The sequence below is a fragment of the Shimia sp. R9_1 genome (assembly GCF_017743775.1).
Taxonomy (GTDB): domain Bacteria; phylum Pseudomonadota; class Alphaproteobacteria; order Rhodobacterales; family Rhodobacteraceae; genus Shimia.
In genome coordinates, this window is the sequence record NZ_JAGHRN010000003.1 from 169,954 (window position 1) to 225,811 (window position 55,858).

A 55,858-nucleotide genomic window follows, 5' to 3' on the forward strand; every position below is an offset into this window, starting at 1 on the left:
GATGCGAGATGGGATCAATTTCTTCCGCTCACCTTCTCAGGTGCTTGAAGAGCCGCCTGCGGCCAACGAAGTGTTCCGCATTGGCGGGCTGGTTGAGGATGGTACACTGGTGCGGGCTGACGGCGAAACCGTACGGTTTTCCGTAACAGATGGCGGTGCGTCGGTGCCTGTGACCTTCACCGGCATCCTGCCGGATCTGTTCAAAGAGAACGAGGGCATGGTGGGCACAGGCTCTTATGTGGACGGTGTGTTTGTGGCGACGGAAATCCTCGCCAAACACGATGAGACCTATATGCCCAAAGAGGTGGTGGACGCGCTGAAAGAGCAGGGCGTATATCAGGAGCCGGAAAGCGAAGGCTGACCGCAGCCCCTTTCAACAGAGATTTGAACCCGCAGGTCTGACGGCTTGCGGGTTTTTCTATGCGCGCAACAGCAGCGTGCGGCGGGCTTAGAGGGGCTTAACGCAGGCGTGCCAGCTTGGCCGTGTCAGGCACAGGAGGGCGACAGAATGTTGAATGTGCAGCAAATCGCGCGGGAGATCGTGGCCCGCGAAGGGGGTTTTGTGGATGATCCGGATGATCCGGGCGGGGCGACCAAATTTGGCGTGACCATCCATACGGCGCGGCGGCTTGGGTTGGACAAAGACGGGGATGGCGATGTGGATGTAGCAGACATTCGTGCGCTCACCCGGGAAGATGTGGAACGGGTTTTTCTGAAACACTACTATGAGGCCCCGGGGATCAGCAGTTTGCCGGAGGTTTTGCAAGCCTCAGTCTTTGACATGTATGTCAATGCAGGCGGCAATGCGGTGAAAATTCTGCAGCGGTTGCTTGTGCAGATGGGACAGCAGGTCACGGTGGACGGGCAGATTGGCCCGCAGACCATTGCCGCCTGTGAGGCCGCTGCCGCGCTGGCGCCGCATCATCTTGCCGATGCTTACGGGGTGGCACGGCGGAACTATTATTTCCGGCTGGCGGATCTGCGCCCCAAATCGCGCAAATATGCGCGCACGCGGGCAGGCCATAAGGGGGGGTGGATCAAGCGGGCGGAGGAGTTCATCTCGCCCCGATATCACCTGAGTGCGGAGGAGTTTCAGAAACGGGTGGCGTCATGGGGCTGATTGAACGGGCGCTGTCCTTTGTGTTTGGCGGCGGGCGCAATGTGATTGCGGAGACCGCAGAGGTGTTTCGGGAGAACGCGGAAGCAGGGGCGCAGCGGGCGCAGGACGTGCAGATCGCGGCGATGCAGAGCCATGCGGAAGAGTTCCGGACGGTTGACCGCGGGGTGTTTGACCGGCTGATGGACGGGATCAACCGCGTGCCGCGCCCGGCCATGGCAATCGGCTGTCTGGCGCTGTTTGTGGCGGCCATGGTGGATCCGGTGTGGTTTGCGGCGCGCATGACCGGTATTGCGCTGGTGCCTGATCCGATGTGGTGGCTGTTGGGCGTGATTGTGAGTTTCTACTTTGGCGCGAGGCATCAGGCGAAAGGGCAGGAATTTCAACGCAGTATGTCGCAGAACTTGAAGCAGGTGCCGCAGGTTGTGGAGGCCATTGAGACGTTGGAAAACATCCAGAAACGAGAGGACGATGCAGGCGCGGACGAGCGGGCAGACGCCCGTGCGCCAAAGCAGAGTGCAGAGGGGCCGGAAGGCCTGAAGAACCCTGTCCTAGATGATTGGCGCAAAACGGCAGGCTGAGGGCGCGACAATCTGGACCGAGATTTACGCCGAATTGCATTGGACCCTTGGGGAGGCAGGTCTATATAGACGCCATGATAGTAGAGCTCGGCCATTTCGCACTGATCCTAGCCGCCGTCACCGCCGTGGTGCAGGCAATCGTTCCTCTTGTTGGCGCGCATAAGCGATGGCCCGGTTGGATGGCTGTGGCCGAACCGGCTGCGGGCTTGCAGTTTCTGTTCACAGGCTTCTCATTTGCGGCGCTGACCTATGCCTTTGTGGTGTCTGATTTCTCCGTGCAGCTGGTGGTGAGCAACTCCCACACGCTGAAGCCCATGCTCTATAAAGTGAGCGGTGTCTGGGGGAACCATGAGGGCTCCATGCTGCTCTGGGTGTTTATTCTGACCATCTTTGGCGCCTGTCTGGCGTGGTTTGGCGGCAATCTGCCGGCAACCCTGCGCGCCCGCGCTTTGGCGGTGCAAGCCTCTGTTGCGGTTGCGTTTTTTGCCTTTATCCTTCTGACCTCCAACCCGTTTTTGCGGATGGATGTGGTGCCGTTTGACGGTGGTGATCTGAACCCGCTTCTGCAGGACGTGGGCCTCGCGCTGCACCCGCCGTTCCTCTATCTGGGCTACGTGGGACTGAGCATGGCGTTCTCCTTTGCGATTGCCGCGCTACTTGAAGGCCGTGTGGATGCGGCCTGGGGGCGCTGGGTGCGGCCCTGGACGTTGGCGGCCTGGGTGTTTCTGACCATTGGCATCGCGCTTGGCTCCTGGTGGGCCTATTACGAGCTGGGCTGGGGCGGCTTCTGGTTCTGGGATCCGGTGGAAAACGCCTCCTTCATGCCATGGCTTCTGGCGGCGGCGCTGCTGCACTCCGCCATTGTGGTGGAAAAACGTGAATCGCTGAAAAGCTGGACGATCCTGCTCGCGATCATGGCGTTCAGCTTCTCCCTGATCGGGACCTTCATTGTGCGCTCCGGTGTGATTACCTCCGTGCATGCCTTTGCCAATGACCCGGAGCGCGGTGTGTTCATTCTGGCCATTTTGGCGGTGTTCACCGGCGGCGGGCTGACCCTGTTTGCGGCACGGGCCGGGGCGATGGAAGCCAAGGGCGTGTTTGGTGTGGTGAGCCGGGAAACCGCGCTGGTGCTCAACAATATCCTGCTGGCGGTGTCCTGTTTTGTGGTCTTTATCGGCACCATCTGGCCGCTGGTGAGCGAGCTTGCCTTTGCCCGCAAGTTGAGCGTGGGCCCGCCCTTCTTCAATATGGCATTCACACCTTTCATGGTGCTGCTGGGTGCGATCCTTCCAATTGGGGCGATGCTGCCGTGGAAGCGGGCCAAGCTTGGTAAGGCGATGAAGCCGTTGATGCCTGCATTGATGCTGGCGTTTGCGCTGGCCGGGCTGGTCTGGGCGATGCAGAGCGGACGGTCGCTTCTGGGGCCGGTTGGGCTGTTCCTTGGCGCATGGCTGGTCTTTGGTTCGGCGACGGATCTGCTCTCCCGCACCGGACGCGGCGATCTGAAGGCTCGATTGGGCCGGATGACGCGGCTTCCGCGTGCGGATTGGGGCAAGGCGGTGGCCCATGCGGGGCTTGGCGTGACCATGTTTGGCGTTGCCGGTCTGATGGCCTGGGAGCAGGAAGACATCCGTGTGGCGCAGCTCAATGAGCCATACACCGTCGGCGCGTTTGAGATCACGCTCGAGAATGTGCGTGATGTGGAAGGGCCGAACTATCTGAGCACCATGGCGGATATTCGGGTGCGCAGCGGTGGCCGAGAAATCGCCATGCTGCATCCGGAAAAGCGGGTCTATCCGATAGCGGGGATGCCAACCACCGAGGCGTCGATTGATTATCGCGTGCTGCGGGATGTGTATCTGGCGCTTGGCGATGAACAGCTGGGCGGGGCCTATACGGTGCGCACCTATATCAAGCCCCTGACCAACTGGATCTGGATGGGATCGTTCCTGATGGCGCTTGGCGGCTGTCTGAGCCTGAGTGACCGGCGTTATCGCGTGGCTGCGGGCGCGCGCAAAGCGCCAAGCGGCGGTGTGCCGGCGGAATGAGGTTTGAGATGTTGAACGCCCTACGCAAATTCGGAGCCGCATTGACCCTGGCGATGCTGGTGGCAGGACCAAGCGCGGCTGTGCAGCCTGATGAGGTCTTGGCCGATCCCGTTCTGGAAGAGCGCGCGCGGGAAATTTCCAAGGATTTGCGGTGCCTTGTGTGCCGCAATGAGAGCATTGACGAAAGCAACGCGCAGCTGGCGCGTGATCTGCGCCTGTTGGTGCGCGAGCGCCTTGTGGCTGGGGACAGCAACGAAGGCGTGGTGGATTTTGTGGTGGAGCGTTACGGCGAATATGTGTTGCTGCGGCCGCGCACCACCGGCTCCAACCTCGTGCTTTATCTGGCGGGTCCGGCGATGCTGATCATCGCGCTTGGCATGGGGCTGGCCTATGCGCGGCGGCGCTCTCAGGCGCGTGCGCCGACCGAACGCAAGCTCAGCGCCGAAGAGGCGGCCCGATTAAAGGAAATCCTTGAAGACTGACGCAAATTCCCCCTTGAGGAACCGCACAATTTAGCGATGAATTGTCGGGGAGAGGGAGAAACTTCATGGATTATCAGACGATCACTTATGCCGTAGAGGACGGCGTGGCCGTGATCACGTTCAATCGGCCTGAGACGTTGAACGCGATGACGCAGCAAATGCGTGCGGAAATCACAGATGCCATCATTGCCGCCGGTGAAACTGCGCGCGTGCTGGTGCTGACCGGCGCGGGGGGCGCGTTTTGTTCCGGACAGGATCTGGGGGACGGTGCAAATGCCGCGCATGTGGATCTGGAGCGCACGCTGCGGGACGAATACATGCCGATGCTGCGCGCGCTGCGCGATCTGTCGATCCCGACCATCAGCGCGGTGAACGGGGCAGCTGCCGGGGCGGGGGCCAATCTGGCGCTGGCGGCGGATGTGGTGATCGCGGCGGAGAGCGCCTACTTCCTGCAGGCCTTCAGCCGGATTGGATTGATGCCGGACGCAGGCGGCACCTATGAGCTGCCGCGTCGCATGGGCACCGCCAAAGCCATGGGTGCCGCGCTTTTTGGTGAGCGCATTTCTGCCACGCAGGCAGATCAATGGGGGATGATCTGGGAAGCGGTGCCGGATGAGGGTTTTGAGGCCCATTGGCAGGCGCGCGCGAAGCATTTGGCGAGTGGCCCGACGCTGGCCTACAAAGAAATCAAACGCGCCATTCAGGAAAGCTCGGCCAACGACTGGACCAAGCAGATGGAGCAGGAAGCCAAGCGGCAGGGCAAGCTTGGCAAGACCCGCGATTTTCAGGAAGGCGTGGTGGCCTTTCTGCAAAAGCGCCCCGCGCAATATGAGGGGCGCTAAAGTCTGTTACCCCACGCCCGCCATAGACGGTGGCATGGGGAGCAGAGCGGCATTCAGCGTTCTTTGAGACGTCGCATGAGGGCCAGCGCTTCGGGTGTTGGCCTTTGTTCTATGCGGCGGTAGATGCGGCCATCAATGGTGCGCTCGGCCAGCTTGTGATCGATCAGGGACCGGCGGAGAAGAACGTAATCGTCAAAGGCCAGCCCGTCTTTCAGGACGGTATTGACCTCTTTTTCGCTGAGATCCTGATGGGCGGGCAGGCGCGCCCAGAAGGGCCAGAGGCAGAGGCCCTGCACCTTGGTCCATTTGGGCCAGCGAAACATCCTGCCCTCTTCGTCAAACACCCGTAGGGCGCGTTTGAGGGCCAGTTCGTCCAGCGCAGGCGGTGCTTTGGCGGCGGCCTTGCGCAGGTGCTGATGGTTCTGAAATCCGGCGGCCTTGGCCACAAGACCCATCATGGCCGCATGGCCGGGCAGGGCGTCTTGCCCTGCAAGAGAACGGCGCAGCTGTTTGGTGAAGGCCGAAACATCGGCCACATATAGCGGGGTCACGTCTTTGGACATGAGCGCATCCTTTTGGCTGGCGTGTGTCCCGAGAGGCAAAAAGCTCAAGCCGGGGTCGATGGCCGCCCTTATCGACGACACGCGCAAAAGCATGCTGTCGGCTCATAAAATCGCAGGTTTAGCAAAGTCAGACTGACCGGCGGCGCCTGGGTGAACTGCGGACCCTGACGCCACCCTAGTCATCGCGCCAAACGCATGCAACGGGTTTTGCGCGTGGCAGACCGCAAGAGGTTCCCTGCGGCCTGATGTTTTGATTGGGGCTGTTAGGCTACGGTCAGAACCACATCGGATACGTCCAAGCCTGCCGCATCGCCTGCGATACGTGCCATCACCACACCATTGGCCAGAACCTGGGTTTCGCCTCCAGTACGCTCAAGGGTGATGGTCGGTGACGGTTGATCATCTTCATACAGAACGGAAAGAACATCTTCGTTTGCATCAAAATCGGTGATCAGCGGGGCATCCTCGTCAATCCATTGCCCGATTTGAAACAGGTCCTTTCCTTCGCCGCCAGTTGCGGTATCCCCTTCGCCGAGCAGAATCTCGTCGTTGCCGCCGCCGCCGTTTAGCACATTGGCTTCTTTTTCCGTTGGCTCCTCGAACTCGATCGGACCTGAAGCGGCACGATCTCTGTAGACATCGCCAATCTCGATTTCGCGGTTCGAGATGTCGGCGCCTATGAGTAAGTCGTTGCCCGCGCCACCGTTGAGTGTATCGTTTCCAGAATACCCGCGTAGAGTGTCATTGCCCCCGCCACCGCTCAGGAGGTCGTTGCCTTCGCCTCCGGCTAGAACGTCGTCGTCCAAGTCGCCGCGCAGGGTGTCATCTCCGGTGAAGCCGAACAGGTAATCTCGTCCTTGACCGCCATCGAGCGTGTCATTACCGCCCTCACCAGAAAGGATGTCGTGGCCAGATGTGCCCGAAATTGCGTTATCGCTGTCGTTGCCCTCACGCAGCAGGCCGGTTTCACCCTTATCTTCGCCTTCGGTCACCCCAATTAGGGTGTCGGAAACCGCTTCATCACCCTCACCTTCGCTTTCGATCATACCAATTTCGCCATCATCATCGTCGCTGATTAATCCGCCAGCAGCCAGTCCGACCAGCAGAAGGCTCAACATCCACATTCTAAAATCTCCAAACAAACAGGCGCAAATGGCGCCGGGGTATGCCTATGATGTCTCCGAACGGGCGCGCCTCTCTTGGCCCGGAGGCCGCTGCAAACCACCGTCAGTGCCGTTGGCACCGTGATGGTTTGGCTGGGATCTCTCACAGGGCACAGGGCACAGGGCACAGGGACAGGAGGTTGGCCCGCTCAGGTAATATCTAGGGATGACTTGCACGTTAAACGTGTCAAAAATTGGACTTAAATTTTACATTTCTCACACCCATAAGGCGATCTCAGCAAACCGTTGATGCAAAAGAAAACGCGCCGAAAAGGATCGGCGCGTTTGAAAATGTCTGGCTGTGCTGTCGCTTAGCGGTTTTCGATGTCCACGTAGCCACGCACGTCTTCGCCGAGGTACAGCTGGCGCGGACGGCCGATTTTGTGGGCTGGATCGGACAGCTGTTCTTTCCACTGGGAGATCCAGCCAACTGTCCGGGACAGGGCGAAGATCGGGGTGAACATGGAGGTCGGGAAGCCCATCGCCTCCAGAATGATGCCGGAGTAGAAGTCCACGTTTGGGAAGAGCTTCTTGTCCTTGAAGTACGGGTCGTTCAGAGCGATGTGCTCGAGCTCTTTGGCGACCTGCAGCAGCGGGTTGTCTTCGACGCCCAGCAGCTCCAGCACTTCGTCGGCGCTTTCTTTCATCACAGTCGCGCGTGGGTCCATGTTTTTGTAAACACGGTGACCAAAGCCCATCAGACGGAACGGGTCGTTCTTGTCTTTGGCGCGGGCGATGAATTCCGGGATGCGATCCACGGAGCCGATTTCTTTCAGCATTTCCAGGCAGGCCTGGTTTGCGCCGCCATGTGCCGGACCCCAGAGGCAGGCGATGCCCGCTGCGATACAGGCAAATGGGTTTGCACCGGAAGAAGAAGCCAGACGCACGGTGGAGGTCGATGCGTTCTGCTCGTGGTCGGCGTGCAGGGTGAAGATACGGTCCATCGCGCGGGACAGGATCGGGTTCACCTCATAGTCTTCGGCAGGCACGGCAAAGCACATGCGCAGGAAGTTGGAGGCGTAGTCCAGATCGTTGCGTGGGGACACAAACGGCTGACCGATGGTGTATTTATAGGCCATCGCCGCGATGGTTGGCATCTTTGCGATCAGACGGTGGGACGCGATCTCGCGCTGGCGCGGGTCGTTGATGTCGGTGCTGTCGTGATAGAAGGCAGACATTGCGCCAACCACACCCACCATGATCGCCATCGGGTGCGCGTCGCGGCGGAAGCCGCGGAAGAAGTTCACCATCTGCTCGTGCAGCATGGTGTGATGCGTGATGGTGTTCTCGAATTCTTCCAGCTCGGTTGCGGTTGGCAGGGTACCGTAAAGCAGCAGGTAGCAGACTTCGAGGTAGTGGGATTTGCCCGCCAGATCACCGATTGCATAGCCGCGGTGGGTCAGAATGCCTTCTTCGCCGTCGATATAGGTGATGGTGGATTCACAGGAGGCTGTGGAGGTGAAACCCGGGTCATAGGTGAACACACCGGCTTGGCCGTAAAGTTTGCGGATATCCAGCACATCCGGGCCGGAGGTGGGAGAATAGACCGGCAAGTCGTAGGACGCACCATCAATGGTGAGCGTCGCGGTTTTCTGTGTCTCGGACATGGCTGTTTCCCTTCTTATCGAGCCGGGGACACGGAGTGCCCCGGCAGCTTTGTCTTCGCAGCGGATTAAAGTGGCGTAAACGCCACTAAAACCGTCACATTTATTTGGCGACGTCTGAAAGACGCGCGAGTGTTTCCTCGCGTCCCAACACCAGCATCATGTCAAACACGCTGGGGGTCGCAGCGCGGCCAGCCAGCGCAGCCCGAAGCGGGCCGGCCATCTTGCCGAACTTGATTTCCTTGGCTTCTGAAAAGCTGCTCGTTACAGCCTCAAGCCCTTCACGCGTCCAGCTAGCATTTTGCAGCTGCGGCGTCAATTCTTTCAGTATACCACGGGATACTGTATCAAGATTTTTTGATGCCTTTTCCTCGACGTCAAGTGGGCGTGAGGCGAGCGCAAAGTGAGCTTTTTCAAGCAGATCGGGGAAAGTTTTGGCCCGATCCTTCAGACAGTAGAGCGCGTCCCGTAGTAATACGGTCTGGGCCTCAGACAGCGCGGGAAGGTCAGCGGCGGCGCGATAGGCCACGATTTCTTGCAGCAATGCAGCATCATCAGTCACCGCGATGTGCTGGCCGCAGATGTTTTCCAGCTTCTTGGTGTCAAAGCGCGCGGGGCTTTTGCCGATGCCATTGAGATCAAACCACTCTTTGGCCTGTGCGTCGGTAAAGAACTCGTCATCGCCGTGGCTCCAGCCCAGACGGGCCAGATAGTTGCGCATACCGGCAGCCGGATAGCCCATGGCCTGATATTCCTGCGCGCCCAGTGCGCCGTGGCGTTTGGAGAGCTTTTTGCCGTCCTGACCGTGGATCAGCGGGATATGCGCCCAGACCGGCACATCCCAGCCCATGGCCTCATAGATCATCATCTGGCGTGCGGCGTTGTTGAGGTGGTCATCCCCCCGGATCACATGGGTCACGCCCATGTCGTGGTCATCAACAACAACAGCCAGCATGTAAACCGGCGTGCCATCCGAACGTAACAGCACCATGTCATCGAGCTGGTCGTTACGTATGGTCACATCGCCCTGCACGTGATCGCGGATCACGGTGTTGCCCTCGCGCGGGGCTTTGATGCGCACCACATATGGCGCGTCCGGATGAGTTTCCTCTGCAGCGTCCCGCCAAGGGCTTTGATAGAGCGTGGATTTCCCGGCGGCGCGGGCCTCTTCGCGGAAAGCGGCGATTTCGTCCTGCGTGGCAAAACACTTGTAGGCTTTGCCCTCAGACAGCAGCTGCAGCGCAACTTCGGCGTGACGGCTTGCGCCCTCAAACTGGCTCACGACCTCGCCGTCGTGATCCAGACCGAGCCAGGACATGCCTTCGAGAATGGCAGCTGTGGCCTCAGGGGTGGAGCGCTCGCGATCGGTGTCTTCGATACGCAAAAGGAACTTGCCGCCGCGGCCACGGGCATAAAGCCAGTTGAACAGCGCCGTGCGCGCGCCACCAATGTGCAAGAAGCCGGTGGGCGAAGGGGCAAAACGGGTGACGACCTGGCCTGTCATAGCGGGCTTAACCTTTCAGTAACCATGTGTGATTTAGCGTTTTGCGCACTGTCTAGCGACACGGCTGGGAGAGGACAAGGCTTGCGCATGGTGACGCCGCTGCGCCAATCCGTTCTGGCACAGCGCGGGCATCTGTTTTGTTGGGTTCCTGTTGGGCTGGCGTTTGGGATTGGCCTGTATTTTGCACGGCCTGTTGAACCGGCGGGCTGGGGACTTCTTTTGGCGGGCTGCCTTGCCGCCTGCCTGATGGTTCTCACACGACACAAAGAAGCCGATGTGGCGGCGGGGCTTTGGGCGGTGGCCCTGATCCTGGCTGGGTTTGCGCTGACCGGAGGGCGGGCGCATCTGGTGGCAGGCCCGGTGCTGGAGTTTCGCTATTATGGGCCGATAGAGGGGCGAGTGGTGGCGATAGACCGCTCCGCCTCAGAGGCGCTACGGCTCACGTTGGAGGGGGTGCGGCTGTCGCGCGTATCTCCTGAGGAGACACCCCGAAGAGTGCGAATTTCCCTGCATGATGAGGGATTTGGCGTGACGCCTTTACCTGGAATGTTTGTCGGGACTACAGGGCATCTGTCGCCGCCTTCCGGTCCGGTGGAGCCGGGTGGGTTTGATTTTCAGCGACATGCCTGGTTTCAGAGGATCGGGGCCATTGGCTATACCCGCGTGCCGGTGGTCCGGTTGATCCCGGGTCCGGTCGACGGTGGGATCTATGGTGTGCGGTTGCGCCTGTCGGCGGCGGTGCAGGCGCGGATGCCTGAGGCGGTTGCGGGGGTCGCAGCGGCGATCACAACCGGGGACCGCTCTGCCATTCCCAAGGAGGTGACAGAGGCCTTGCGCGGTGCCAATCTGGCGCATCTGCTCGCTATTTCCGGGTTGCATATGGGTTTGCTCGCCGGATTTGTCTTTGGCGCGATCCGCTTTGGCTTTGCGCTGGTGCCTTATGTGGCGCTGCGGGTGAACGCAAAGAAGCTCGCTGCGGTGGGGGCTGGCATGGCCGCAGCGGGATATTTGATCCTGTCGGGCGGCAGCGTGTCCACCGAGCGGGCCTTTGTGATGACCACGGTGGTGCTGGCGGCGGTGTTGCTGGACCGGCGGGCGCTGACGTTGCGGGCGGTCGCCGTGGCGGCGATTGTTGTCTTGGTCCTGCGGCCAGAGGCCTTGCTGGGGCCGGGATTTCAGATGTCTTTTGCCGCCACGGCTGCGCTGATCGGGGTCTTTGGTTGGCTGCGCGAGGCGCGGCTGTCTTATGGCCCGCGCTGGATGTCGCCGGTCTCGGCGGTGTTTATCTCCTCTTTTGTGGCGGGGCTCGCCACTGCGCCGTTTGCCGCGCTGCATTTCAATCATGTCGCCCACTATGGCCTGCTGGCCAATGTGCTGTCCGTGCCGGTGATGGGGTTGGCGGTGATGCCTGCTGCGGTGGTGGCAGCGGTGCTCGCGCCTTTGGGGCTGGAGCACCTTCCGCTCTGGGTGATGGGCCAAGGGCTTCAGTGGATTTTGACGGTGGCGGAGTTTGTCAGCGGGTTGGAGGGCGCGCGCGGGGCGGTGAAAAGCGGCCCGCCGGTGGTTTTGCCGTTGGTTTCGCTGGGCGGTGTTATTGTGCTGCTGTGGCAGGGACATGCGCGCTGGAGCGGCACTTTGTTGATTGCGCTGGCTTTTGCGCTCTGGAACATGACGCCTCGCCCGGATGTGCTGATCTCAGACACTGGCGGTTTGGTTGGGGTGCTGACACCTGAGGGGCGCGCTCTGTCCAAAGCCAAAGGGCAGAGCTTTGTGGCGCGCAACTGGCTTGAAAATGATGGCGACATGCGCACGCAAGAGGCGGCCGCTTCGCTTTGGACTCCAGAGGCTAAACAGACGCCAACGGGGCAGATTCTCAACGTGCAGGGCAAAAGGAGCTTGGCGGCGTTTGAAGGGTGTCAGAGCGGAGACTTTGTTGTCTTTTCAAAAGACTATGGGGCGCAGTTACCGTGTGATTATGTCGATGCAGGCGCGCTTGAAGATACGGGCGCTATGGCGCTGTATTTTGAGCCGGAGGGCCTCAAACGCATAACGGCCCGCGAGATCGCAGGCCGTCGACTGTGGAATGACGCGGCAGTGCGCGCCGGAAGGTTTGGCGCTCAGTAGGTGCGGATCAGGCCGACCAGCTTGCCCTGCACCTTCACCTTGTCTTCGGGATAAACGCGGGTTTCGTAAGCCGGGTTAGCGGCCTCAAGCGCGATGGAGCTGCCGTTGTGGTGGAACTTTTTCAGGGTTGCTTCCTGATCTTCGACCAGCGCCACCACGATGTCGCCATTGTCCGCGGTTTTGGTCTCCGCGATGATCACCACATCGCCATCGTTGATGCCCGCGTCGATCATGGAGTCGCCTTTGACCTGAAGGGCATAATGGTTTGAGCCAGTCGCCAGCATCTGACCGGGCACCGCCACGTGATGGTCCACATGGCTGATCGCCTCGATCGGCACACCGGCGGCGATTTTGCCCATCACAGGCAGCTCACGCACAGACATCAACGCCGCATCGGGGCTGATGTTGGCGGGCACTGTGGGCGAGGGGTGCGGGCCGTCGATCACCTTGGGGTTAAACCCGGCTGTCGGCGCAGAAGGCGCGCCACCCATGCTTTCGGGCAGCTTCACAATCTCGATGGCGCGGGCGCGGTGGGCGAGACGGCGGATAAAGCCGCGTTCTTCCAATGCGGTGATCAGCCGGTGAATGCCGGATTTGGAGCGCAGATCGAGCGCATCCTTCATTTCGTCAAAGCTGGGCGGCACCCCGTCGCGTTGCAGACGGGTGTGAATGAACTCCAGCAGGTCCAGTTGCTTCTTGGTTAACATGCTCGACGACCCCCTTTTACAAAGTGTCTTAAGCTTGTTCTACGCATGTTCTTGTTTTGTGTCAAAACCTTTTGAGAACATATCGGAAACACATGCTAAAAAGACACGAGTGATCAGGTGGTTATGTCAGAGCGGGAGGTAGGACACCTCTGTTCCTGCGGGCAGTTCCGGGCTGTTTGGCTGGCAAATCAACAGGGCGTTGGCGTCAGAAAGAATGGAAAGCAGCGAGCTGTCTTGGTTATCAAATGTCACAAGGCCGCGCGGGCTGACATGGGCGCGCATGTAATGTTCGCGGGGGCCATTGGCCGGAGCGGGGGCGGCGAGCGTTGTGGTCTGATGCGGCGAAGGGGCTTGGCCAAGACCGAGCATGGCGCGGATCGCCGGAAGCACAAAGACATGGCCGCAGACCATTGCAGAGACCGGATTGCCCGGCAGGCCGATCATCATGGCGCCATTGGCCATGGTGCCCGCCATCAGCGGTTTGCCCGGACGCATGGCAATCTTGTAGAAGCTGCGCTGCATGCCCAGATCCTGTGCCACTTTGCCCACGAGATCATGATCGCCCACAGACGCGCCGCCAATGGTGATCAGAAGATCTGCGTCGTCCACCAAGGCGAAGGCGGCTTTGAGAGAGGCTTCGGTGTCCCGCGCGATGGGCAGAAGGCGCGCTTCGGCACCCGCGTCGCGCAGCATCGCCTGAAGGCCAAAGCTGTTGGAGGCGATGATCTGATCGGGGCCGGGTGTTTCGCCGGGCATCATCAGCTCGTCGCCGGTGGAGAGGATCGCCACTTTGGGGCGGCGGGTCACAGGCACGGAGGCGATGTTCATCGACGCCATAAGCGCGATGTCAGAGGGGCGCAGCACGCGGGGCGCGTCGATGGTTTGCCCAACTTTGAAATCGCCACCCAAGGGGCGGATGTGGAACCCTTTGTCGTGGTTTTCAGACAGGGTGATGGTGTCGCCGTCGCGGGTGACATCCTCCTGGATGATCACGCGCGTTACGCCTTCGGGCACAGGCGCGCCGGTGAAAATCCGCACGGCTTCGCCCGCGCTCACCTTGCCATCAAACGCGTGGCCTGCAGCGGCCTCTCCGATCACCTGATACTGCGCTCCGGGCGCGACTCCTTCGGCGGCCACACCGTAGCCGTCCATCGCGGAGGCGGAGAACGGCGGCTGGTCGCGTTTGGCCGAGACAGGTGCCGCCAGCACGCGGCCATTGGCCTCTGACAGCGGGACAAGCTCGCTGTTCAGGGTTCGGGTGAGGGCAAAAAGGTTGGAGAGCGCTTCGCTGACTGAAATCATTTCGCTTCGTAACGTCCTGATTTTCCGCCGTCTTTCAGGATGACGCGGATGCCACCGATCTCCATGTCTTTGTCCACGGCCTTGGACATGTCATAGACCGTCAGTGCTGCGACATTCACCGCGGTGAGGGCTTCCATCTCCACACCGGTTTGTCCGGTGGTCTTTACGGTGGCTTCAATTCGCACGCCGGGCAGGTCGGCATCCGGTGTCAGCTCCACGGCGACTTTGGTGATCGGCAGCGGGTGGCACAGCGGGATCAGGTCAGCGCATTTCTTGGCGCCCATGATGCCTGCTAAACGCGCTACACCTAGCACGTCGCCTTTCTTGGCGCGGCCTTCGGCGATGATGTCATAGGTGGCAGGTGCCATCTTTACCCAGCCCTCAGCCGTCGCAATGCGGGAGGTCACAGCTTTTTCTGAGACGTCCACCATATGGGCGTCGCCTTTGCCGTCAAAATGGGTGAGGCCAGAGCTGTGGTTGCTCATCACATGCCTCCCATGGCGTTGAGCGGGTTGGCCAGAAGCGTGCGGGTGGCGCTGGCGACATCTTCTTGGCGCATCAGGCTTTCGCCGATCAGGAAGGTGCGTGCGCCATAGCGTGCCATATCGGCCAGTTCGGCGGGGGTGTTGAGCCCGCTTTCACAGACGATCAGGCGGTCTTCGGGCACCAGCTTGGAGAGATGGCGCGTGGTGTCGAGCGTGGTCTCAAAGGTTTTGAGATTGCGGTTGTTGATGCCCATCAGCGGGGATTTGAGCTGGCTTGCGCGCTCAAGCTCTTCGGCGTCATGTACTTCGAGCAGGACATCCATGCCCCATTCAAAAGCGCAGGCCTCAAGCTCTTGCGCCTGACTGTCGGTCACCGAAGCCAGGATGATCAGAATGCAGTCCGCCCCCAATGCGCGGGCTTCGGCCACCTGATAGGTGTCATACATGAAGTCCTTGCGCAGCGCCGGCAGGTTGGTGGCCTCGCGCGCCTCGGTCAGGAAGGATTTCTGGCCCTGAAAGCTCGGCGTGTCGGTCAGCACGGACAGGCAGGTCGCGCCGCCGTCTTCATAGGCTTTGGCGAGCAGAGGTGGATTGAAGTCTTCGCGGATCAGACCCTTAGAGGGTGACGCCTTTTTGACTTCGGCAATCAGGCCGTAGCCTGAGCGGCTGGCCTTGTGCAGCGCGTCGGAAAAGCCGCGTGTCGGGCTGGCTTCGCGTGCTTCGGCTTCGACGGCTTCCAGCGGCTTGGCGGCCTTGTCGGCTGCCACTTCCTCGAGTTTGTAGGCCTTGATTTTGTCCAGTACGGTCTCGGTCATGCGTGCGTCCAGTCTATTGGCGGCTCGCCGCGCTGCGTGAGCCATGTGTTTATTGTCGAAAACGGGCGGGAGCCAAAGAAGCCGCGGCGGGCGGACAGGGGCGAGGGGTGCGCCGTTTCGATCATCAGATGTTGGGCGCCATCTTTAGGCGCTTGGATGTGAGGTGCAAGGGCCTGAGCCTGTTTTCCCCATAAGACAAAAGCACATGGATGGCGGGAGACCTCTTTGAGCACCTGATGGGCGAGGGCTTGAAAGCCGAGCGCCTTATGTCCGTTGGCTTCACCTGCAGGCACCGTGAGCACCGTGTTGAGCAGCAGAACACCTTGGCTGGTCCAATGGCGCAGATCGCCGGTCAGAGGGGCCGCGCCAATGTCGGCGATCATCTCTTTGTAGATATTGTTGAGTGAGCGCGGCAGTGGGCGCACGTCCGGCTCCACCGAGAAGGCCAAGCCGTGGGCATGACCGGGCGTGGGGTAGGGATCCTGCCCGAGAATGACCACGCGTACCTGATCCGGGCGCAGGGCCTCAAGCGCGGCAAAACGCTGGTCGGCTGGAGGCAGGATGTCGCGCGGGTCTTGGGCGATGGTTTGCGCGATGCGCGGCCAGTCATCCTCAAAGAAAGGCAGATGTGCCCAGGCGGAAGGGATGGGGGTGTCCATCATTCGGTCTCCCGCGTGGGCGTTGGTGTTGTCTGTCTTTGCACAGCGCGGATCACGCGGCAGAGGTGACTTTGGCCAATGCGGCGACTTTGCCTTTGGCTGCGCCGCTGTCGATGCTTTCGCGTGCTTTTTCAACGCCTTCTTTCAGGTCGCCCGCTGCGTCTGCCACCACAAGCGCGGCTGCGGAGTTCAGCAAGACCGCATCGCGATATGCGCTTTGTGCGCCATCCAGAAGCGCGCGGAAGGCATTGGCGTTGTCCTCTGGCGTACCACCGACGATGGCCTCAAACGGATGCACTGGTAGACCGGCGTTTTCGGGGTGCAACTCAACGTCTTTGACGGTGCCGTCAATCTCAAGTGCGGAAACCCAGCTCACGCCGGTGATGGTCAGCTCATCGGTGCCGTCAGAGCCATGCACAAGCCAAGCGCGTTCGCTGCCCAATTGCCCGAGGGTCTCGGCCATGGGGCGAATGAGGTCGCGGGTAAATGCACCGGTCAGCTGGCGTTTGACGCCTGCCGGGTTGGTGAGCGGGCCGAGGATGTTGAAGATTGTGCGGGTGCCAAGCTCTGCGCGGGTGGGCATCACATGGGCAATCGCCGGGTGATGCATGGGCGCCATCATGAAGGCGATGCCGCAGCTTTCCAGTGCCTTTTCAACCACTTCCGGTCCAACCATCACGTTGATGCCCATCTGGGTCTGCACGTCCGCAGTGCCGGATTTGGAGCTGAGATTGCGGTTGCCGTGTTTGGCAACGGGCACGCCTGCGCCCGCCACAACGAAGGCCGTGGCGGTGGAGATGTTGAGCGTGTGCTTGCCGTCGCCTCCGGTGCCAACGATGTCAATCGCGCCGGCAGGCGCGTTCACGGCGTTGCACTTGGCGCGCATCACGGCGGCGGCGGCGGCATATTCATCCACCGTTTCGCCACGGGTGCGCAGCGCCATCAGCAAGCCGCCCATCTGGCTTGGCGTTGCCTCGCCCTCAAACAGCAGAGAGAAGGCGGCCTCGGCTTCGTCTCGCGACAGCGGGCGATCCGCGGCTGCGCCGATCAGCGTCTTGATATCATGGCTCATGCGGCGGCCCCTTTCGGGGAAGGCATCATGTCCAGGAAGTTCTTGAGCATGGCGTGGCCGTGTTCAGATGCGATGGACTCCGGATGGAACTGCACGCCCTGAATCGGCAGCTCTTTGTGCTGCAGACCCATGATGGTGCCATCCTCAAGTTCTGCCGTGATTTCAAGGCTGTCGGGGAAGGTTTCGCGATCCACCACCAGCGAGTGATAGCGGGTGGCCTCAAAGGGGCTGGGCAGACCTGCGAACACACCTTTGCCGGTGTGCTTCATGGTGCCCATTTTGCCATGCACGATCTCATGGCAGCGCACGACGTTGCCGCCAAAGGCCTGACCGATGGTCTGATGGCCCAGACACACGCCCATAAGCGGCGTACGGGTTTCCGCTGCGGCTGCGGTCAGGGCAAGGCAGATGCCCGCCTGATCGGGATCACAGGGGCCGGGAGACAGCAAAATACCGGCCGGGTTCATCCCCATGGCGTCCTGTACCGTCAGCGCGTCGTTTCGCCAGACCTGCACATCGGCGCCCAACTCGCCCAGATAATGCACAAGATTATAGGTGAAACTGTCGTAATTATCGATCAGAAGCAGCATTTTGTCGGTTCTTATCCTAAAGATGCGAAAGGGGTGGAGGCGAAGGGCCTGCTCGCGGTATACATGCTCAGGCTTGGCGCAGAGGGTCAAGAGGGGCACAGGCAGGTTCGCCCCGTAAATTTGGAACAAATAAGGGCAGAGAACTATGTTGCGCGGATTTTTGGCTGGTGTGTTCTGGGGCGTCATCCTCATTGGGGGTGTGCTTGCGGCGGCGTCTTTGCTGTCTCCTTTGCCTGCAACGGTGCGCCCGCAGACAACGGCGGTGACCCCGCAGGAAACCGAGGAAGGGCTTGCACAAAGCACCACGTTGGATGCGGCCTCACAAACCGATGCGGAAGTTGATGCCGTGCCGGGGGCGGCTGTGCCTGAGGTGGAGGCTGATGATGCGGTGCCGCTGGGGATCACTGATTCTGCGCCAAAGCCTGAGCCGGAGGATCTGGAGGCTGAACTGGCCGCGCCACAGGAGATTGCGGACAGCGGAGCGGTTGAAATTGAAGGAGAAACTTCGGTTTTGCCGACACCGCAAGCGCAGACCCCGACGGCGCCTGAGGCGGAAACGGAGCTGTCGATTTCAACAAATCCGGCCCAGCCTGCGGCACCAGCGCCTCTGTCTGGCGAAGCCTTTGTCACGCCGGTGGCCCCTGAGGTGACTGAGACTGTGGACGCTGCTGAGACTGCAGCGCCAGTGGAAGAGATCCAGATTGAAGATCCTGCGGTGGAAGAGGAGGCGGTTGCGCAAGCCGCGCCTGAGGAGGCAGTCGACGAGACTGGCGCAGATGTGGTGGCAGATGCGGCTCCTGTTGAGGAGGTGGTGATCGACGAGCCTGCGCTGGAGGCCGCGCCTGAGGGCGAGGCGGCGGAAGGCGAAGCCGATGTGATCATCGCCGAGGAAGCGCCGGAAGGCGCTGATAACGCTGAAGAAACGCCGCTGGTCTCTGAAGCGGTGCCAAGCCCGGAGGCCGAAGACCTGACGCCAAATGCGGAGGCGGGGGAGACTCCTGTGGATGAGGCGTCGACGGCATCGCTGCTCAAACCGGCGGGCAATCTGAATGAAGCCTTCCCTCAGTTGAAATCTGCGCGCTTGCCCTCGGTTGGGGATGCGGCGACGGAAGAGGTTGTGATTGCGGATGCTGAGGCCGTCACGCCGGTGGCACGCCCAGTGGTTTCTAACGCGGAAGGCTTTGAAAACGCAGAGAATAAACCGGTGATGTCGATCGTTCTGGTGGACACTGGCGAGCATGAATTTGATATGGAGGCGCTTGAAAGCTTCCCTTATCCACTGAGCATTGCCGTGAGCACGCTGGACCCGCAAGTCACTGAAAAGGCCGCGGATTACCGTCTGCGCGGCTTTGAGGTTCTGGCGATGGTGGATATGCCTGCGGAGGCAACCGCCTCTGACGTGGAGCAGGCGATGCAGGCGCATCTTTCGGTCTCCGATACATTTGTGGGCGTGATGGAAGGTCTGAGCGACGGGCTGCAAGGCAGCAAGGTTGTGAGCGATCAGGTAGCGCAGGCGCTGTTGGGCAGTGGCCACGGATTGCTGATGCTTTCCAATGGGTTGAACACCGCACAGAAGCTTGCCGCCAAAGAAGGCGTGCCCTCCACCAGCGTGTTCCGCGACTTTGATGACGCCGGGCAGACAGCGGTGGTGATGCGCCGTTTTCTCGACAATGCGGCCTTCAAAGCGGCGCAGGAAGATGGTGTTGTGATGGTGGGGCGGCTGCGGGATGAGACCATTTCTGCGCTGCTGTTGTGGGCGCTGCAGGATCGCGCGAGCACCGTGGCCATGGCGCCGATTTCGGCGAGCTTTGACACCATCAACTGAGATCAGAGCGGGGCTGCGCGACTCAAAGGTTAACGCGCTTTTGGAGCCCTGATTTCACGTCGGTATCGCGTCGGTATCCCTACGGTATTGCGTAGGTGCAATTTTGAGCGCGCGTCCCATAAACGGGGCGCGCGCTGTTGCGTTGGATATGGCAACAAATTTCAGGCCTCAACCGGCAGGCTGCCTGCTGTTTTCATCTGGCGCAGAATGAAATTGGTTGTGGTGGTGCGCACCACGCCCAGGCGCAGAATGCGCTTCATGATGAACTGCTCCAGCGCCTCCGGATCACGGGCCACAACTTTCAGCACAAAGTCGAAGTCTCCGGTGATGGAGGCGCATTCCAGCACTTGATCGCTCTGCGCGACAAAATCGTTGAACACTTTGATGGTCTCTTCGCTGTGGTCGATCAGCGAAATCTGCACATAGGCAAAAGCGTTCAACCCGAGCTTCTTGCCATCCAGAATGGCGGCATAACGCAGGATGTAGCTTTCCTCCTCCAGCCGCTTCACCCGCCGCCAGCAGGGAGAGGGCGAAAGCCCCACAGCGTCGGAAAGATCCTGCGTGCTGGCGCGGCCGTCACGCTGCAGGACCTTGAGGATGAGCCGTTCAAAGCTGTCGAGCATATTTTGCCTCATAAAATCGAGATTCGGGTGAAATCTGCCTGAAATCTTTTTTGCAGCCAAAAGATGGAAAAACTCTTGTTCAGATTCAGACCTAACATGGTTTCAGGAGGAGGAGCGTTTAAAATGCCCAAAAGCACCAAATATGTGGCCAAAGAGCCGGATGCGACCGGACGGATTCCCTATACCGCTGCGGAGGATGCGGTGTGGCGGGATCTGGTGGCGCAGCAACAACCCCATGTGGAGACATTGGCGGCGGAGCCGTTTCTGGCCGGGCAGCGCAAGCTGAACCTGCCCAAGGATCGCGTGCCGCAATGCGTGGAGGTGTCAGAGGTTCTGCGTGAACATACCGGCTGGCAGGTGGCCCCTGTGCCGGCGCTGATCGGGTTTGGGCGGTTTTTCAAAATGCTCTCGGAAAAGACCTTTCCGGCGGCGTCTTTCATTCGGGACCGCGAGAGTTTTGACTATATCGAGGAGCCCGACATCTTCCATGAAATCTACGGACATACGCCACTGCTCACGGACGCGCGCTTTGCCCGGTTTTCTCAGAAGATTGGCGAGACGGGGCTGACCTGTGCGGCGGCAGACTATTCCTGGCTGATCCGGCTCTATTGGTTCACGGTTGAGTTTGGCCTGATCCGCGAAGGGGGAGAGATCAAGGCGCTGGGATCGGGGTTGGCGTCCTCGCCCGGGGAGCTGGCGCATTCGGTGCAAGAGCCAAGCGTGATCCGCAAGCCGTTTGAGGTGATCGACATTCTGCGCACGCCGTACCGGATCGACATCAACCAGCCGATCTATTTCGTGCTCGACACGGTGGAGCAGCTTCTGGAGGCGGCGGAGCGAGATCTGTTGGCCGATATCAAAACGGCACAGGCGCTTGGGTTGCATGACCCTGTGTTCCCGCCAAAGCCGGAGGCCGCGTGATCATGGAGGATTTGACAGCTGGTTCCTGTGCGGCCTGTGACGGCTGGGTGCCACCTTTGAGTGATGCGGAGATTGAGGCGTTGAAAGCCAAGCTGCATCCGGACTGGGTGATGGGCGCGGATGGCAAAAGCCTTGTGCGGACACTGAGGTTCAAAGCCTACGCGAAGGCAGTCTATGCGGCCAATATGGCGGCGTTTCTCAGCGACAAAGAGGGGCATCATGCGGATGTGCGCTTTGGCTGGGGTTATTGTGAAATCACCTATACCTCCCACGAGCTTAATAGGCTTTCGGAGAATGATTTCATCTGCGCAGCCAAATTGGATGCGCTGCTGGCCTGACCATGTGGCGCGTTAGAATTTCACCGTTGTGCGCGCCTTGGGATCAAGCGTGAGCGCGTCGGGCCAGCCGACAAAGCGCTCGATCAGCACAAGGACGATGCAGAGGATGATCACGCCAAACACCAGCTTGACCCGCTTTTCAGAAGGCGGGTTGCGCGCCCATTGGCTCATGCGGATCAAATGGCGAAAGTTCATCTCTGCGGCCACCGCTGGATTTGGATATTTGTGGAATGAGAATGCCTGAGGTTTTGCGCCCACTCAATGGGCGCGTTCCATGTTTGGCGTTCCGAGGCTCAGATAGAGTGGCGTTGGGGGCGCAGCGCGTCATTGCTGCGCTCCTGTGACTGGTACCTCTGTGAGAGGGATCAGCTCTCTTCGGTGAAGCGCACTTTGCCGATGAAGGGCAAGTTGCGGTTGCGTTGGGCGTAGTCGATGCCATAGCCCACGACAAATTCATCAGGAATTGAAAAGCCGATCCAATCGGCGGCGATGTCCGCTTCGCGGCGGCTCGGTTTGTCCAGAAGCGCAATGGTTTTGATCTTGGCCGGGTTGCGGGCCTTCAGCAGGTGCATCACATGGGTGAGCGTGTGGCCGGTGTCGACGATGTCTTCGACCACCAGCACGTCACGGCCTTCAATCTCGCCGCGCAAGTCTTTGAAAATGCGTACTTCTCGACTGCTTTCCATGGCGTTGCCATAAGAGGAAGCCTCAAGGAAATCGACCTCGACCGGCAATTCCAGCTCGCGCACCAGATCGGCGATGAAGACAAAAGAGCCGCGCAGAAGGCCCACCACAATCAGCTTATCGGTGCCCGCATATTCCGCTTGGATTTCGCGCGACAGATCTTCGATCCGGGCGGCAATCGACTTGGCTGAGATCATTTGATCAATGACATATGGACGCTCTGACATGAGACCCTCTTGATTTTACGCCCGCAGAGTGGATATGAGCGCGGGCAGCACAGTGCATAGCGGGGACGCGAAACACTGTCACGCTAAAATGGCACGTTACTTTGGACAGCTTTACGGAACCACATGCCCACGCACTCTGAGACTCGCACGCTGCCCTATTCAGCCCAACAAATGTATGACCTTGTGGCCGATGTGGCGGCTTATCCGCAGTTTTTGCCCTGGTGCGCGGCGGCGCGGGTGCGCTCGACCACGCCGATTGAGACCGCGCATGGCGTGGGCGTGGAGATGCTGGCGGATCTGGTGATCTCGTTCAAAGTGTTTCGGGAGCGGTTTGGCAGCCGTGTGGGGCTTTATCCTGAGGCCAAACACATCGAGACGGAGTATCTGGACGGGCCGTTCAAATACATGAAATCCACCTGGGATTTTGCGGATGTGGACGGGGGCGTCGAGGTGAAGTTCTTTGTGGATTTCGAGTTCAAGAACATCATTTTGCAAAAGGCGATTGGCCTTGTGTTTTATGAGGCGATGAACCGGATTGTGGCGGCGTTTGAGGCGCGGGCGAAAGCGCTTTACGGCTGAGGGCCACTGTTTTCTGAAATCGTTGGGGCAATAAAAAAGGGCGGCCTGAAGTGGCGGCCGCCCAAGATTTGTGTGCTCTGATCTTGCGTCAGGAGGCGGTGTCGTAGGCGCGCTCGCCGTGGACTTCGAGATCCAGACCGTTGACTTCGGTTTCCTCATCCACGCGCAGCGGGGTGATGAAGCTCACGACTTTCACCAGCAACACGGTCACAACCAGTGTGAAGAGGCCGACAACGGCGAGGCCGCCAAGCTGGGCGACCCATGTGCCCTGACCAAAGACGGCGATCATGATGGTGCCGAAGATGCCGCCGACGCCGTGAACTGCGAAGACGTCCAGCGTGTCGTCGATGTTGAGCATGTTGCGCACGACATTCACGGCTTCTTGGCAGAGAATGCCTGCGATGGCGCCGATGATCAGTGCTTCTACCGGGCCAACAAAACCTGAGGCCGGGGTGATTGAGGCGAGGCCTGCGATGGTGCCGGTGACAAGACCCACGAGGGAGGCTTTGCCGTATTTGATGCGCTCCCAGAGTGCCCATGTGAGCGAGGCGGTGGCTGCGGAGATGTGGGTGACGGTGAGCGCCATGGCTGCGCCGCCGTCAGCGGCGAGCTGGCTGCCGCCGTTAAAGCCGAACCAGCCGACCCAGAGCATGGCCGCGCCGATCATCACCATCCATGGGGCGTGCGGCGGGGTGGTGCGGTGGCGGCGGGCGCCGAGCATGACCGCGATGATGAGGGCTGCGAGGCCTGCGGTTTCATGCACCACAATGCCGCCGGCAAAGTCGCGCACGCCGATTTCGCCGAAGATGCCGCCGTCAGCCATCATGCCGCCGCCCCAGATCCAGTGGACCACAGGCGCGTAGCACAGAAGCATCCAGAGACCGGAGAACAGCAGGACAAAGCCGAAGCCGATGCGCTCCACATAAGCGCCGACGATCAGCGCCGGGGTGATGATGGCAAAGGTCATCTGGAAGGCAAAGAACAGCACTTCGGGCAGGGTGCCGGAGAGGCTGTCGGCGGTGACGCCTGCGAGGAACATTTTGCCAAGCCCGCCCCAAACCGAGCTTGCGCCGCCGTCATTGCCAAAGGCGATGGAATAGCCGAAGGCCAGCCACAGAACGCTCATTAAACAGGCAATCGCGTAGGTTTGCATAAAAACGCTGAGCACATTGCGCGCGCGCACAAGGCCCCCGTAAAACAAGGCCAGACCTGGCAATGTCATGAACAGGACCAGGGCTGTCGCCACAATGATCCATGCGGTGTCCGCTCCGTTCATAATTTCTTTCCTCTTTGTCCCTGAGTGGTGATTTCAGGTCAAAAAGCGGAAAACCTGCTTATAACAAAGTCTGAATATGATGCGGAGCGCCTTAAAATGGGGCGTTTTGCAATGTGATTAAAATATGGGCGGAAAATGCAGCTCTTTGTGCAAATGCGCGTCAGTTTGCGCAGGATGCCTTAAAAAGAAGCGATAGCGCATGATTCCGCGCCGCTTTGCGCACATTTTCGCGGCCCAATGCGCCAAACTCGATGGTCTCGGTTTTGCATCCTGTTGCGGAGGCGATGCCAAAACAGACACGGCCCTCGGGTTTGAACTCTGAGCCGCCGGGACCGGCGATGCCGGTGATCGAGACGGCGAGATCCGCCGCAGAGTGCGCCAGTGCGCCAAGGGCCATTTCGCGCGCGACCTCCTCAGACACGGCGCCAACCGCATCGAGCGTGGCTTGCGCCACGGCCAGCATCTCGACCTTGGCCTGATTGGTGTAGGTCACAAAGCCGCGCTCAAAGGTGGCGGAGGAGCCGGGAATGTCGGTCAGCGCAGCGGCCACCATGCCGCCGGTGCAGCTTTCGGCGGTGGCGATGCGCAGGTCGGCGGCGCGGCAGGCGGCAAGCAGTGCGGCGACATCCACCATCACATCAGCACCACATGAAAGAGCGCGGCGGTCACAAGCGTGGCCACACCGGCAAAGACACCGGCCCAGAGGTCATCAAGCATCACGCCCACAGGATCATGGCGGCGGTCGGCGCGGCCCACGAGCCAGGGTTTGCGGATGTCAAACAGGCGGAAGAAGAAAAACGCCGCAATCGGGCCGGGCCAGACCATGGACATGTCGCGTGTTGCAAAGGCGATGGCCGGGAAGAGCAGGGCGATCCACATGCCTGCGACCTCATCAATCACGATCTCTGAAGGGTCGTCGCCCGGTCTGTCGGCCAATTCGCGGTGGCAGGCCCAGAAACCGGCGATGATGGAGATCACGGTCAGCAGGATCAGCAGCCAGAGGCCGACATAACGCTCGGCGGCCCAGCCGATCAGCAGCGCGGCCAGAGAGCCCCATGTGCCGGGGGCAAAGGGCAGGCGACCAACGCCGAAGAATGTTGCGATCATCGTGCTCATGGTTTCACCAGTGTCGCGGTGGCAATGGCCGCAATCCCTTCTTCGCGGCCTGTGAAGCCGAGTTTCTCACTTGTAGTGGCTTTAATGGAGACGCGGGTTTCCTCCATGCCCATGATCTCTGCCATGCGGGCAATCATGGCGGGGGCGTGTGGCCCGACTTTGGGGCGTTCACAGATCAGGGTGCAATCGACATTGGAAATCGTGAAGCCTTTGGCGGCCGCGAGATCCACCGCATGTTTCAGGAATACCGCACTGTCCATATCTTTCCATTCCGCCTCAGATGGCGGGAAGTGGCGGCCAATGTCCCCTTCGGCCAATGCGCCGTAGATCGCATCTGTGACCGCATGCATGCCCACATCGGCGTCTGAGTGGCCTTTGAGGGCTTTGTGGTGCGGGATGCGGACGCCGCAGAGGATGACGTGATCGCCCTCTTCAAATGCGTGCACATCATATCCGTTGCCCAGTCTGATATCGGGAAGACTATTCATGTCGCCTCTCAGGTGCTGCTCCAGACGGGCAAAATCGTCTGGTGTGGTGATTTTCAGGTTGCGCTCATTGCCCGGCACGATGGCGACGTCAAGCCCGGCGGCGCGGGCGACCTCTACATCATCAGCCGCTCCGCCCGTGTGGGCGTGATGGGCCGCGAGAATTGCCTCATAGGCGAAACCCTGAGGCGTCTGCGCGCGAAACAGGCCGTCGCGGTCCTGCGTGCCGGTCACAAGCCCGTCTTCGCCGCGCCAGAGCGCATCGGTGACCGCGAGCGCGGGGGCTGCGCCGGAGGCACCGGAGGTCAGGGCGGCAATCACAGAGGAGATCGTGGCGGCATCAATACCCGCGCGGGCCACATCATGGATCAGCACATGGGTGATGCCGCGCCCGCTGAGGGCCTCAAGCCCTGCCAGCACCGAGGCGTCCCGCGTTGCGCCGCCGTGAACCTGTGTCACCGAGAGTTCGGCGGTAAATTGCGTGTCGTCGGGGTGGGTCACCAAAACCACCTCGTCTACCTCCGGGTGTGTTAGAAAAGCGGTGAGCGTCCATTCAGCGACGCTTTTTCCGGCAACCTGCCGCCACTGCTTGGGGATTCCACCTCCTGCACGGGTGCCACGACCGGCGGCAACAACCACTGCGGCAGTGCGGGGCGGGGTATCGGCGGGGCTATTGAAAGAGGCATTTGTCATGCCCACTGTGTAGAACCTGCAAGTCAGAGTGGCAATTGACCCTTAGCGATTGCTTAATTTTTAAGCATATGCGATTTGCTGCCGAAAAAATCACCACCCCTTCATTGAGTTTGACCAATGGGTCAGATACGCCGAAGGCACTGCACAAGGATTAGGCACGTGACCGTTCAAGTCGCACATCTCTCTTTGACACCGCCCGTTTTTCTGGCGCCGTTGGCCGGGATCACCGATCGCCCGTATCGGGATCTGGTGAGCCAGTTTGGTGCCGGACTGGTGGTGAGCGAAATGGTGGCAAGCCAGGAGATGGTGCAGGCCAAACCCGGGGTGCGCGAGCGTGCGGAGCTGGGGTTTGGTGATGCGATCACCTCGGTGCAGCTTGCGGGCCGTGAGGCGCATTGGATGGCGGAGGCCGCGCGTCAGGTGGAGGCCAACGGGGCGACGCTGATTGATATCAATATGGGTTGTCCGGCGAAGAAAGTGACCAGCGCCAGCGGCGCGGGGGCCAGCGGATCCGCTCTGATGAAAGATCTGGATCATGCGCTGACACTGATTGAGGCCGTGGTGGGCGCGGTGGAGATTCCGGTGACGCTGAAGACGCGGCTGGGGTGGGATGACAATATGCTAAACGCGCCGGAGCTGGCGAAGCGGGCAGAGGATGCGGGCATCCAGATGCTGACCATCCACGGGCGCACGCGCTGTCAGTTTTACAAAGGGTCTGCGGACTGGGCGGCGATCCGGGGTGTGAAAGACGTGGTGTCGATCCCGGTGATTGCCAATGGCGACATTGTGGACGCGGAGAGCGCAAAGGCGGCGATGGCGGCCTCCGGTGCAGACGGCGTGATGGTGGGGCGCGGGGCGCAGGGCAAACCCTGGCTGCTGGCCCAGATTGCGGCGGAGATTTTCGGCACAGAGGCGCCGGAGGTGCCCACCGGCACAGCGCTGGTGGAGCTGGTGCAAGGGCATTATGCGGCGATGCTGTCTTTTTACGGCACCGATCTGGGCCTGCGCGTCGCGCGCAAACATTTGGGTTGGTACATGGACACCGTGGGCACCGAGGCCGGCTTGCGCCGCCGGGTGCAGACCAGCCGGGACATTGATGAAGTGATGGCGCTTTTGGCGGAGGCATTGATGCCGAGCGGTGATGATGCGCCCAACAACAAAGAGGCCGCATGAGCGCGCATAACCCCATATGGAACTCGCTGCCCGTGCCGGGGCTGGTGGTGGACGTGGATGACAAGATCCTGCGCATCAACCCGGCGGCGGAGACTTTTCTGAACGCCTCGGCCAAATCGATGGTTGGGCAGCCCATCTGGGACAAGGTGATGATTGACGCCCCGCTTGAGGAGGCGTTTCAGCGCGCAAGGGAACATGGCACGCCGCTGTTTGTGAATGACGCGGATCTGGGCACCGGCAATGCGCCACCTGTGCAGTGCAACCTGCAGATTGCGCCGTTGGCGGATGCGCCTGGCGAGATGCTGTTTCTGATTTCCAGCCGTGAGCTGGCCGGGCGCATGACCCGCAGCAACGGGGTGAAATCATCGGCCAAATCCGCCATCGGCATGGCTGAGATGCTGGCCCATGAGATCAAGAACCCGCTGGCGGGGATCACCGGTGCGGCGCAGCTGTTGTCGATGAACCTGAGTGCGGAAGATCTTGAGCTGACTGATCTGATCGTGGAAGAAAGCCGCCGGATCGTGAAGCTGCTGGAGCAGGTGGAGCAGTTTGGCAACCTGTCGCTGCCGCAGAAGAAGCCGGTCAATATCCACGATGTTCTGGATCGCGCGCGGCGCTCTGCCTTGGTGAGCTATGGCGCGCATATGGAGATTGTGGAGGATTACGACCCCTCCCTGCCACCGGCGGAGGGCGACGCGGATCAGCTCCTGCAGGTGGTTTTGAATCTCTTGAAGAATGCCTCTGAAGCTGCTGGAGATTCAGGGAAAATCCGCATTCGCACCTATTATGAGCATTCCTTCCGGATGCGCCGTGCGGATGGTACGGGCCAGCCGCTGCCGTTGCAGATTGAGGTCATTGATGATGGACCCGGCCTGCCGCAGCATTTGGAGGGCGACGTGTTTGACCCGTTCGTTTCTGGACGGGAGAACGGCACGGGGCTTGGCCTCGCGTTGGTGAGCAAAATCATTTCGGATCATGGCGGTCTGATCACAGTGGACAGCGTGCCGGGGCGCACGGTGTTCAAGCTGTCGCTGCCACGGGCGAGCAAAGAAACTCTCAAGAAATATGAGGAGAGCCTCTGATGGATGGCACGGTTCTGGTCGCAGATGACGATCGCACAATCCGTACAGTATTGACGCAAGCGCTGACGCGGGCGGGCTGTAAAGTGCATGCCACCTCCTCGCTGACCACGCTGATGCGCTGGGTGGGCGAAGGCAAAGGCGATGTGGTGATCACCGATGTGATGATGCCGGATGGCAATGGCCTTGAGATGCTGCCCAAGATTTCCGAGGACCGTCCGGGCCTGCCGGTGATCGTGATTTCCGCTCAGAACACCATCATGACGGCGATTCAGGCGGCGGAAGCGGAGGCCTATGACTATCTGCCCAAACCGTTTGATCTGCCTGATCTGATGAAGCGCACCGGCAAGGCGCTGGAGCAGAAGCGCCGTGCGCCTGCCGCGCCTGCGGTGGAGGAAGACCGGCCTGATGAGCTGCCGCTGGTGGGGCGTACGCCTGCGATGCAGGCGCTGTACCGGCTTGTGGCGCGGGTGATGAACACCGATCTTCCGGTGCTGATTTCAGGTGAAAGTGGTACGGGTAAATCCCTGATCGCAAAAGAAATTCACGACTTTTCTGATCGGCGTAACCTGCCGTTTGTGGTGGTCAATGCCGCGGATCTGAGCGATCTGGAAGGCCCCGCGCGGGTGTTGGCCAAAGCCAAGGGCGGCACGATCCTGTTTGATGAGATCGGCGATATTGAAGACGAGGTGCAGGCGCGCATTGTGCGGATGATTGACACCCCCGGCGATCAGAACCCGCGCTTTATGGCGACCAGTCAGGTGAACCTGAACACCGCCATGGAAAACGGCACCGTGCGGCAGGATCTCTACTATCGCCTCAATGGTGCGGCGATCCATGTGCCGGCACTGCGGGAGCGGGTGGATGACATTCCCCTGCTGGTGGAACACTTCCTCCACCGCGCAGAGCGCGAAGGCGCGCCGATGCGGGTGTTCTCGGAAGATGCGATGGAAATGTTCCGCACCTACAGCTGGCCGGGCAACGTGCGTCAGCTTGAAAATGCGGTGCGCCGCCTTGTGCTGACCGCGCAGGCGGAAGAGGTGATCAAAACCGAAGCGGAAATGGTGCTGGGCACCGCGCCGCAGGCGGGCCCGCTGATGGGCGGTGAGGACAATGAAAAGCTCTCCGCCAGCGTTGCGCGCCATCTGCGCCGTTACTTTGATTTGCACGGCAATATGCTGCCTCCGGCAGGGCTCTATGCGCGGATTCTGCGCGAGATTGAGCTGCCTCTGATCGAAATCGCGCTGGATGCAACCGGCGGAAATCAGGCGAAATGTGCTGATTTGTTGGGGATAAATCGGAATACTTTGCGTAAAAAGATCACCGATCTGGATATTCACGTGACACGCCGCCGCAAATTGATGTAAAAAGGCCACATAAATGTGGTGCCAGAGCCGCAGTCGTCAAAAAAACGGCACGTCTCATAGAATGCACCACCTGATATGGCGGTGGGGCGCGCAAGCGCCACCAAATCAATTGGGGAAGTCGGGTGTCGAGCCGGACAATGACGAGTCACTGGGCGCGTTTTCAGCGCCTGCGCAGTCAAAGGCGTGTCCAGAATGCCGCAGCTTTCGGGCTGGTGGTGCTGGCTCCGGCGCTGGCTTTGGCGACCTATCTGGCGCTTGGTCCGTTTGGGCTTGGCGCCTCATCCAGCACATTGCGTGCGATTTTTCTTGCCGATTTTGCCTATGTTCTGATCGTGGCCGCGCTGGTGCTCCAGAATGTGGTGCGCGCGATTTCCTCGCGCCGCGCCCGCTCTGCCGGATCGCGCCTGCATCTGAGACTGACCGGGGCGTTTGCCGTGTTGGCCGTAGTGCCTGCGGTGACGGTGGCGGTGTTTGCCGGGCTGACGCTGAACATCGGCCTTGAGGGCTGGTTCAGCGAGCGTGTGCGGCTGGTGGTGGGCAATTCGCTGTCGGCAGCGCAGGCCTATGAAGAAGAGCATATTGAGGCGCTCAAAGAAGACGCGGGCGCGCTGGCAGAGTTTCTCAACAATCGGCGGCGTGCGACCTTCTTTATGGATGCGGGTGAGCTTCGGGTTCTGTTGGCCGCGGGGCAGGTGCAGATCCAGCGCGGTCTGAAAGAAGCCTTTGTGATCGATGGCACAGGCGAGCTGCGCGCGCGGGGTGAGCGCTCCTATCTGTTTGACTTTGAAAAGCCCACCGAGGCGGAGATGGCCGAGACCGTGGAGGATGGCTATGTCATCATCCGTGATCTGGACAACAATGAGATGCGCGCGCTGGTGCGGCTTGAGGCCTTTGTGGACCGCTATCTCTATATCAGCCGTGAGGTGGATGCGGAGATTTTCCAGCTGCTCGATGACACGCAGGCCAGTGCGCGGCTGTATTCGCAGCTGGAGAGCGAGCGCGGGCAGCGGCTGTTTGAGTTTGGTCTGATCTACCTCGGATTTGCGCTGATTCTGGTTCTGGCGGCGATTTGGATGGGCATGTGGATGGCGGAACGGCTGTCGCGTCCGGTTGGGCGGCTGATGCAGGCGGCACAGCGCGTCGGGGCGGGTGATCTGGACGTGAAAGTGCGCGAAGAAGAAGGCGATGATGAGATCGCGATGCTAGGGCGCTACTTCAACCAGATGACCGGCCAACTGAAGGTGCAGCGGGAGACGCTGCTGGACAATACGCGCCAGATTGACCGCCGCCGCCGCATGTTTGACAGCGTGCTGACCTCGGTGACGTCCGGTGTTGTCGGGCTGACGGCGGAGGGCAAAGTGTCCTTTGTGAACCGCTCCGCAGAACGGCTTCTGGCCTGGGCGGATGACCATCAGGCGATGCCTCTGGCGGTGGCGGTGCCGGAGTTTGGTCCGGTGCTTGAGGAGCTGACCTCGGGCGGCAAGGAAGTGGCGCAGGAAGAGGTGAAGGTGGTCCGGGGCGGACGGCTGGAGCATCTCTTGGTGCGCATGTCCACGCGGCGGCGCGACGATGGCACGCTTGAGGGCTACGTGGTGGCCTTTGACGATGTGACCAATCTGGTGACGGCACAGCGGACAGCGGCCTGGGGCGACGTGGCACGCCGCATCGCCCATGAGATCAAGAACCCGCTGACCCCGATCCAGCTGTCGGCTGAACGTATCCGCCGCAAGTTTGCCAGCCGTCTGGGCGAAGACAGCGACACGCTTGAGCAGATGACCGATGTGATTGTGCGCCAGACCAATGATCTGCGCAGGATTGTGGATGAGTTCTCCAAATTTGCACGGATGCCGGAGCCGGATCGCAAGGCTGCTGATCTGGTGGAGCTGGTGCAGGCAGCGGTGTTGTTGCAGGAAACCGGCCAGCCGGATGTGCGGTTTGTGCGCGACATTTGCAAAGGGCCGATGACCGTGGATCTGGACGCCACGATGATCTCACAGGCGCTGACCAATCTGATCAAGAATGCCGGTGAAGCAATTGAAACCTATCAGGAAAAACATCCTGATGAGGCTATCTCTCCGGAAATTCGGGTGAGTTTGAAGATTGAAGAAGAGCACGCGGTGCTGCGGATTGCAGACAATGGCATTGGCCTGCCTGCCGATCGTGCCCGACTGTTTGAGCCTTATGTCACGACACGTGACAAGGGCACGGGGCTGGGTCTCCCCATTGTGAAAAAGATCATTGAAGAGCATGGCGGGCAGCTGTCGCTGCTGGATGCGCCGGTGTTTGAACCGTCTTCTCATGTTGGTGCAATGGCAGAGATCAAGCTGCCTTTGGCCCCTTTGGGCGCTGCACCTGCTGAGGACATCAAAGAGAGCGAGCGAGTATTATGAGTGACATTCTGATCGTTGACGATGAGCGCGACATTCGGGAACTGATTTCGGACATCCTGAAAGACGAGGGGTTTTCGACGCGGCTGGCGGGCAACTCGGATGAGGCGATGGCGCAGGTGACCAGTGAGCAACCGGCGCTGATGATCCTCGATATCTGGTTGAAGGACAGCAATATGGATGGCATCGACATCCTGAAGGCTGTGAAAAACGACTATCCGGAAGTGCCGGTGGTGATCATTTCGGGCCACGGCAATATCGAGATTGCGGTCGCGGCGATCAAACAGGGCGCGTATGACTTCATCGAAAAGCCGTTTAACATCGATCAGTTGCTGGTGGTGATCAAACGGGCGATGGAGACCAGCCGTCTGCGTCGTGAAAACACCGAGCTGAAACGTCAGGACGGCAAGCCGGCTGATTTGATCGGTGACAGTGCGGCCTATCGCGCGATGGTGTCGCAACTGGATAAGGTCACGCGCTCCAACGGGCGGGTGATGCTGACCGGGCCGGCGGGTGTCGGCAAAGATGTGGCGGCGCGCTATATCCATGCCAATTCCAACCGCGCCAGCGCGCCGTTTGTCACCGTCTCCTGCGCGGGGATGGATCCGGACCGCGTGGAAGAGATCCTCTTTGGCCGCGAAAGTGCCGAGCGCGGCATCGAGACCGGGCTGCTGGAGCAGGCCAATGGCGGGATTGTCTATTTTGACGAGGTGGCGGACATGCCGCTGGCGGCGCAGAGCAAGATCCTGCGGGTGCTGGTGGATCAGCAATTCACCCGAGTGGGCGGCTCAAAGAAGGTGCGCGTGGATTTGCGGGTGATTTCCTCGACCAATCAGGATCTGACGCAGGCGATTGCGGAGGGCACCTTCCGTGAGGAGCTGTATCACCGTCTCAACGTGGTACCGATCGCGGTGCCGTCGCTGGAAGAGCGGCGCGAAGACATTCCGGCGCTGGCGAGCTATTTCCTTGCTCAGTTGCATGAGAGTCAAGGCTTGCCGCTGCGTGAGCTGAGTACAGATGCGATTGCGCTGATGCAGACCATGGTTTGGCCGGGCAATGTGCGCCAGCTCAAAAACCTGATTGAGCGGGTGCTGATCCTTGGGGACGGGCAGGGGCCGATTGAAAGCCGCGAGTTGCCCGGTGAAACCGATACGCCTGCGGAAGATGGCCGCGTGGTGCTGTCTGGCACGCTGGCGACGCTGCCGCTGCGCGAGGCGCGGGAGGCGTTTGAACGCGAATATCTGCTGACCCAGATCAACCGGTTTGGCGGCAATATCAGCCGCACCGCAAGCTTTGTCGGCATGGAGCGCAGCGCGCTGCACCGCAAACTAAAATCGCTGGGGGTTGTGACCTCCAACAAGGCAGGTGCGCGTGTGGCGCATGTGCCTGAAGAGGAAAGCGAAGCGGCTGAATAAAGCCGCACCGCAGAGGGGCAAAGACAAAACGCGCGGGGCAGACGCTCCGCGCGTTTGTTTTTAGATCTTCGTCCTACAAATCTGTAACGACTGTAGCGGGGCACATAGACCAGTCCCCGACCTTGGGTGGGGGTGAAGCCCCCTCCCTTGGGGAGGGTCGGGGGCTGGTCGGCTTCGCCTCCTGCGCGTTGGTGAAGACTATGCGCTTCTAATCGTAGAGCAGCTTGCGTTTGATTTGGATCGCTTGTGCGCGGCCTCTCTCATGCGGTCGAACGCAACCGACTTTAGCCGCTGGATTTGCTTGAGATCGGCTTGCTCAGATCGATCAGCACGCGGCCGCCATCTTCGGTGCGCAGACCGCAGATGCTGGGGCTCAGCTCCGGGGCGACCTCGATCTTGGCATAGTGATTTTCGCCAAGCTGCTCATCTTTGCAATAAGGGATCTGAACCTTCTCATAGCCTTTCTCAGACATGCAGCTGCGCACAGCGGAGTGGCGGGCGCCTTCGTTGATGTCATATTGCTCTGGCCGTTGGCCAACAATGCGCCCGTTGCCGTCATAAAGCGGCCACCAGTCGGTGACGATGCGGGGCGGATAGGCGGCTGCGGCGGCGCTATTGCACTGGCCACGGTCGATGTTCAGTTCAGATTTGGTGACACCTTCTTTGTAGTATGTGCCAAACTGGGTGCAGCCGCTGAGAACAACAAAGAGCGAGGCGGCAAGCGCGGGGTATTTTACGAAGGACACAATGAACCTTTAGTGTATTTTTGTTTAGATGGTTTGGGGTTAGATGGGTTTGCTGAGATCAATCAGGGCGACACCGCCGCCCTTGGCGCGCAGCGCACAGATGTTGGCTGCTGGAACAGGGGCTCCGGGAATGGCCGCATATTGGTGCCCGGCGAGTTGATCCTCGGTGCAGATCGGGTGGGTCACGGGGGTATATCCCTTCAGCGTCATGCAGTCGGCGCGATGCTCGGCCCGCATACCGGCGTTGGCGTCTTGAACCTGAACGTGGCTGCCACCCCAATAGCCGGGGTAGCCACCCCAATAGCCGCCAGCATAACCGCCATAGCCGCCGTGGTAGCCGGAATAGACCGATGTGGTGAAGGTGGCTGCTGGGAAGAGTTTGTTGGCTTCTACAGAACAGGCCGTGTCATCATATGCAGCTGTTTCGCGGGTGACCCCGGATTTGGCGTAGCCTGAGTAAGAGGTCGGGGCGCAGCTCGCCAAGACCGTTGCAAGAGCCGCAAATATAACAACAGTTTGCCGCATCTTCTTATCTCACTTCATAATTTAGTTTGCGCCCTAAGAAGAAACCCAAACGGGACTGGCGTCAATGCTTGCAATTGACCTGATTGGCGCTCTCTGGCATGTCGGACAGACAAACCCTTGAGGGAAGCATATGAAGGTCATTATCTGTGGGGCCGGTCAGGTTGGATGGCAGATTGCTCGCCATTTGTCCGGTGAAAACAACGATGTCACCGTTGTGGACAACAACCCCGAATTGGTGCGCCGCGCCACGGACACGCTGGATGTGCAGGGGATCGCGGGGTTTGCGAGCTATCCTGATGTGCTGGACCGTGCGGGCGCGCGCGATGCGGATATGCTTATTGCGGCCACCTATTCTGACGAGGTCAATATGGTGACCTGTCAGGTGGCGCATTCGGTGTTTTCCGTGCCGCGCAAGATCGCCCGACTGCGCAGCCAGTCCTATCTGGATGTGCTTTATTCTGATCTTTACCGGCGTGATCACATGCCGATTGACGTGGTGATCTCGCCTGAGCTTGAGGTGGCGGATGCGGCGCTTAAGCGGCTGACGGCGCCCAACGCCTTTGACACGGAGACCTTCCTGGAAGGCAAGGTGCAGATGCTGGGGCTGGTGCTGGATGAGGATTGTCCGGTGGTGAACACGCCCTTGCGGCAGTTGACCGATCTGTTCTCCACGCTGAATGCGGTGGTTGTGGGCGTGCGCCGCCATGGCACGCTGTTTGCGCCTGAGCCGGGTGATCAGCTGTTTGTGGGTGATGAAATTTATGTCTTCAGCTTTGTTGAGGACGTGAGCCGCACCATGGAAGTCTTTGGGAAGGTTCAGAAAAAGCAAGAGCGTGCGGTGATTGTTGGCGGCGGCAACGTCGGCCTGATGGTGGCGCAGCGGCTGGAGAAGAGCGCGCACCGTATCCGTACAAAGATCATCGAAAAGGACCGCCGCGTGGCGGAGCGTGCCGCCGAAGCTCTGGAGCGCACGATTGTTCTGAATGGGGATGGTCTGGACGCCGCACTGCTGGCTGAGGCGGGCGCGGACCGCGCAGACGCCATTCTCGCGGTCACCGATGATGACAAAACCAATATGCTGGCCTCTGTGCGCTCCAAATCGGCGGGCTGCCCACTGGCGATTGCGCTGATCAATGACCCGACGCTTGCGCCTTTGATGCCGCCCTTGGGCATTGATGCCTTCATCAACCCGCGCGCCACCACGGTGAGCTCGATCCTGCGCCATATCCGGCACGGGCGGGTGCGCGAGGTTTACTCGGTTGGCGATACCGAGGCGGAGATCATTGAGGCCGAAGTGCTCTCGACCTCGCCCATCGCAGGTCAGCAGGTGCGCGATGTGGCTTTCCCGGAAGGCGTGCTGATTGGTGCGATCCAGAAGGGCAAAGAGGTTGTGAAACCCAAAGGCGGCACGCGCATCAATGAAGGGGACGTGATTGTGCTGTTTTCCCTGTCGGCGGATGTGCCGGGGGTGGAGCAGCTGTTGCAGGTCTCCATCGACTTCTTCTGAGCCGATGACGCTGCGCCTGTCTCAAATCCCGCTGTTTGTGCAGATGGTCCTGATTTCAGGGCTGCTGATGTATGTGCCTGCGGCGGTGGCACTGGTGCAGAACGACCATTTTGTGTCGCGCAGCTTTTTCTATTCCGGCACGATGGTGCTGTTTGTCTGCACGCTGATTGCGATTGCGGTGCATGGCACGCGGGGGCGCACGCGCACGGTGGACAACCTCAAAGCGCTGTTTCTGGCGCTTGCGCTGTTACCGGCCGTGCTGGCGTTGCCGATGTATGAAACACTTGGCGTGGTGCCCTATGTGGATGTCTACTTTGAGATGGTCAGCAGCCTGACCACCACCGGGATGACCACTTATGAGCCAGCCAGCATGCTGACGGATGCGGTGCATCTGTGGCGCGGGATGGTGGGCTGGCTTGGCGGGCTGTTGATGTGGGTGGCGGCGGCGGCGGTTCTGGCGCCGCTGAGCCTTGGCGGGTTTGAGGTGACAGCCATGGGGGAACCCGGCCAGCTTGACACCGGCCAGACCCATATGCAGCGCGCGCGCCCGATGAAACGCTGGAGCCGTGCGGCGCAGGCGCTGTTGCCGATCTATGTCGGTCTGACCGGCGCGCTGTGGATCATGCTGGTGGTGCTGGGGGATCGCCCGATTGTCGGGTTGATGAACGCCATGGCGACGCTTTCGACCAGCGGGATCACCACCGGCGTGGGCGTGCAGAACAGCAATTCCGGCGTTGCGGGGGAGATGATCATCTTCCTGTTTCTGCTCTTTGCTCTGTCGCGCAGCACTTTCAGCTCCGACACGGGGGCGGTGCGGCGCAACAGTCTGTTGGAAGATCCGGAGCTGCGGCTGGGGTTTCTGATCGTGATGGTGGTGGCGGTGATGCTGTTTATGCGTCACTGGTTTGGCGCGCTGAGCGAAGAAGATGTGAGCGATCCGCTGGCCGGTCTGAAGGCCGCCTGGGGCGGGATTTTCACGGTGATGAGCTTTCTGACCACCACCGGATTTGAAAGCTCGGAATGGCATGTGGCGCGGGACTGGAGCGGATTGCAGACGCCGGGCCTGATCCTGCTGGCGCTGGCCATGGTGGGCGGCGGCGTGGCGACCACGGCGGGTGGCGTGAAGTTGCTGCGGGTCTATGCGCTTTATGTGCAGGGGCTGGGCGAGATGGAGCGGCTGGTGCATCCCAATGTGGTGTTGGGGCGCAAGCGGGCAGGTGCGCGCGGGCTGAGACGGCGCGGGGCGGTGATCGCCTGGGTGTTTTTCATGCTGTTTGCCCTGTCGCTTGCCGCCGTCACGCTGCTGCTGGCGCTTGCCGGAAACAGCTTTGAAGAGGCGCTTATTCTGGCGGTCTCCGCGCTCACAACGGCGGGGCCGTTGACGCAGGTGGCCGGAGAATTCCCGATTGCGATTTCCTCGCTGGGTCCGGTGGAAAAGCTTATTCTTTGTGCAGCTATGATTGCCGGACGGCTGGAAGCGCTGGCGGTTATCGCCCTGATTTCTCCGGACTTGTGGCAGAAATGATGCGGTTGACCCCGTAGCGGTTTAAAAAGGCGTCATTTTAGGCTGGTAAGTCCAGAATGTGCGCTCCATACTCGCGACTGCATACCTTTCCCGATGCACAAACAAGAACAAAGGCAAGCACGACATGGCTTCGGATCGACAGAATCTCCAAGATGCATTTTTGAACCACGTCCGGAAAACCAAAGTTCCGGTGACCATTTTTCTGATCAACGGTGTGAAACTGCAGGGTGTGATCACCTGGTTTGACAACTTCTGTGTGCTGCTGCGCCGCGATGGTCAGAGCCAGTTGGTCTACAAACATGCGATCTCGACAATCATGCCGGCGCAGCCGATTTCTCTGTATGAAGGTGAAGACGCCTCTTGATGGAGCATGACACGCAGGTCACCCGCGCTTGGGTCCTGCATCCCGATATCACTGGCGCTGATCAGCGGCGCGAGGCCTCTTTCGCGTTGGAAGAGGCCATTTCGCTTGCAGCGGCTTTGCCGGAACTGGAGGTGGTGGGCTCAAACGTCGTGCGCCTGCCCAAAGCCCAGCCCGGCAAGCTGTTTGGCAGCGGAAAGATCGAAGAACTGAAAGCGCTTTTTAAGGCCAATGAGGTGGAGCTTGTCCTGATTGACGGGCCGGTCACCCCTGTGCAGCAGCGCAATCTGGAAAAAGAGTGGAAGGTCAAACTGCTGGACCGGACCGGGCTGATCCTTGAGATCTTCTCGGATCGGGCGCGCACCCGTGAGGGTGTGCTGCAGGTGGAGATGGCTGCGCTGTCTTATCAGCGCACGCGACTGGTGCGGGCCTGGACCCACTTGGAACGTCAGCGGGGCGGGCTTGGCTTTGTGGGTGGTCCGGGTGAAACCCAGATCGAGGCGGACCGTCGCGCGATCGACGACCAGTTGGTGCGGTTGCGCCGTCAGCTTGCGAAGGTTGTGAAAACCCGCGAGCTGCACCGTAAGGCGCGCGCCAAGGTGCCGTTTCCGATTGTTGCGCTGGTGGGCTATACCAACGCCGGAAAATCCACACTTTTCAACCGCGTAACCGGGGCAGATGTGATGGCGAAAGACATGCTTTTTGCCACGCTCGATCCGACCATGCGCGCGGTGGAGCTGCCCAACAACGGGCCTGAGGTGATCCTGTCGGACACGGTGGGCTTCATCAGTGATCTGCCAACGCAGCTTGTGGCGGCCTTCCGGGCGACGCTGGAAGAGGTGCTGGCGGCGGATCTGGTGCTGCATGTGCGCGACATTGCGCATCCGGAAACGGAGCATCAGGCCGAAGATGTGCGCACGATCCTCGAGACCCTTGGGCTGAATGAAGAGACGCCACAGATCGAGGTCTGGAACAAGATCGACCTGCTGAGTGCGGATGATCGCGATGCGATGGTCGCCAAGGCGGAGCGTGAAGAGGATATCTTTGCGGTGTCCGCTGTGAGCGGGCAGGGACTGGATGAGATGTTTGCGGCGATCCAGCAGGCTTTGGCCAGCGAGAAAAGCCGCGAAACGCTGAAGCTCAGCTTTGCGGCTGGCAAGGCACGGGCGTGGCTCTTCAAAGAGGGCATCGTGGAGGAAGAAGCCCAGACGGACGAGGGCTTTGAGATCACCGTGCTGTGGAGCGCCAAGCAGCGCGCGCAGTTTGAAAGCCTCTGACAGAGGCCTTAAGATCACATCCTAAGATATTGATGGCGCAGGATTACTGCGCCATCGGTTCAATCCGCGTAACGCCAACAGCAGCGGCGCGGGCCAGCTCTTCATCCAACGACATCGGAATATATTCGCCGCGGCGCCACAGCTGGGCCATGTCGTCATAAAAGCGCGACAGGAAGTGGCCGGACTGACCGGTAGAGATCACAAAAACCGAGCTGTCGGGATCGGCGAAGTCATAGACCCCGCGGTAGCCTGCGGCGTGGACGTTGTGGTACGGGTTTTCGCCGGTGCCGCTGGTTTTGCCGCGCTGAAGTGTGTTGTCGCCACCGGAGGTGGATTGGCGGATGTTCACAAAGAAGCGCAGGATCGGCACCTCGCCAAGCGCCTGATGGTCATGGGTGGCTTGATGGACATCGCCCCAGCGCAGGGATTCAAGCTGTGGGCCGTAGCGCTCCTCAATGGTGATGAGCGCGTCATCCAGAGCAAGTTTGGCCATGTCGGCGCAGGTTTCCTGAGGGACGCTTTGGCGCACGTCACACCATGCGGCGGCGCCGTCGATGTTGCGGAAGACACGCTCGATAAAGAGCGGCTCCACATGGGTGTATTCATCCGCCAGCGGGCCAAGATCGTCGCGGATCAGGCGCTCCTGTAGCGCGCGCACCCAAGCGGCATAGATCAGCGGCTCCGGCAGGTGCTCGTTCATTTCGCCATTCCACTCAGACAACAGCGTGAGCGCGCGCTGGCGCTGGCGTTCGCGGCTGCCTTCGGGGGCCGCCTCGCCGGTGAACCAGAGTTCTGCGCCAATCAGCGGCAGGATCGAGCGGGCCGAGAAGCTGACGGTGTCGAGCTGGGCCTCGATAAAGCTGTCGCGGGTGTGGACGCGGCGGCCCTGCATCAGGCGCTGCCAGCGTTGGATGCGCTGACTGTCGCCCCAGATATAGGAGATATGCTGGGGGAAGGGGCGGTCGATGAATTTGTTGTTGGTGTTGCCGACGATGCCGCCCACGGGTTCCACAAAGGACGGGTTGTTGGCCGCATCAAACACGCCCTGCCAGCGGTTTTCGGCAAGCGCCCCCAGGGACGGCAGACGCCCGCGGCTTTGGTGCGCGCTGTCTCTGCGTGGGACGGCACCGATGAGGGCCATGCCGATGTTGTCTTTGTCTGCCAGCGTGAGCGTCAGGCCGGGGGCGACGTGCTGTTTGGTGACCTCAATGGCGCGCTCGACAGAGTCGGCATACATCAGATCCAGAAGCGCAGTGGTGGAGCGGTCTTTCGGGCTGAGCGCGGTCCAGCGCAGGGCGGCCACATGGCCCGGAGGGGTGATGGCGGCGAGGTTGAAATCCGTGCCCGGCAGCACGGGGCCGTTCTCCGTCCAGCGCAGCGTCAGGGTGACCGGGCTGTGATCTTTGATGGTGATGATCGACTTGCGGGTTTCAAAGGTTTTGAAGCCGTCCGGTGTGCGGTAGCGCTCCGGATCGCTGGGGTCGAGCTCTTCGATATAGAGGTCCTGATCATCCACATAGGCGGCGGTGATGCCCCAGCCCAAAGCCTCGCTGCGGCCGGAAAGCACGACGGGAATGCCCGGGATTGTCGCGCCGATGACGCCGCCGCTTTGCAGCTCCAGACGGGCGAGATACCAGATCGACGGCGCGGTCAGGCCGAGGTGCGGATCATTGGCCAGAAGGGTACCGCCGGAGGCGCTGCGGGTGGGCGCGGCGGCCCAAGCGTTGGAGGCCCCTGACAGCTCGGGGATCTTGAAGGGAGAGAGCGGATGGGCGGGCAAAGGCTTGCTCGCGGCATAGCGTGGCGCGCCCGGAACAAGGCTGGCATACTCCGGCAGCGCGGCGACACCGGTGCCCGGCGCATCTGGAAGAATGTCCGCCAAGCGGTTGATATCATTGAGCGCGAGCGAGGTGCGGGCGCGCAGGACCTCAGATTGCATCTGGCTTGTGAGCTGCAGGGCCATGAGCTTTTGCAGGGCGATGGTGTCAGCAGGCTGCCACGGAGAGAAGGCCTGTTTGAAGAGGAAAAGCTCCGGTGCGCCGCGGCCCAGAGCGGAGCGGTTGACCTCATCAATGCGCGCGTTCACGCCACGAGCATAGGCTTGCAGCGCGGCCAGCACCTCCAGATCCTGCGCGGAGACCGATTGCTGGGCCGCGCCCGCGATGTCGAGCCGCCGCATGAGCTTGTCGATTTCCAGCGTGCGGGTGCCAAAGACCTCAGACAGCCGCCCTTGCGCGGTCCGGCGCATGGTGAGCATCTGCCAGAGGCGGTCTTGCGCGTGGGCATAGCCCAGGCCGAAGAACACATCCTCGTCAGTTTCCCCAAAGATATGCGGCACATTGGCGTTGTTGCGCACAATCTCCAGCGGTGCGGAGACGCCCGCCGCGGCAAAGGTCTTGTCGTAGTCCGGCAAGCTGCGGGAGGCGAGGAAATAGATCAGCATCACGCCAAGCACGGTGAGAATCACCAAGCCGCTGGCAATGCGCAAAAGCCATCTGAAAAATGCCGCCATGGGTCTGCCTCTTATAGTCCTTGCCTTCTGCTTGCGCAGGCGAGACAAGTATTACGACGAATGAAAGCAAGGGGAAAGCCGATGGCAAAAGTTGCGTTTTTGGGCTTGGGAGTGATGGGGTATCCGATGGCCGGATATCTGGTGAAAGAGGGCCATGAGGTGACGGTTTACAACCGTACCACCGCCAAGGCGGAGGCCTGGGCCAAGGAATATGGGGCCGGATTTGCGGCGAACCCGCGCGAGGCGGTTGCCGGTGCAGAATTTGTGATGTGCTGTGTGGGCAATGATGACGATCTGCGCTCGGTTTGCCTTGGCGATGACGGTGCTTTTGCGGGCATGTCTGAGGGCAGCACCTTTGTGGATCACACCACGGTTTCGGCCAAAGTGACGGCAGAGCTTTACACAGCGGGCAAAGCGCAGGGCATTGCTTTTGTCGATGCGCCTGTGTCTGGTGGTCAGGCGGGGGCTGAGAACGGCATTCTGTCGATCATGTGTGGCGGCGATCAGGCGGCCTATGATGTGGCGGAGCCGATCATGCAGGCCTATGGGCGCTCGATCAAACGGCTGGGCGAAAGCGGGGCCGGGCAGCTCACCAAGATGGTCAATCAGATCTGTATTGCCGGTCTGGTGCAGGGGCTGTCTGAAGGGCTGCATTTTGCGGAGAAAGCCGGGCTTGATGGCCGCGCGGTGGTCGATGTGATCGCGGGTGGCGCGGCGGGCAGCTGGCAGATGCAGAACCGCTACGAGACCATGATTGACGATGAGTTTGACCACGGTTTTGCGGTGGACTGGATGCGCAAGGATCTGGGCATTGTGCTCTCCACCGGCGATGAGATTGGCGCGAGTCTGCCAGTTACAGCGCTTGTGGATCAGTTTTACAAAGACGTGCAGAAACTGGGCGGCGGGCGTTGGGACACCTCCAGCCTGATCAAGCGCCTGCGCGCGCTGGATTGATTTTTAGCCTCTTGAAAACAAAAAAGCGCAGGCGGTGCCCTGCGCTTTTTCTTTGTAAAATAAACCGCTTACGGGATGATGCGGTTGTATTTGATGCCTTCCAGAGTGGCGCCGATTTTCAGGCCTGCTTGGCCAAAGATCACAGCGATCACCGGGGCGAGCAGGTTGGTGGTTTCGGCACTCAGGTTACCGGCTTCGTTGGCGACCACATATTGTGCGCCTGCGCCTGCGGCCCAGCCGTTGGAGCTGCGGAAATCTGCGAGTGCGCCTTCGGTCATGAAGAACAGCACATGGGCGTGTTGCTGGGCGCCGATTTGCAGGCCCACGCTGCCTTTGGTGGCAGAGTAGTAATCCACGGTCACGTCATTCACGCGCAGGGCGCCGCGGCCGTAGCCGCCGCCAAAGCCAAATCCGGCCTCGGTGACCAGCGGCATCACCAGAATGCCGGCGGCTTTGTCGCGCAGGTCGGTGGTGTTGGGATATTCGGAATAGAGGTAGCTGAGGGTTGCATCCGCGCGGGCGTCAATTTCGCTTGCGCCATTGGAGCCAACACCGTTGCCACATGCAGCGGTGACGCCAGCGGCTGCAAGGCCGGTGAGCGCGAAGCCGCGTCGGGTGAGATTGGTCATGGTCTTTGCCTGTGTTTGTTGAAGTCTGCTCAGTTCACCGGTTTTGATCCGGCTTTCCGGCAGTATAGACGGCCTGAAGGCCTATGTCACTAGATCTGCAAAGCTCTACCCGATTTTGCGGGCCACTTCGGGGGCAAAATAGGTCAAAATCCCGTCACATCCGGCACGTTTGAAGGCCATCAGGCTCTCCACCATGGCGCGGTCCCCGTCGATCCAGCCGTTTTGCGCGGCGGCCTGGATCATCGCGTATTCACCGGACACCTGATAGGCGAAGGTGGGCACGCTAAAGCTGTCTTTCACGCGGCGGCAGATGTCGAGATATGGCATGCCGGGCTTCACCATGACCATATCGGCGCCTTCATCGAGATCGCGGGCCACAAGGCGCAGGGCTTCGTCTGAGTTGGCCGGGTCCATCTGATAGGTGGTTTTGTCACCTTTGAGCGCACCGGACGCGCCCACTGCATCGCGGAAGGGCCCGTAAAAGGCGGAGGCATATTTGGCGGCATAGCTCATCAACATGACATTGTGGTGCCCGCCTGCCTCAAGGGCGGTGCGGATCGCGCCGATGCGGCCATCCATCATGTCAGAAGGGCCAATGATGTCTGCACCGGCCTCTGCCTGAGAGAGCGCCTGCTTCACCAGCGCCTCCACGGTAGCGTCGTTGACGATCTCGCCATCCACCACAAAACCGTCATGGCCGTGGATGTTGTAGGGATCCAGCGCAACGTCGGTCATCACGGCGATTTCCGGAACCGCGGCTTTGATAGCGCGGGTGGCGCGGTTGGAGAGGTTTTCAGGGTTCCAGGCCTCGGCGCAGTCTTCGGTTTTGAGCGCAGGATCGGTGTAGGGAAAGAGGCAGATCACCGAGATGCCCAGATCAGCCGCTTCGCGCGCGGCCTCGACAATCTTGTCCACCGAGCGCCGCATCACGCCGGGCATGGAGGGCACAGGTTCCTCGACGCCTTCGCCGTCGCGCACAAACACCGGCCAGATCAGATCATCCACCGTGAGCGTATTTTCGCGCACGAGGCCACGGACGGCCGCAGATTGGCGGGTGCGCCGCAGGCGGGCGGTCGGAAAGGCAGCGGGGGAAGTGGGCATGATCGGCTCCATGTGTTGCTGCCCCGTAGGTGCCACGGAAATTCCGCCATCTCAAGGCTAGGAATTGCCGCAGTGGCAGGGTATGTCGTTTAAAAATTTAAAGGGCAGTGAAAACTTTGGACCTGAGCCAAACCGTATTAGAACTCATCGACTTCCGAAGCTTTTCGAACCTGTGGTTCTGGATTGCATTGGCGGTGTTTTGGTCCTCTGCCAGCCACTGGGTGCTGGGCGTTCCATGGGATCTGGTCCTGCGCGCCAAGCGCAAGGGCGGGCAGTTTGAGGAAGATTTCCACGCGCTGGTGCAGATCAATATCAACCGCATTCTGCACATGGTGGATGTTGCCGGCATGTGGCTGGTGGGGATTGTGAGCTTTGTGCTCACCGGATTAGCGGTTCTGGGCTTTGGCTACGCGATTGAGTTTGCCCAGGCGGTCTTCTTGATTGCGCTGCCCATGAGCCTTGTGTTTGCGATGAGCGTGCGCGCCTCGCGGCACATCAAGCGCGATGATCTGAACGGTGATACGCTGCGTAAACGGCTGACGCGGCACCGTTTCTGGGTGCAGCTGGTCGGGATGATCTCGATTTTTGTGACCTCTCTATGGGGCATGTATCAGAACTTGTTGGTGTCGCCTCTGGGATAAGACCGGGGTGTAATCCATTGAAAATGAAGGCGTGAGTGATGAAAGACGCGCAGCACATCTCTGTGGGTGGGGCGCCGGAAGGCTTTGATGCCCAGCTCATTTTGAATGAGGTGGCCAAAAGTGGCGGCCCGGTGATCCATGTGGCGCGCGATGACAAGCGCATGGCGGCGACCCGCGCGGCGCTGAGTTTCTTTAAGCCCGACATGCCGGTGATTGTCTTTCCGGGGTGGGACTGTCTGCCCTATGACCGGGTGTCGCCCAATGCTGATATTTCGGCGACCCGCATGGCGACGCTGGCAGGGCTGGTGCATCGCATGCCGGAGCAGTTTGTGCTGCTCACGACGCTCAATGCGGTGACGCAGCGCGTGCCTGCGCGCCATGTGCTCAAAGAGGCCGCGTTTCGCGCGCAGGTGAATGCGCGTGTGGATGAGGAAGCGCTGCGTAACTTCCTCGTGCGTATGGGATTTTCCCAAGCGCCCACGGTGATGGAGTCGGGCGATTATGCCATTCGGGGCGGCATCATCGACATTTATCCCCCCGGCGACAGCGGCCCGGTGCGGCTGGATTTCTTTGGCGATGTGCTGGATGGAGCGCGGCGGTTTGATCCGGCCACTCAGCGCACCACGGAAACTCTGGACGCGATTGAGCTGGCGCCGGTGAGTGAAGTCATTCTGGATGAAGCGGCGATCACGCGGTTCCGGCAGAATTACCGTATCGAGTTTGGTGCGGCGGGCACAGATGATCCGCTTTATGAGGCGATCAGCGCCGGGCGCAAACATCAAGGTGTGGAGCATTGGCTGCCGTTCTTTCATGAAGAGCTTGAAACGCTGTTTGACTATCTGCCTAATGCGTCAATTTCTGTGGATGATCAGACAGATGCGGCGCGTCTTGCCCGTTGGGAGGCGATTGCCGATCAGTATGAAACCCGCCAGCATGCGATGACGCAGAAGGCGCGGCTCGACACGGTGTATAAGCCGGTGCCGCCGGGGCTTCTGTATCTGGATGATAAGGCCTGGGATCAGGCGGTCGCGGGACGGCGGATGCTGCATTTTGCGGCCCTGCCGCAGGCGTCGGGGCCGGGCACAATTGATGCGGGCGGGCGCATCGGACGTAATTTCTCACCAGAGCGGCAGCAGGAAAACCTGAGCCTTTTCGGGGCCTTGGCGGATCATATTCGCAAGAAGTTGCCGGATGGTCCTGTGGTTGTGGCGAGCTATTCCGAGGGCGCGCGGGAGCGTCTGAGTGGCCTCATTGAGGATGAGGGGCTCGCAGAAACCATTCCGGTGACAGACGCCAGCCGGATCGGCAAAACAGGGCTCTATCTGGCGGTCTGGGCGCTGGAGCATGGGTTTGAGACCCCCGGTCTGACGGTGATTTCCGAGCAGGATGTGCTGGGTGATCGCCTGATCCGCGCACCGCGCAAGAAAAAACGCGCCGAGAACTTCCTGACCGAGACCCAATCGCTGAGCCCCGGGGATCTTGTGGTGCATGTGGACCACGGGATCGGGCGCTATCATGGGCTTGAGGTGGTCACGGCGGCCGGGGCGGCGCATGAATGCATCCTGCTGGAATATGCCGAAAGCGCAAAGCTTTACCTGCCGGTCGAAAACATCGAGCTGCTGTCGAAATACGGCCATGACGAGGGCTTGCTGGACCGGCTGGGTGGTGGCGCTTGGCAGGCCAAGAAAGCCAAGCTGAAAGAGCGCATCCGCGAGATGGCGGATCGGTTGATCCGGGTGGCTGCTGAGCGGGAGCTGCGCTCAGCGCCTGTGCTAGAAGCTCAGCATCATGCCTGGGAGGAATTCTCCGCGCGCTTTCCTTATCAGGAGACCGATGATCAGCTGCGTGCGATTGGCGATGTGATTGACGATCTCTCCTCTGGCCGCCCCATGGACCGGTTGGTCTGTGGCGATGTGGGCTTTGGCAAAACCGAGGTGGCGATGCGCGCGGCCTTTGTGGCGGCCATGTCGGGCCAGCAGGTGGCGGTGATTGCGCCAACCACGCTTCTGGCACGTCAGCACGCCAAGGGGTTTGCAGAGCGCTTCCGTGGATTTCCTTTGGAAGTCAGAGCCTTGTCTCGGTTTGTTTCCGCAAAAGAGGCGGAGAAAACCCGTGATGGCATGGCCCGTGGGACGGTGGACATTGTTGTCGGCACCCATGCGTTGCTGGCCAAGAACACGCGGTTTCAGAACCTTGGGCTGCTGATCATTGATGAGGAACAGCACTTTGGTGTGGCGCATAAAGAGCGGCTGAAACAGATGCGCAGCGATGTGCATGTGCTGACGCTGACGGCGACGCCTATTCCGCGCACATTGCAGCTGAGCCTCTCAGGCGTTCGGGATCTGTCGATCATTGGCACGCCGCCGGTGGACCGTTTGGCGATCCGCACCTATGTGAGCAGTTTCGATGCGGTGACCGTGCGCGAGGCGCTGCTCAGGGAGCATTACCGTGGCGGGCAGAGCTTCTATGTGGTGCCGCGGGTGAGCGATCTGCCGGAGATCGAAGAGTTCCTGCGCGATCATGTGCCGGAGGTGAGCTTTGTCACCGCTCATGGGCAGATGGCGGCAGGTGAGCTCGATGACCGGATGAACGCCTTTTATGACGGCAAATATGATGTGCTTCTGGCCACCACAATTGTGGAAAGCGGGCTGGATATCCCGACGGCCAACACGATGATTGTGCACCGCGCCGATATGTTTGGTCTGGCGCAGCTTTACCAGATCCGGGGACGGGTTGGGCGCTCAAAGACGCGGGCCTATGCTTATCTGACCACCAAGCCACGGGCGAAGCTCACACCGGCAGCAGAGAAACGGCTGCGGGTGCTTGGATCACTGGATACGCTGGGGGCAGGCTTTACCTTGGCCTCGCAGGATCTGGACATTCGCGGCGCGGGCAATTTGCTGGGCGAAGAGCAATCCGGGCAGATGCGAGATGTGGGCTATGAGCTTTATCAGTCGATGCTGGAAGAGGCGATTGCCAAGATCAAAGCCGGGGAGCTGGAAGGGTTGTCTGACGGCGATGACCAATGGGCGCCACAGATCAATCTGGGTGTGCCGGTGCTGATCCCGGAAAATTACGTGCCGGATCTGGATGTGCGCCTTGGGCTCTATCGTCGCTTGAGCGGGTTGCAGGGCAAGGTGGAGCTTGAGGGCTTTGCCGCCGAGCTGATTGACCGGTTTGGAAAATTGCCTAAAGAGGTCAATACCTTGCTGCTCATTGTTCGCATCAAGGAGATGTGCAAGAAGGCCGGAATTGCCAAGCTTGATGGCGGGCCAAAAGGCGCGACCATTCAGTTCCACAATGACAAATTTGCCTCCCCGCAGGGGTTGGTGGAGTTCATTCAGGATCAGAAGGGTCTGGCCAAGGTCAAAGACAACAAGATTGTTGTGCGGCGCGATTGGGCGAAGTCTTCTGACAAGATCAAAGGGGCTTTTGCGATTGCCCGTGATCTGGCCCAGAAGGTTGTGAACGAGAAGAAGCGCGCCAAGGCCAAGGCCGCGAAATAGGCGGCTGGCGGGGGCGGCTGTGGTGGCAACAAGAGACGCTGTCTCTGCCACCGCAGAGGGTGCTGGGCGCTGCCAGTTCGCCGTTGGGCGCGGCTCACCCCCGGGATATTTTCCGAATGAGAACGCGGGCTTGTGTGCGCTCAAGCCGCCGCTGCACCTTGGGTTAGGCCAGCGCTTCCTGACGGCGCATGTGCAGCATCATGGCGAAGCTGATCACCGCAAAGACAAAGAGCGCGAGGGCCATCGGGAACGGGGTGCCGTCAAAAGCCAATCCAACCGGGGTGGCGAGCAGGCCGCCCAGAATGGTCGAGATCGCGCCCATGACCGAGGCGGCGGTGCCGGCCATATGGCCAAGCGGCTCCATGGCCATGGCGTTGAGATTGCCGATGGTCATGCCGATGGAAAAGAACAGCCCGGTTTGCCAGATCACGAAGGCGATGAACTGAACGCCAATGTCCGGTGAGGCGCTGGCGGCAATCATCACAATGGCAAAGACCGCCTGTGCGGCGATGGCGACGGTGACCAGATAGCGCATGCCAAGCACCATCACGAGTTTTGCGTTCAACAGGCTGGCGGTGCCGGAGAACAGCGCGACTGCGGCGAACCAGAACGGGAATTGATCCGCGCGGTCAAAGGTTTGCTCATAGATCGGTTGCACGGAGCTGATCATGGCAAAAAGTCCGGCGAAGATCAGGGACTGCACCAGCATGGAGGTGCGCACCGCGGGGATGGCCCACATTTCCCGAACGCCTGCCATCAGCTTGGCAAAGCTGAAGGGGCGGCGGTTTTCCGGTGCGAGGGATTCCGGCAGGCGGGTGCCGATCCAGATCATGGAGATCACCGAGAAGACAATGAAGGCCACAAAGATGCCGCGCCAGGAGGAGACATCAATGATCACCATGCCAAGGGCTGGGGCAAAGGCGGGCACCAGTGTGAAAATCATCATGGCAAAAGACATGATGCGGGCCATTTCGCGCCCGGCAAACAGATCCCGCACTATTGCCATGGTGGCGATGCGCGGACCGGAGGCACCGATCCCTTGAAAGAAGCGGGCGGCGAGCACCCATTCCAAAGTTGCGCTTTGCCAGCCGATGAAGGCGCAGATCGAGAACAAGATCGCACCAACAATCACCACGGGTTTGCGGCCAAAGCGGTCTGACAGCGGGCCGGTGAAAAAGGTGCCAAGCCCCATGCCCATCACAAAGGAGGTGATGATCAATGTGGCGCGGGTGGGCGCATCGGGGCTGAGCTCGCTGGCGATTTCAGGCAGCGCGGGCAGCATCGCGTCAATCGAGAAAGCAATGGTGGAGAACATCATGGCGCAAAGCGCGATGAATTCGGCCTGCGTCATGGGCAGGGAGTCTTTGGTCATGACGTTCTCCGGTGCTTTGCCTGTGATGCGGGCGCGCTTTCGGCAGGCGCTGTGCGTCTCTGCGGAGCGGGTCCACACCAGTTGGGCGTTGTGCTTGGCTTGACGGCGGCACAGATGGGCCGCGCGCAGAGCAGAGCTTAGCGCGGCCCCCGAAGGGTCACAAGATCAAAAATGAACGGTTATTCAGCGGCGGTCTGGGCCTTCAGATCCGCGATCACTTTCAGCCAGAGATCGGCAGGCTGGGCGCCCGGAACCGCGTGCTGGTTGGCCACGATGAAGGTTGGCACCGAGTTCACGCCCATTTTGCGGCTGTGGGCATCGCGGGCGCGGATGTCATCGACATCGGCGTCAGAGTCGAGCAGCTTGCGCACCATGGCAGCGTCCATGCCGGCGCTGTCGGCGATGTCTGCCAACACGTCGGTGTCGCCAATGTCGCGGCCTTCGTTGAAGTAGGCGGCAAAGAGTGCATCCACCACGGCGTTTTGTTTCTGCTCAATCCCGGCCCAGTGGATCAGGCGGTGGGCGTTGATGGTGTTGGGCGTGCGCTTCATGGCGGCGAAGTCGATGTCGAGCCCTTCTTCGCGGGCGTGGCGTTCGATTTCGCCGTAGACGCGCACGGCGTTTTCCTTGCCGCCAAATTTGGTTTCCAGATATTCGCGGCGGTCCATGCCTTCGTCAGGCATGTCCGGGTTGAGCTGGAAGGGGTGCCATTCGATCACGAAAGGATGGTCTTCGACCTCTGCAAGCGCTTTCTCAAGACGGGTTTTGCCGATGAAGCACCAGGGGCAGATCGGGTCAGAGATGATGTCGAGTTTGATCATGGTGTGGCCTTGAGCGTTTGCGTTTCAAAATCTGCGCGCAGGGCGCGGCGGTTGAGCTTGCCGTTTGCATTGGTGGGCAGGATCGGCAGGCGGATGTAGAGCCTTGGCTGCTTGTAGCGTGCCAGGCGGGCGGCCGCAAAGGCTTTCAGATCCGCCTCCACGAGATCGTGATCAGCGGTATAGAAGGCGGCAATCACCCGTGTGTCGGCTTTGATCTCGACATCGGTGACGGCCAATGTGGAGATGTGCGGGTGGTTGAGGAGCGCGGCTTCGACCTCCAGCGGGGAGACGCGGAAGCCGCCGGCGTTCATCATGTCATCGGCGCGCCCCAAGTAGGTGATGTGGCCCTGCGCATCCATCGCCCCGAGATCGCCGGTGAGAAACCATTCTCCGTCAAAGCGCGCGGCGGTGGCGTCGGGTGCGTCAAAATAGCCGAGCATCAGACCCAGGTCGGATCTGTGGATCGCGATGACACCGGGGGTGCCGAGCGGTGCGGGCGCGCCGTCTGTTAGGATCGCAACGCGGCGGCCGGTCTGGGGCTGGCCCAAGGTGTCTGCCGGTGCCGGGGCCTCTGGGCTGGCGGAGATGAAGGTGGAGCACTCAGACATGCCAAAGGCTTCGTAGAGTTTGGTGCCGGTGGCGGCATTCCAGCGCTTCCGCAGCGGCTCGGAGAGTTTCTCGCCAGCACAGAGGCCGTGGCGCAGGGCGGGAAGCGCCGGGGTCGCGGGCGTATCCAGCATCTTGCGGTAGACCCCCGGCGCGGCGGCAAAGAGGGTCGCCTGATGCGCCCGCAGCAGGTCTGGCAGGGCGGCGGGGGCGGTGTCTGGTGCAGGGATCAGGGCGGTGGCGCCAATGGTCCAGGGATCCATGAGGCCGGTGCCCAATGTGAAGGTCCAGTTGAACGCGCCGGCATGGAGGAGACGGTCTTCTGTGCGCAGGCCGTACCAGCCGTCAAGCATCATCTGACGCGCCCAGATGGCGCGGTGCGCATGTTGCACGGCGCGGGGTTGGCCGGAGGTACCGGAGGTGTAGATGATATAGGCGGGGCGGTTGGGGTCGCCCAGTGAAAACTCCGCGGGTGGGAGGCTGCGCATCTGCAAAAGGTCTTGCGTCGTCAGTGTTTTGGCGGCGGGAGCTGAGGCGGTTGGCACATCTGGATCATGCAGAACGGCCGCTGGGGCCAGCGTGTCGATCATGCGGGCGACTTCAGGCTCCGTGAGCTGGGTCGAGGTGGGCACGGGCACCAGATCCACGGCGATGGCGGCGAGGTAGGCAAAGGGGAAATCCACGGTATTGCCAAGACGCATCAGCACATGGTCCCCGGGTGTGAGACCTGCCTCAAGAAGGCCGGTGGCGGTGCCGAGAATGGCGGATTTCAGCTCGCTGTAGCGCCATATTTGCACGCCGGTTTCCGAGATCACTTCGAGGGCGGGTTTATCTGCCAGACTGTCAGCCAGCGCGAGCACATGGGCGGCCATATTGAAGGCCTGCGGGCAGAGCGGCGGCGGGCCTTGGTCAAAAAGTGAGGTGGTCAGCGTGGTCATGCGGATTGGGTACGCAGGCAGGGACGGGAGCGCAAGCGCGACGTGGCGGTTGCAGAGCTTGGGGCAGGCGCGCTAGAAGCGCTGGCATGACAGAAAAAGACCCCAAATCGCTCATCCGCATCGCCCGTGAGAACGGGGAGCAGGATCATGTGGAACCGCTTGACCTGGGCCAACGTGTGCGGGACCTGCGCAAGGCGCGCAAATGGACGCTGGAGCAGGCCGCCAATCAGGCGGGGCTGGCGCGCTCGACCCTGTCAAAGATCGAAAACGGGCAGATGTCACCGACATATGACGCGGTGAAGAAGCTGGCTGTGGGGTTGGAAATTTCCGTGCCGCAGCTGTTCACCGCGCCGCAGAAAGGCCAAATCACGGGCCGCATGTCGGTGGTGAAATCCGGCGAAGGCGCGCATCAGGTCACTGCGACCTATGAGCACGAGTTGCTGGCCGAAGGGCTGCGCAAGAAGGCCATGCTGCCTTATCGGGCGCGGGTGCGCGCCCGCTCCATGGAGGAGTTTGACGGCTGGGTGCGCCATGACGGGGAAGAGTTCCTCTATGTGCTGACCGGGGTGATCACGCTTTACACCGAGTATTATGAACCGGTGGAGATGCGCCGGGGCGACAGCGCCTACTATGATGGCGCGATGGGCCATAATGTGGTCTCGGTGAGCGATGAGGATGCCACCATTCTCTGGGTGACCTCGCTGGTGTGAGCTGCTCGCGTCTTTGGGTTGGAGCGCAAAGGCGAAAGGTTCACCAGAGCAAAACCGCTTTGCGCCTGATCCATCCCTGTCTGATCACACACTGACCTCTCTGCTTTCGGCCTCAAGACAAATAGCTGTCTCCCCGCCCATGGCGGGGCCCCTCGGCGATTTATCTTGCGCCCGTGCAGCAGACAGGCCGTGCGGAAGTCAGACAGGGTGGCTCCGGAGCAAAGCTTTTGGCGCGGGGAAACGCGAAAGGCGATCCGTTGGCGGCAGATAAAGCGCAAACGACTTTAGCAGGCGGCTTTGATGTTGAGGGTCTGATCATCACCGCCAAGCGAGAAGGTGGCGGATTTGTTGTAGGCCGCGTCAAAGCCTGTCCAGTCGCAGGCCCTGTCTTTGTCCAGAAGGGCTTTGGCGTAGTCGATGCGGGCCTGCAGCGGCAAGGTCGGGGCGGCTTTGCACAGACGCTGGCGGATGGCGTCGACTGTGCAGACATGCAGCGTGCCATCCACGCCCTTGTAGGGATTGGCGCCGTAGATGATGCGCATGGTTTTCATGTCCAGACCAAGCCGTTTGGCCTCGCGCTTGAGGTCTGACTCGGTTACGCCATTGATGGGCGTGCGACCGGCATAGGTGTATGTGAACAGCAGCGGCGTGAGGGGGCCGGTGTTGCCGACCTCCACATCGTTGAGCTCGGTGTAAGCGACATCATACTCGCCAAGTCTGGTGACCTGTGAGCTGCGCCCAGAGCCGGTGGTTTCACAGCCTGCCAATGCACAGAGCAGTGCGGCCATGACAGCCTGTCGTGACCCAGAGATTTGAAGATGCGCCCAATTCATCATGCGCGCCCTTTTAGAGAGGTGTCGCGCAAATGGCAACTTTTCTTATATATTTCAGGTGCGTAGGCGGTGCCGCTCATGTGGTTTAAGTGAGCTTCTTGCTCTGGTTTTGCAGCGCGGTTTCCAGATCGCCATAGCCCGTGAAGCGGCGCTCAAAGGCGAGGCCCAACCGATCCGCGCAGTCTTTGGCTTTTTCGGTCAGCGCGGGATCATCGGTTTGGGCCTGATAGACCAGCTTTTCATAATTGCTAAAATACATGTCCCGCAGCTCCGGATGGCGGTCCAAACCCATGGGTTTGATGACAAAGGCCTCAAACTGGCGCACCAGAAAATCGGTCAGATAGAAAGCGGTGAACTCATCCACAGCGAGTTCGGCAAAGCGGTCGTTGCCCTCAAAGAAGCTGTAGCAATGGGGGCCTGCGATCATCTCCACCCCTAGCTCTTCGCAGGTCTGGGCCAGCCCGCCGCCGGTGCCGCAATCGGCGTAGACCACAAAGATCTGGTCATGGGTGTCGCGGTGTTTGGCCACGGCCTCGCGCACCGCAGGGGCGATTTTTTCGGGGTGCACATGGTAGATCGCTGGCAGGCAGGTGAGATCCATGTGAGACCAGTTGTTGCGCTTGATCAGATCGAGGATTTCACGGGCCAGTGCGCCGCAGGCCAGCAGCAGAACGCGACCGGTTGCGCCGGTGGGGGCGAGGCCGGTTTCGGTGAGGGTGCTGTCGTCGGGAAGCGGACTTGGCGATGTTACTGGCTGGGTCATGGGCTTGGACGCGGGTTGGGTCAGGGTTTGGTCAGTTTGACGGCGAAACGGCCGGGCAGCAGCGGGCTTGGGCCGTAGGTGGTGAGGATGTCGCAGCGCCAGCCGATGTTTTCCAGGGCGGATTTGGTGGCCTGTGGTGCGCGGCGGGTTTGGTGGTGTGTGACCCAGTCGATGCGGTCAGCGACCTGGGTTTCAATGCGGCGGGTCAGGCGCGCGCCGCCCACGGTGACTTCGACACGCACCGCCCAGTCTTCGCCGCTTTGGCGGGTCGCCTGTGGCAGGCAACGGTGGCCGATGAGATCAGCAATGAGCCGCCCGCCGGAGGGCAGCGCTTCAAAAGCGGATTGGGCGAGCGGCAAGAGTGTGTCGTGGCCGGTTTCCGGATCAATGTAGCTGAGCACTTCGCCCAGACAGGTGATCGCCGTGGTGCCTGCTGGAATCTCTACGCTGGCGGCATTGCCTTTGGTGACGTCAAGTCCGCGGCTGCGCGCCAGATCGACAAAGGCGGGGGAGAGATCGATGCCCGCACCAGTCAGCCCGCGCGCCTGTGCGGCCGCAAGCCAGGTGCCGTCGCCACAGCCCACATCAAAGAGCTGCGCAGGTGCCGGGCCGCCGGAAATTTCTGCCACCAGCCAGTCAAAGGCTTCGGCAAAGGTTGCGGTGTGGCCTTCGGCGTGAATGCGGG

The 55,858-nt window shown here is 60.6% G+C and carries 53 protein-coding genes (2 of these 53 running past the window's edge); 24 read left to right on the forward strand and 29 right to left on the reverse strand.

All coding sequences use genetic code 11. From position 1 onward, the window contains the following. The 6 genes from ccmE to J7399_RS11835 all read left to right on the forward strand — a co-directional run. On the forward strand, window positions 1-361 hold the 3' portion of the coding sequence (gene ccmE / locus J7399_RS11810; RefSeq protein WP_209062379.1) for a cytochrome c maturation protein CcmE. It extends 89 nt beyond the left edge of the window; only the last 361 of its 450 coding nucleotides appear in the window; the start codon falls outside the window, past its left edge; it ends in the stop codon at window positions 359-361. Between the two features lie 147 nt (window positions 362-508). Further along, the gene (locus J7399_RS11815) at window positions 509-1,120 is read left to right on the forward strand and encodes a holin-associated N-acetylmuramidase (protein WP_209062380.1); all 612 of its coding nucleotides are present in this window, start codon (window positions 509-511) and stop codon (window positions 1,118-1,120) included. Next, window positions 1,111-1,698 carry a holin family protein gene (locus tag J7399_RS11820; RefSeq protein ID WP_209062382.1) on the forward strand — a complete coding sequence of 196 codons (588 nt, stop codon included), beginning with the start codon at window positions 1,111-1,113 and terminating at the stop codon, window positions 1,696-1,698. Before J7399_RS11815 ends, J7399_RS11820 begins: the two co-directional genes overlap by 10 nt. A gap of 74 nt (window positions 1,699-1,772) precedes the next feature. Then, window positions 1,773-3,746: a heme lyase CcmF/NrfE family subunit gene (locus tag J7399_RS11825; protein ID WP_209086401.1), complete on the forward strand. Its 1,974-nt coding sequence runs from the start codon at window positions 1,773-1,775 to the stop codon at window positions 3,744-3,746. 8 nt (window positions 3,747-3,754) lie between these two features. Continuing rightward, window positions 3,755-4,228, forward strand: a complete 474-nt coding sequence (locus J7399_RS11830) for a cytochrome c-type biogenesis protein (RefSeq protein WP_209086403.1) — start codon at window positions 3,755-3,757, stop codon at window positions 4,226-4,228. A 65-nt stretch (window positions 4,229-4,293) separates the two neighbouring features. Continuing rightward, window positions 4,294-5,070 (forward strand): enoyl-CoA hydratase-related protein, encoded by a 777-nt coding sequence (locus J7399_RS11835; RefSeq protein ID WP_209086405.1) that lies wholly within the window; start codon window positions 4,294-4,296, stop codon window positions 5,068-5,070. Between the two features lie 53 nt (window positions 5,071-5,123). Here J7399_RS11835 and J7399_RS11840 read toward each other — a convergent pair whose 3' ends face one another. The 4 genes from J7399_RS11840 to gltX all read right to left on the reverse strand — a co-directional run bounded on the left by J7399_RS11840 (window position 5,124) and on the right by gltX (window position 9,904). Then, entirely contained in the window at window positions 5,124-5,633 is a 510-nt protein-coding gene (locus J7399_RS11840) for a DUF2087 domain-containing protein (RefSeq protein WP_209086407.1), read from the reverse strand. Window positions 5,634-5,896: 263 nt separating this feature from the next. After that, window positions 5,897-6,757, reverse strand: coding sequence for a hypothetical protein (locus J7399_RS11845; protein WP_209086410.1), 861 nt, complete (start codon window positions 6,755-6,757; stop codon window positions 5,897-5,899). A gap of 350 nt (window positions 6,758-7,107) precedes the next feature. Beyond that, window positions 7,108-8,403 carry a citrate synthase gene (gene gltA / locus J7399_RS11850; protein ID WP_209078954.1) on the reverse strand — a complete coding sequence of 432 codons (1,296 nt, stop codon included), beginning with the start codon at window positions 8,401-8,403 and terminating at the stop codon, window positions 7,108-7,110. A 100-nt stretch (window positions 8,404-8,503) separates the two neighbouring features. Further along, complete coding sequence (gltX, locus tag J7399_RS11855) at window positions 8,504-9,904, reverse strand: glutamate--tRNA ligase (protein ID WP_209086414.1); 1,401 nt, start codon at window positions 9,902-9,904, stop codon at window positions 8,504-8,506. A gap of 87 nt (window positions 9,905-9,991) precedes the next feature. Between gltX and J7399_RS11860 the strand changes: the two genes are divergently transcribed. Then, window positions 9,992-12,028: a ComEC/Rec2 family competence protein gene (locus J7399_RS11860; protein ID WP_209086417.1), complete on the forward strand. Its 2,037-nt coding sequence runs from the start codon at window positions 9,992-9,994 to the stop codon at window positions 12,026-12,028. Here the strand turns inward: J7399_RS11860 and lexA are convergent. The 7 genes from lexA to J7399_RS11895 form a co-directional block, all read right to left on the reverse strand. Further along, window positions 12,022-12,735, reverse strand: a complete 714-nt coding sequence (lexA, locus tag J7399_RS11865; protein ID WP_209062398.1) for a transcriptional repressor LexA — start codon at window positions 12,733-12,735, stop codon at window positions 12,022-12,024. The two genes, J7399_RS11860 and lexA, sit on opposite strands and share 7 nt — an antisense overlap. 126 nt (window positions 12,736-12,861) lie before the next feature. Continuing rightward, window positions 12,862-14,037 (reverse strand): gephyrin-like molybdotransferase Glp, encoded by a 1,176-nt coding sequence (gene glp / locus J7399_RS11870; RefSeq protein ID WP_209086419.1) that lies wholly within the window; start codon window positions 14,035-14,037, stop codon window positions 12,862-12,864. Next, window positions 14,034-14,522 (reverse strand): cyclic pyranopterin monophosphate synthase MoaC, encoded by a 489-nt coding sequence (gene moaC, locus J7399_RS11875; protein WP_209078950.1) that lies wholly within the window; start codon window positions 14,520-14,522, stop codon window positions 14,034-14,036. Before moaC ends, glp begins: the two co-directional genes overlap by 4 nt. Continuing rightward, window positions 14,522-15,337 (reverse strand): indole-3-glycerol phosphate synthase TrpC, encoded by an 816-nt coding sequence (gene trpC, locus J7399_RS11880; RefSeq protein WP_209086421.1) that lies wholly within the window; start codon window positions 15,335-15,337, stop codon window positions 14,522-14,524. Before trpC ends, moaC begins: the two co-directional genes overlap by 1 nt. Next, window positions 15,334-15,999, reverse strand: coding sequence for a uracil-DNA glycosylase (locus tag J7399_RS11885; RefSeq protein ID WP_209086423.1), 666 nt, complete (start codon window positions 15,997-15,999; stop codon window positions 15,334-15,336). Before J7399_RS11885 ends, trpC begins: the two co-directional genes overlap by 4 nt. Window positions 16,000-16,048: 49 nt before the next feature. Continuing rightward, window positions 16,049-17,068, reverse strand: coding sequence for an anthranilate phosphoribosyltransferase (trpD, locus tag J7399_RS11890; RefSeq protein WP_209086425.1), 1,020 nt, complete (start codon window positions 17,066-17,068; stop codon window positions 16,049-16,051). Further along, a complete protein-coding gene (locus tag J7399_RS11895; protein ID WP_209086427.1) occupies window positions 17,065-17,658 on the reverse strand; it encodes an aminodeoxychorismate/anthranilate synthase component II in 594 nt (197 codons plus the stop codon). Before J7399_RS11895 ends, trpD begins: the two co-directional genes overlap by 4 nt. 145 nt (window positions 17,659-17,803) lie before the next feature. On the opposite strand from J7399_RS11895, the gene J7399_RS11900 reads away from it, so the two are divergent. Next, complete coding sequence (locus J7399_RS11900) at window positions 17,804-19,483, forward strand: divergent polysaccharide deacetylase family protein (protein WP_209086429.1); 1,680 nt, start codon at window positions 17,804-17,806, stop codon at window positions 19,481-19,483. A 161-nt stretch (window positions 19,484-19,644) separates the two neighbouring features. Here the strand turns inward: J7399_RS11900 and J7399_RS11905 are convergent, their stop codons facing one another. Then, window positions 19,645-20,106, reverse strand: coding sequence for an Lrp/AsnC family transcriptional regulator (locus tag J7399_RS11905; protein WP_209086432.1), 462 nt, complete (start codon window positions 20,104-20,106; stop codon window positions 19,645-19,647). Between the two features lie 123 nt (window positions 20,107-20,229). Here J7399_RS11905 and J7399_RS11910 point away from each other — a divergent pair, with 123 nt between their 5' ends. Together J7399_RS11910 and J7399_RS11915 are read left to right on the forward strand one after the other, a co-directional pair. Further along, window positions 20,230-21,027 carry a phenylalanine 4-monooxygenase gene (locus J7399_RS11910; RefSeq protein ID WP_209086435.1) on the forward strand — a complete coding sequence of 266 codons (798 nt, stop codon included), beginning with the start codon at window positions 20,230-20,232 and terminating at the stop codon, window positions 21,025-21,027. A gap of 2 nt (window positions 21,028-21,029) precedes the next feature. After that, window positions 21,030-21,365: a 4a-hydroxytetrahydrobiopterin dehydratase gene (locus J7399_RS11915; RefSeq protein WP_209086438.1), complete on the forward strand. Its 336-nt coding sequence runs from the start codon at window positions 21,030-21,032 to the stop codon at window positions 21,363-21,365. 12 nt (window positions 21,366-21,377) lie between these two features. On the opposite strand, the gene J7399_RS11920 is transcribed toward J7399_RS11915, so the two are convergent. Then, a complete protein-coding gene (locus J7399_RS11920) occupies window positions 21,378-21,560 on the reverse strand; it encodes a hypothetical protein (protein WP_209078943.1) in 183 nt (60 codons plus the stop codon). Between the two features lie 170 nt (window positions 21,561-21,730). Then, window positions 21,731-22,276 carry a hypoxanthine phosphoribosyltransferase gene (gene hpt / locus J7399_RS11925; protein WP_209062457.1) on the reverse strand — a complete coding sequence of 182 codons (546 nt, stop codon included), beginning with the start codon at window positions 22,274-22,276 and terminating at the stop codon, window positions 21,731-21,733. Between the two features lie 123 nt (window positions 22,277-22,399). Here hpt and J7399_RS11930 point away from each other — a divergent pair, with 123 nt between their 5' ends. Then, window positions 22,400-22,855 (forward strand): type II toxin-antitoxin system RatA family toxin, encoded by a 456-nt coding sequence (locus J7399_RS11930; protein ID WP_209086441.1) that lies wholly within the window; start codon window positions 22,400-22,402, stop codon window positions 22,853-22,855. Window positions 22,856-22,943: 88 nt separating this feature from the next. Here the strand turns inward: J7399_RS11930 and J7399_RS11935 are convergent, their stop codons facing one another. The 4 genes from J7399_RS11935 to J7399_RS11950 form a co-directional block, all read right to left on the reverse strand. After that, the gene (locus J7399_RS11935; RefSeq protein WP_209086444.1) at window positions 22,944-24,131 is read right to left on the reverse strand and encodes an ammonium transporter; all 1,188 of its coding nucleotides are present in this window, start codon (window positions 24,129-24,131) and stop codon (window positions 22,944-22,946) included. A 160-nt stretch (window positions 24,132-24,291) separates the two neighbouring features. Beyond that, window positions 24,292-24,765: a CinA family protein gene (locus J7399_RS11940; protein ID WP_209086447.1), complete on the reverse strand. Its 474-nt coding sequence runs from the start codon at window positions 24,763-24,765 to the stop codon at window positions 24,292-24,294. Then, window positions 24,765-25,247, reverse strand: coding sequence for a phosphatidylglycerophosphatase A (locus tag J7399_RS11945; protein ID WP_209062467.1), 483 nt, complete (start codon window positions 25,245-25,247; stop codon window positions 24,765-24,767). The genes J7399_RS11940 and J7399_RS11945 overlap by 1 nt, the downstream gene beginning before the upstream one ends. Beyond that, entirely contained in the window at window positions 25,244-26,425 is a 1,182-nt protein-coding gene (locus J7399_RS11950) for a bifunctional 2-C-methyl-D-erythritol 4-phosphate cytidylyltransferase/2-C-methyl-D-erythritol 2,4-cyclodiphosphate synthase (protein WP_209086450.1), read from the reverse strand. The genes J7399_RS11945 and J7399_RS11950 overlap by 4 nt, the downstream gene beginning before the upstream one ends. 159 nt (window positions 26,426-26,584) lie before the next feature. Between J7399_RS11950 and dusB the strand changes: the two genes are divergently transcribed. The 5 genes from dusB (at window position 26,585) to J7399_RS11975 (ending at window position 33,846) form a co-directional block, all read left to right on the forward strand. Beyond that, window positions 26,585-27,598 carry a tRNA dihydrouridine synthase DusB gene (dusB, locus tag J7399_RS11955; protein ID WP_348539460.1) on the forward strand — a complete coding sequence of 338 codons (1,014 nt, stop codon included), beginning with the start codon at window positions 26,585-26,587 and terminating at the stop codon, window positions 27,596-27,598. Next, window positions 27,595-28,680 (forward strand): ATP-binding protein, encoded by a 1,086-nt coding sequence (locus J7399_RS11960; protein ID WP_209086456.1) that lies wholly within the window; start codon window positions 27,595-27,597, stop codon window positions 28,678-28,680. Before dusB ends, J7399_RS11960 begins: the two co-directional genes overlap by 4 nt. Beyond that, entirely contained in the window at window positions 28,680-30,044 is a 1,365-nt protein-coding gene (locus J7399_RS11965; protein WP_209086457.1) for a response regulator, read from the forward strand. The genes J7399_RS11960 and J7399_RS11965 overlap by 1 nt, the downstream gene beginning before the upstream one ends. Before the next feature lie 137 nt (window positions 30,045-30,181). Next, window positions 30,182-32,434, forward strand: a complete 2,253-nt coding sequence (locus J7399_RS11970; protein WP_209086459.1) for a PAS domain-containing sensor histidine kinase — start codon at window positions 30,182-30,184, stop codon at window positions 32,432-32,434. Next, window positions 32,431-33,846: a sigma-54 dependent transcriptional regulator gene (locus J7399_RS11975; protein ID WP_209086461.1), complete on the forward strand. Its 1,416-nt coding sequence runs from the start codon at window positions 32,431-32,433 to the stop codon at window positions 33,844-33,846. Before J7399_RS11970 ends, J7399_RS11975 begins: the two co-directional genes overlap by 4 nt. A 284-nt stretch (window positions 33,847-34,130) precedes the next feature. Here J7399_RS11975 and J7399_RS11980 read toward each other — a convergent pair whose 3' ends face one another. Further along, window positions 34,131-34,592, reverse strand: a complete 462-nt coding sequence (locus J7399_RS11980) for a hypothetical protein (RefSeq protein WP_209086463.1) — start codon at window positions 34,590-34,592, stop codon at window positions 34,131-34,133. A gap of 39 nt (window positions 34,593-34,631) precedes the next feature. Next, entirely contained in the window at window positions 34,632-35,117 is a 486-nt protein-coding gene (locus J7399_RS11985; RefSeq protein ID WP_209086465.1) for a hypothetical protein, read from the reverse strand. A 130-nt stretch (window positions 35,118-35,247) separates the two neighbouring features. Between J7399_RS11985 and trkA the strand changes: the two genes are divergently transcribed. The 4 genes from trkA to hflX all read left to right on the forward strand — a co-directional run bounded on the left by trkA (window position 35,248) and on the right by hflX (window position 39,787). Further along, on the forward strand, window positions 35,248-36,624 hold the full coding sequence (trkA, locus tag J7399_RS11990; protein WP_209062495.1) for a Trk system potassium transporter TrkA: 1,377 nt from the start codon (window positions 35,248-35,250) through the stop codon (window positions 36,622-36,624). Between the two features lie 4 nt (window positions 36,625-36,628). Then, window positions 36,629-38,149: a potassium transporter TrkG gene (locus J7399_RS11995; protein ID WP_209078931.1), complete on the forward strand. Its 1,521-nt coding sequence runs from the start codon at window positions 36,629-36,631 to the stop codon at window positions 38,147-38,149. Between the two features lie 124 nt (window positions 38,150-38,273). Beyond that, a complete protein-coding gene (gene hfq / locus J7399_RS12000) occupies window positions 38,274-38,513 on the forward strand; it encodes an RNA chaperone Hfq (protein ID WP_008204623.1) in 240 nt (79 codons plus the stop codon). Beyond that, window positions 38,513-39,787 carry a GTPase HflX gene (gene hflX / locus J7399_RS12005; protein WP_209062502.1) on the forward strand — a complete coding sequence of 425 codons (1,275 nt, stop codon included), beginning with the start codon at window positions 38,513-38,515 and terminating at the stop codon, window positions 39,785-39,787. Before hfq ends, hflX begins: the two co-directional genes overlap by 1 nt. Window positions 39,788-39,830: 43 nt before the next feature. On the opposite strand, the gene J7399_RS12010 is transcribed toward hflX, so the two are convergent. Beyond that, complete coding sequence (locus tag J7399_RS12010; protein WP_209086467.1) at window positions 39,831-42,299, reverse strand: penicillin acylase family protein; 2,469 nt, start codon at window positions 42,297-42,299, stop codon at window positions 39,831-39,833. 81 nt (window positions 42,300-42,380) lie between these two features. On the opposite strand from J7399_RS12010, the gene J7399_RS12015 reads away from it, so the two are divergent. Beyond that, window positions 42,381-43,253, forward strand: a complete 873-nt coding sequence (locus J7399_RS12015) for an NAD(P)-dependent oxidoreductase (protein ID WP_209086470.1) — start codon at window positions 42,381-42,383, stop codon at window positions 43,251-43,253. A gap of 68 nt (window positions 43,254-43,321) precedes the next feature. Here J7399_RS12015 and J7399_RS12020 read toward each other — a convergent pair whose 3' ends face one another. Both J7399_RS12020 and hemB read right to left on the reverse strand, forming a co-directional pair. Continuing rightward, window positions 43,322-43,882, reverse strand: a complete 561-nt coding sequence (locus J7399_RS12020; RefSeq protein WP_209086473.1) for a YSC84-related protein — start codon at window positions 43,880-43,882, stop codon at window positions 43,322-43,324. Between the two features lie 105 nt (window positions 43,883-43,987). Next, the gene (hemB, locus tag J7399_RS12025; RefSeq protein ID WP_209086475.1) at window positions 43,988-44,983 is read right to left on the reverse strand and encodes a porphobilinogen synthase; all 996 of its coding nucleotides are present in this window, start codon (window positions 44,981-44,983) and stop codon (window positions 43,988-43,990) included. 107 nt (window positions 44,984-45,090) lie between these two features. Between hemB and J7399_RS12030 the strand changes: the two genes are divergently transcribed. Both J7399_RS12030 and mfd read left to right on the forward strand, forming a co-directional pair. Further along, complete coding sequence (locus J7399_RS12030; RefSeq protein WP_348539461.1) at window positions 45,091-45,624, forward strand: component of SufBCD complex; 534 nt, start codon at window positions 45,091-45,093, stop codon at window positions 45,622-45,624. Window positions 45,625-45,662: 38 nt separating this feature from the next. After that, window positions 45,663-49,130, forward strand: coding sequence for a transcription-repair coupling factor (gene mfd, locus J7399_RS12035; protein WP_209086478.1), 3,468 nt, complete (start codon window positions 45,663-45,665; stop codon window positions 49,128-49,130). Window positions 49,131-49,293: 163 nt separating this feature from the next. Here the strand turns inward: mfd and J7399_RS12040 are convergent, their stop codons facing one another. The 3 genes from J7399_RS12040 to J7399_RS12050 form a co-directional block, all read right to left on the reverse strand. Further along, on the reverse strand, window positions 49,294-50,502 hold the full coding sequence (locus J7399_RS12040; protein ID WP_247742869.1) for a multidrug effflux MFS transporter: 1,209 nt from the start codon (window positions 50,500-50,502) through the stop codon (window positions 49,294-49,296). A gap of 179 nt (window positions 50,503-50,681) precedes the next feature. After that, window positions 50,682-51,323, reverse strand: a complete 642-nt coding sequence (locus J7399_RS12045; RefSeq protein ID WP_209062518.1) for a DsbA family oxidoreductase — start codon at window positions 51,321-51,323, stop codon at window positions 50,682-50,684. Then, a complete protein-coding gene (locus J7399_RS12050; protein WP_209086480.1) occupies window positions 51,320-52,867 on the reverse strand; it encodes a class I adenylate-forming enzyme family protein in 1,548 nt (515 codons plus the stop codon). The genes J7399_RS12045 and J7399_RS12050 overlap by 4 nt, the downstream gene beginning before the upstream one ends. 86 nt (window positions 52,868-52,953) lie before the next feature. On the opposite strand from J7399_RS12050, the gene J7399_RS12055 reads away from it, so the two are divergent. Next, window positions 52,954-53,577, forward strand: coding sequence for an XRE family transcriptional regulator (locus tag J7399_RS12055; protein ID WP_209062522.1), 624 nt, complete (start codon window positions 52,954-52,956; stop codon window positions 53,575-53,577). 284 nt (window positions 53,578-53,861) lie between these two features. Here J7399_RS12055 and J7399_RS12060 read toward each other — a convergent pair whose 3' ends face one another. From J7399_RS12060 to J7399_RS12070, 3 genes are all read right to left on the reverse strand, one after another. Continuing rightward, a complete protein-coding gene (locus tag J7399_RS12060) occupies window positions 53,862-54,365 on the reverse strand; it encodes a hypothetical protein (protein ID WP_209086482.1) in 504 nt (167 codons plus the stop codon). A 130-nt stretch (window positions 54,366-54,495) separates the two neighbouring features. Then, on the reverse strand, window positions 54,496-55,173 hold the full coding sequence (locus J7399_RS12065) for a DUF1638 domain-containing protein (protein ID WP_209086484.1): 678 nt from the start codon (window positions 55,171-55,173) through the stop codon (window positions 54,496-54,498). Window positions 55,174-55,193: 20 nt separating this feature from the next. After that, a protein-coding gene (locus J7399_RS12070; protein ID WP_209086486.1) for a class I SAM-dependent methyltransferase crosses the window boundary here: on the reverse strand, window positions 55,194-55,858 show its 3' portion. The gene runs 28 nt beyond the window's last position; only the last 665 of its 693 coding nucleotides appear in the window; the start codon falls outside the window, past its right edge; it ends in the stop codon at window positions 55,194-55,196.

What these genes read in the sequence shown, in the direction of transcription:
- J7399_RS12040 (WP_247742869.1), bottom strand. Translation starts at nt 50,502, where the DNA reads ATGACCAAAGACTCCCTGCCCATGACGCAGGCCGAATTCATCGCGCTT.
- hflX (WP_209062502.1), top strand. Translation starts at nt 38,513, where the DNA reads ATGGAGCATGACACGCAGGTCACCCGCGCTTGGGTCCTGCATCCCGAT.
- J7399_RS11975 (WP_209086461.1), top strand. Translation starts at nt 32,431, where the DNA reads ATGAGTGACATTCTGATCGTTGACGATGAGCGCGACATTCGGGAACTG.
- J7399_RS11915 (WP_209086438.1), top strand. Translation starts at nt 21,030, where the DNA reads ATGGAGGATTTGACAGCTGGTTCCTGTGCGGCCTGTGACGGCTGGGTG.
- J7399_RS12015 (WP_209086470.1), top strand. Translation starts at nt 42,381, where the DNA reads ATGGCAAAAGTTGCGTTTTTGGGCTTGGGAGTGATGGGGTATCCGATG.
- gltX (WP_209086414.1), bottom strand. Translation starts at nt 9,904, where the DNA reads ATGACAGGCCAGGTCGTCACCCGTTTTGCCCCTTCGCCCACCGGCTTC.
- J7399_RS11965 (WP_209086457.1), top strand. Translation starts at nt 28,680, where the DNA reads ATGGATGGCACGGTTCTGGTCGCAGATGACGATCGCACAATCCGTACA.
- J7399_RS11960 (WP_209086456.1), top strand. Translation starts at nt 27,595, where the DNA reads ATGAGCGCGCATAACCCCATATGGAACTCGCTGCCCGTGCCGGGGCTG.
- hemB (WP_209086475.1), bottom strand. Translation starts at nt 44,983, where the DNA reads ATGCCCACTTCCCCCGCTGCCTTTCCGACCGCCCGCCTGCGGCGCACC.
- J7399_RS11840 (WP_209086407.1), bottom strand. Translation starts at nt 5,633, where the DNA reads ATGTCCAAAGACGTGACCCCGCTATATGTGGCCGATGTTTCGGCCTTC.
- J7399_RS11935 (WP_209086444.1), bottom strand. Translation starts at nt 24,131, where the DNA reads ATGAACGGAGCGGACACCGCATGGATCATTGTGGCGACAGCCCTGGTC.
- J7399_RS11910 (WP_209086435.1), top strand. Translation starts at nt 20,230, where the DNA reads ATGCCCAAAAGCACCAAATATGTGGCCAAAGAGCCGGATGCGACCGGA.
- glp (WP_209086419.1), bottom strand. Translation starts at nt 14,037, where the DNA reads ATGATTTCAGTCAGCGAAGCGCTCTCCAACCTTTTTGCCCTCACCCGA.
- J7399_RS11930 (WP_209086441.1), top strand. Translation starts at nt 22,400, where the DNA reads ATGCCCACGCACTCTGAGACTCGCACGCTGCCCTATTCAGCCCAACAA.
- J7399_RS11985 (WP_209086465.1), bottom strand. Translation starts at nt 35,117, where the DNA reads ATGCGGCAAACTGTTGTTATATTTGCGGCTCTTGCAACGGTCTTGGCG.
- J7399_RS11825 (WP_209086401.1), top strand. Translation starts at nt 1,773, where the DNA reads ATGATAGTAGAGCTCGGCCATTTCGCACTGATCCTAGCCGCCGTCACC.
- trkA (WP_209062495.1), top strand. Translation starts at nt 35,248, where the DNA reads ATGAAGGTCATTATCTGTGGGGCCGGTCAGGTTGGATGGCAGATTGCT.
- trpC (WP_209086421.1), bottom strand. Translation starts at nt 15,337, where the DNA reads ATGACCGAGACCGTACTGGACAAAATCAAGGCCTACAAACTCGAGGAA.
- hfq (WP_008204623.1), top strand. Translation starts at nt 38,274, where the DNA reads ATGGCTTCGGATCGACAGAATCTCCAAGATGCATTTTTGAACCACGTC.
- moaC (WP_209078950.1), bottom strand. Translation starts at nt 14,522, where the DNA reads ATGAGCAACCACAGCTCTGGCCTCACCCATTTTGACGGCAAAGGCGAC.
- J7399_RS11845 (WP_209086410.1), bottom strand. Translation starts at nt 6,757, where the DNA reads ATGTGGATGTTGAGCCTTCTGCTGGTCGGACTGGCTGCTGGCGGATTA.
- J7399_RS11970 (WP_209086459.1), top strand. Translation starts at nt 30,182, where the DNA reads ATGACGAGTCACTGGGCGCGTTTTCAGCGCCTGCGCAGTCAAAGGCGT.
- J7399_RS12010 (WP_209086467.1), bottom strand. Translation starts at nt 42,299, where the DNA reads ATGGCGGCATTTTTCAGATGGCTTTTGCGCATTGCCAGCGGCTTGGTG.
- J7399_RS11815 (WP_209062380.1), top strand. Translation starts at nt 509, where the DNA reads ATGTTGAATGTGCAGCAAATCGCGCGGGAGATCGTGGCCCGCGAAGGG.
- J7399_RS11835 (WP_209086405.1), top strand. Translation starts at nt 4,294, where the DNA reads ATGGATTATCAGACGATCACTTATGCCGTAGAGGACGGCGTGGCCGTG.
- J7399_RS12020 (WP_209086473.1), bottom strand. Translation starts at nt 43,882, where the DNA reads ATGACCAATCTCACCCGACGCGGCTTCGCGCTCACCGGCCTTGCAGCC.
- J7399_RS11820 (WP_209062382.1), top strand. Translation starts at nt 1,111, where the DNA reads ATGGGGCTGATTGAACGGGCGCTGTCCTTTGTGTTTGGCGGCGGGCGC.
- hpt (WP_209062457.1), bottom strand. Translation starts at nt 22,276, where the DNA reads ATGTCAGAGCGTCCATATGTCATTGATCAAATGATCTCAGCCAAGTCG.
- J7399_RS11830 (WP_209086403.1), top strand. Translation starts at nt 3,755, where the DNA reads ATGTTGAACGCCCTACGCAAATTCGGAGCCGCATTGACCCTGGCGATG.
- J7399_RS12055 (WP_209062522.1), top strand. Translation starts at nt 52,954, where the DNA reads ATGACAGAAAAAGACCCCAAATCGCTCATCCGCATCGCCCGTGAGAAC.
- mfd (WP_209086478.1), top strand. Translation starts at nt 45,663, where the DNA reads ATGAAAGACGCGCAGCACATCTCTGTGGGTGGGGCGCCGGAAGGCTTT.
- J7399_RS11905 (WP_209086432.1), bottom strand. Translation starts at nt 20,106, where the DNA reads ATGCTCGACAGCTTTGAACGGCTCATCCTCAAGGTCCTGCAGCGTGAC.
- J7399_RS11860 (WP_209086417.1), top strand. Translation starts at nt 9,992, where the DNA reads ATGGTGACGCCGCTGCGCCAATCCGTTCTGGCACAGCGCGGGCATCTG.
- J7399_RS12050 (WP_209086480.1), bottom strand. Translation starts at nt 52,867, where the DNA reads ATGACCACGCTGACCACCTCACTTTTTGACCAAGGCCCGCCGCCGCTC.
- J7399_RS11900 (WP_209086429.1), top strand. Translation starts at nt 17,804, where the DNA reads ATGTTGCGCGGATTTTTGGCTGGTGTGTTCTGGGGCGTCATCCTCATT.
- J7399_RS12065 (WP_209086484.1), bottom strand. Translation starts at nt 55,173, where the DNA reads ATGACCCAGCCAGTAACATCGCCAAGTCCGCTTCCCGACGACAGCACC.
- J7399_RS11885 (WP_209086423.1), bottom strand. Translation starts at nt 15,999, where the DNA reads ATGATGGACACCCCCATCCCTTCCGCCTGGGCACATCTGCCTTTCTTT.
- J7399_RS11995 (WP_209078931.1), top strand. Translation starts at nt 36,629, where the DNA reads ATGACGCTGCGCCTGTCTCAAATCCCGCTGTTTGTGCAGATGGTCCTG.
- J7399_RS12060 (WP_209086482.1), bottom strand. Translation starts at nt 54,365, where the DNA reads ATGGCCGCACTGCTCTGTGCATTGGCAGGCTGTGAAACCACCGGCTCT.
- J7399_RS12045 (WP_209062518.1), bottom strand. Translation starts at nt 51,323, where the DNA reads ATGATCAAACTCGACATCATCTCTGACCCGATCTGCCCCTGGTGCTTC.
- lexA (WP_209062398.1), bottom strand. Translation starts at nt 12,735, where the DNA reads ATGTTAACCAAGAAGCAACTGGACCTGCTGGAGTTCATTCACACCCGT.
- J7399_RS11945 (WP_209062467.1), bottom strand. Translation starts at nt 25,247, where the DNA reads ATGAGCACGATGATCGCAACATTCTTCGGCGTTGGTCGCCTGCCCTTT.
- J7399_RS11950 (WP_209086450.1), bottom strand. Translation starts at nt 26,425, where the DNA reads ATGACAAATGCCTCTTTCAATAGCCCCGCCGATACCCCGCCCCGCACT.
- J7399_RS11895 (WP_209086427.1), bottom strand. Translation starts at nt 17,658, where the DNA reads ATGCTGCTTCTGATCGATAATTACGACAGTTTCACCTATAATCTTGTG.
- J7399_RS11920 (WP_209078943.1), bottom strand. Translation starts at nt 21,560, where the DNA reads ATGAACTTTCGCCATTTGATCCGCATGAGCCAATGGGCGCGCAACCCG.
- gltA (WP_209078954.1), bottom strand. Translation starts at nt 8,403, where the DNA reads ATGTCCGAGACACAGAAAACCGCGACGCTCACCATTGATGGTGCGTCC.
- trpD (WP_209086425.1), bottom strand. Translation starts at nt 17,068, where the DNA reads ATGAGCCATGATATCAAGACGCTGATCGGCGCAGCCGCGGATCGCCCG.
- J7399_RS11940 (WP_209086447.1), bottom strand. Translation starts at nt 24,765, where the DNA reads ATGGTGGATGTCGCCGCACTGCTTGCCGCCTGCCGCGCCGCCGACCTG.